Source organism: Knoellia koreensis, assembly GCF_013041615.1.
In the GTDB taxonomy this organism is placed as follows: Bacteria; Actinomycetota; Actinomycetes; order Actinomycetales; family Dermatophilaceae; genus Pedococcus; species Pedococcus koreensis.
The window spans coordinates 596,649-652,830 of record NZ_JABEPQ010000001.1 but is presented as its reverse complement, the minus strand read 5'-3'; the positions used below and the strand labels follow the sequence as shown (position 1 = coordinate 652,830).

Genomic DNA, 56,182 nt, shown 5'->3' with positions numbered 1-56,182 from the left:
ACATCGCCGTTGGCGTAGGTGTGCAGCGGCCCGGTGTAGACACCGAGCAGCTCCTGCGGGCGAACGTCGAGGCCGGTCTCCTCTCGCGTCTCGCGAACCGCCGTCTGTTCAAGGGTTTCGCCCAGCTCCATCGCACCCCCGGGCAGCCCCCAGGTCTGTTCAGCATCGCCCCGGCGCTGCAGCAGGACGCGGCCGGAGTCGTCCATCACCGCACAGCCGGCGCAGGCCATGATCACTGGTGCGTGGCCGACGTGCCGGCGCAATCCCTCGATGTAGCCGATTTCGCGACTGACCATTCGGCGAATGCTAGGGGTGGCCCGATGAGTTTGGGACGGTGGCCGGGTCAGTGTGGTGTCCGACATCGATGGAGGTTTCTGCATGCGGCTCCTGCTCACGTCCGGCGGCGTCACCAACGACAGCATCCGGGCAGCCTTGGCTGACCTGCTGGGAAAGCCGATCGAGGAGTCGAGCGCACTGCTCGTCCCGACTGCCCAGTGGGGTCACCCCATGTGCGGGCCAACGTCGGTGCGCGGCTTCGTCACCGGGCTTCCGCCGTGGGGTGGCATGGCCACGCTGGGGTGGAAGTCCCTTGGCACACTGGAGCTGAGTGCGCTGCCGACCATCGGACGCGACCGGTGGGAGCCTTGGGTCAGGGAGACCGACGTACTGCTCGTCGATGGCGGCGACGCCACCTACCTGGCCCACTGGGTGCGCGAGTCTGGGCTGGTCGACGTGTTCCCGTCCCTGCCCGACACCGTCTGGGTGGGTGTCAGCGCCGGCAGCATGGTGATGACGCCGCGGATCGGGGACGCGTTCGTGGAATGGCCGGACGCACCCGACGACCGCACCCTCGGTCTGGTCGAGTTCTCGATCTTCCCGCACCTCGACGTCTTTCCCACCAACACGATGGAGGAAGCAGAGAAGTGGGCTGCCACCATCGACGGCCCGTGCTACGCCATGGACGACCAGACCGCCATCAAGGTCACCGACGCCGGTGCCGAGGTGGTCTCCGAAGGACGATGGCACCGCCTCGACGCTCGAGCCTGACAACAGGCCGAACGCGGACTCGCTGGCTACCGTGAACGGCATGTGGAAGCGCAGCTGGCTGATCCCCGTGCTGACCGGCGCCGCGGTCCTGGTCACCGGCGTCGCCATCGCGCTGCAGGCCGACGCTCAGGGCGGATGGTTCGCCTACTCGTCCGACAAGCGGATGTCCGGTTCGGTCGTGCGCTTCGTCACCGACCGCGAGCTCGCGGGCTGGGTCATCGCGGTGCTCGGACTGGTGGTGGTCGCCGCCGCGGTCGGCTACCACGCGGGCCTGCGCCGCTCAGGCGGGGCGGCCGGTGGCGAACCAGGCCTTGGCCGTGATGGTGAAGGGCGCGTCGGGTAGCGCTTCACGGCAGGCAGCCTCGAGCCGGCGACGTCCGGCGTCGTCGAGCGATTCGACATAGGCGCCACAGGGGCCGACACCGAGCGTGTACGGCTCCCACCACTCCTCGAAGGTCTCGAACCGCGAGCTCACCTCGAGCGAGCTCTCGGCCACATCCTGCAGGCCGGCGTCCCGGAACACCCGGCCGAGCTCGCCGCGGTTCGTGCCGACCTGACCGCGCTCACCGGTTACCTCCGAGTCGAGCTGATGCACGACCTTCCAGAACGGCGACAGCGGCCCTGTCCCACCACCGTGGTCCCAGACGCAGGCCGCGACGACACCGCCGGGGCGAACCACCCGTCCCATCTCGCGCACACCTTGCACCGGGTCGGTCATGAACTGCACCACCAGCTCGGCCACCGCCAGGTCGAAGGTGTCGTCGTCGAAGCGCAGCTCCTCCGCGCCACCCTCCTGCACGTCGACCCCGGGGAACCGTTCCCTGACCGCCGCTACGAACGGCGGCGACGGGTCCACTGCCGCAACGTGATCCGGCCCGAGCCGTTCGACCAGCACCGCGGTCATCGCCCCGGGTCCGCAGCCGACGTCGATCACCCGCTGCCCACGTGACACTCCCACCGCGTCGGCGAGCACCACGGCGAGCTGCTCGGAGAACCGCCCCATGAACCGGTCGTACGACTCCGCCGCCACCACGAATCCCATGACTCGCAGAGTCCGCCTCCGCAGGCGCCCCGTCAACCACGCGGCATGCCCTGCGAGCCGCGGTGTACACCCTGTCGGTCAGCCCCTGACCGCGGCGATGCCGGTGGCGATCCGGTCGACCGCCTCGCCCAGGATGTCCGGTGACGTGCCGAAGTTGAGCCGTGCGTGCCCCGGCCCGCCGAACCCGAACGCCGGTCCCGAGTGCAGCGCGACCCGACCGTGCTCCAGCAGCACCGCCGCAGGGTCGTCGCCCAGCTCGGGGATGCCCGTGAAGTCGAGCCACGCGAGGAAGGTCGCCTCCGGCGGCCGGTACGCCACGTCCGGAAGACGTTGTGCCACAATGGTTTCCAGCAGCCGACGGTTCTCGTCCAGTCCCACCAGCAGGGCGTCGAGCCACTCGCCGCCCTCCCGGTATGCCGCCGACTGGGCAATGACGCCAAGGTGGCTGGCGCCGTGCGTGACCTCCTCGGGCACCTGACGCAGGTCCGCCACCGCCTCGGGTCCGGCGACCGCGATGGCTGCCTTCAGTCCGGCCAGGTTGAACGCCTTCGACGCCGACAGCACGCTCACCACACGCGAGCCGGCGCCGAGCGCGACCGCCGGAGTGAAGGTCGCCCCGGCAGGCACGAGCGGCGCGTGGATCTCGTCGACGACGACCCGGACGGCATACCTCTCCGCCAGCTCGAACGCGGCGGTGAGCTCGGCCGCGGTGTGCACCGTCCCCGTCGGGTTCTGGGGGGAGCACAGCAGGTATGCCGCCCGCTCACCGTCCGCGGTCGCCGCACCGAACGCCCGCTCCAAGTTGGCCGGGTCCAGCCGTCCATCAGGACCCAGCGGCGCCTCGACCACCCGGCGGCCCATGCTCGTCACGAACTGGAAGTACGGCGGGTAGACGGGGGAGTTGACCACGACCGGCCCACCCGGGTCGGTGAACAGCCGCAGCACCTCCACCACGCCCAGCATCACGTCGGGCACCAGGGACATCGCGGCGGGGGAGGGCGACCAGTCCCACCGCTCCTTGGCGAACGACGCCAGCGCCTCGAAGAAGTCCGGCGCCCACGGGTAACCGGTGTCTCCGGCCTCGACCGCGTCCCGCACCGCCCGCTGGACCGCCGGGGCGGGCACGACATCCATCTCGGCGACCCACAGGGGCAGCACGTCCGGGTCGTAGGCCCGCCACTTGACGCTGCGCCGTTCCCGCAACCGTTCCAGCCCAGGACCGAGGAGGGGGTTGTCCATGGCAGCGACCCTACGGGCGCGGCCTGCCGATCCGCGCCCGGGTCGGGCCGTTAGGCTGCTGACGTGGTGGAACGCGCGGACCGGGCTGTCAGCGACCGCGGACCGACGACGGATCGCATCCTCACCATCCCCAACGTCCTGTCGTTCCTGCGGCTCGTGGGTGTGCCCGTCTTCCTCTGGGCGATCCTCACCGAGCACGACGTCATCGCGCTGCTGACGCTGATGGCCTCGGGCGTCAGCGACTACCTCGACGGCAAGATCGCGCGCCGGTTCGGCCTGGTGTCGCGGGTGGGGGAGCTGCTCGACCCGCTCGCCGACCGGCTCTACATCGCCACCACGCTCTTCGGCCTGGCCTGGCGCGAGATCATCCCGTGGTGGCTCGTGGCCCTGCTGGTCGGGCGCGAGCTGCTGCTGGCGGTGGTCCTCGCGGTCATCCGGCGCTACGGCCAGGTCGGGCTCCCGGTCCACTTCGTCGGCAAGGCCGCCACCTTCAACCTGCTCTACGCCTTCCCGCTGCTGCTGCTCGGCGACGGCACGAGCTCGTTCGCGCAGTGGGCCCAGCCGATCGGGTGGGCCTTCGCGTGGTGGGGCACCGTCCTCTACTGGGTCGCCGGCGTGATGTACATCGTCCAGGCCCGCCAGGTCGTGGCCGCCCACCGTGCGGCGCCGGTGAGGGGCTGACGTCGTGCCCACCTCGCACCGCTCCGCCCCGACCCCCTCGACCCGCCCGGGTCGCCGGGTCGACGAGTCGATGACGCTCCTCACCTCGATGATGGAGCGCCCCTTGGACCCCGGGTATGCCGCCGCGGCGCAGCGTCGCGAGGCCGCCGGCCTCCCCGCGAGCACGGGCGTGCGCACCCCCGTCGTGGTGGCCGCGATGCTGGTGGTCGGACTCCTGCTGACCCTGGGTGCGGTGCAGCTGCGGGCGCCGTCGAAGAACGTCGCCCAGGCGCGCACCGACCTGGTCACGCGGATCGAGTCACGCCGGGCGGCCGCGGACAAGCAGGAGGCGAACCTGCGGGCCCTGCAGACCCAGGTCACCCAGCTCCAGGCGGCAGCACTCGGCTCGGGCACGTCCGACCTGAAGGACAAGCTGTCGACGCTCGACCTCGCGGCCGGGGGCACGGAGGTGACCGGACCCGGCATACGACTCACCCTCGACGACGCCGACGGCGGCGACAACAGCGCCGACGGGAACCCGCGCACCAACCCCACCCAGGACGACGGCAAGGTCGTGGCCAAGGACGTCCAGGTCATCGTCAACGGGCTCTGGGAGGCCGGCGCGGAGGCGATCGCGATCAACGGGCAACGGCTGACATCGCGCTCGGCCATCCGGTTCGCGGGCGAGGCCATCCTCGTGAACTACCGGCCGCTGACCCGGCCGTACACGATCAGCGCGATCGGTGACAGCACCAACCTGGAGGCGGAGTTCGCCGGCACCAGCGCCGGTGCCTACGCGCGAGCCCTGAAGGACAACTACGGCGTCCGTGTTTCCATGGAGACCGCCAAGGACCTCAAGCTGCCCGCCGCGACGTCCCTGACGCTCACCAACGCGACGGTACCCAGCAACCGCACCCCGACCACCCCGGAGACACCGTGATACCCCTCATCGGCCTCATCGGCGGCGTCGTGATCGGCCTCGTGTGGGGCCCCGACGTCCCGGTGGCCCTGCAGCCGTACCTGCCGATCGCCGTGATCGCCGCGCTCGACGCGGTGTTCGGGGCGGTGCGGGCCGTGCTCGACGGCATCTTCAACGACAAGGTGTTCGTCGTGTCGTTCCTCGCCAACGTGGTGGTGGCGGCGTTCATCGTGTTCCTCGGCGACCAGCTAGGCGTGGGGTCGCAGCTGTCGACCGGCGTCGTCGTCGTCCTCGGCGTGCGCATCTTCTCCAACGTCGCCTCCATCCGCCGCCACCTGTTCAAGGCCTGAGCCATGGCAGCCACGACGCCACCAGGACCCGGCCCGGACGAGCCACGTCCGGACGAGCCACGCCAGGACGAGCCACGCCAGAAGCAGCCCTCCGTCGAGGGCATCCCCGCCTGGCAGCGGCTGCTGCGCATGTCGCGCCCGCGGGCGACCCGGGCCAACGCGTTCGCGGCGCTGCTCGCGATCGGGCTGGGCTTCGCGATCGCCACCCAGGTGCAGCAGACCAACAACAGCGGCCTGGACCAGCTGCGCGAGGACGAGCTGGTGCGGATCCTCGACGACGTGAGCCAGGAGCAGGACCGCCTGACGACCGACACCCGCGCCCTGGAGATCACCCGCGACCGACTCCTGTCCGGCGCCGACACCAGCGCCGAGGCGCTCAAGGCCGCGCAGGAGCGGGCCGACACCCTCGGCATACTCACCGGCACGAGCCCGGCGAAGGGTCCCGGCATCGTCATCACCATCACCGACCCGGACAACAAGGTGACCGGCGCCCGGCTGCTGGACGCCCTGCAGGAGCTGCGCGACGCCGGTGCGGAAGCCGTGCAGATCAACGACGTCCGCGTCGTGGCCGACACCTGGTTCGACGACGTGGACGGCGGCATCGAGGTCTCCGGCCGGCGGATCAGCGCGCCGTACACGATCCGCGCCATCGGCGACAGCGCCACGATGGCCTCGGCGATGGACATCCCCGGCGGTGTCACCGAGTCCATCCGCCGCGACGGCGCGAACTCCACGACCAGGCAGTCGGAGACGGTCGAGATCACCGCGTTGCACAGCGTCGAAGAGGCTCGTTACGCTCGCCCCGTTCCGGCGCGGTCCAACTAGGGGCCGCGTCGACGCGACCCACTGACCGAGGAGCACGATGAGCGAGCTGGAGTACCCCGAGGACCTGCGCTACACCGCCGAGCACGAGTGGGTGCGCGAGGGCGACGACGGGGTGGTCCGCATCGGCATCACCTCCTTCGCCCAGGACTCGCTCGGCGACGTCGTCTACGTCAGCCTCCCCGCCGTCGGCGACACGGTCTCCTCCGGTGACTCCTGTGGCGAGGTCGAGTCCACCAAGTCGGTCAGTGACCTGTACGCCCCGCTCGACGGCGAGGTGACCGCGGTCAACTCCGCCCTCGAGTCCACGCCCGAGCTGGTCAACACCGACCCCTACGGCGAGGGCTGGATGTACGAGCTGCGCCCGGGCGACACCGGCTCCCTCGAGGGGCTCCTGGACGTCACGGCATACCGGGCCCAGCTCGGCTGAGCACGGCCGGCACGCACCCCGGGTAATCGCCTGCGCACTGTCGGAGGCGTCGCCTAGGGTGTGTGCTTTGCTAGACGTGGGCGACGAAGGCAGGACGAGGAGGCACGAGCCATGAGTGGCAACGAGAACCCGGCAGAGAACGCTGCGCAGCAGCCGGAGCAGGCGCCGCGCCAGCCCGAGCCGACGACGATGCGGCTGCCGGGCATCAACGACCTCGAGCAGGTCGACACCAGCGCCGAGCCCGACCTCGCCCTGAGCAAGGCCGACCAGGCCACCGTCGACGCCCTGCGCCCCGGCACCGCCCTGCTGGTGGTCCTGCGCGGTCCCAACACAGGGGCGCGGTTCCTGCTCGACGACGACGAGGTCAACTCCGGTCGTCACCCCGACAGCGACATCTTCCTCGACGACGTGACCGTCTCGCGCAAGCACGCGACGTTCCGCCGCGAGGGCGACACCTTCGTGGTCCGCGACGTCGGCTCGCTCAACGGCACCTACGTCAACCGTGAGCGGATCGACCAGGCGACGCTGCAGACCGGTGACGAGGTCCAGATCGGCAAGTTCCGGCTCGTCTTCTACGCCGGCAAGGCCTGACCCGCGCACGTGGCCGCACGCTCCAGCCGTTCGTCGATGACGATCGGCGCCGTTCTCGCCGCCGTGCAGGACGACTTCCCGGACGTCTCGATCTCCAAGATCCGCTTCCTCGAGGCCGAGGGCCTGCTGACCCCGGCCCGCACCGCGTCGGGCTACCGCACCTACTCGGCCGCCGACGTCGAACGCCTCCGCTACATCCTCAGCGCGCAGCGTGACCACTTCTGGCCGCTCAAGGTGATCCGTGAGGCCCTCGACGCGATGGACCGTGGCCTCACGCCCGCGCGCGCCGACGACGGGGGTATGCCGCGGCCGGCAGTCCCCGCGGTCGTTCCCGACCCGGACGTGCCCGAGGCTGCCGAGCTGGTGGCCGGGGACTCGTTGCGGCTCACCGCCCAGGAGCTGGCCGGTGCCAGCGGGCTGGACGAGCAGGTGCTGCGCGAGCTCGAGACGTTCGGCCTCGTGCGGGCCGACGACTCCGGCCACTACGACGAGTCCGCCCTGCGCGTCGCGACCGCCGCCGGTGCCCTCGCGGCATACGGCGTGGAACCGCGTCACCTGCGCCCGTTCCGCACGGCTGCCGACCGCGAGATCGGGCTCGTGCAGCAGGTCGTCTCACCACACCGCGGTCGTGCCCGGGGCGGCAAGGGCGCGGGTGGGGACGACCCGACCGTCGAGGTGCTGCGCCTGTGCATCGCGCTGCACACGGCCCTGGTCAAGGACGGCCTCGGACGAGCCTGATCCGCCTGCGCCATGGCCCCGGATGCGAGGTACCGTGGCGGGGTGAAGGTGCTTGATGTCCTCGGAGTGCGGGTCGAGATGCCGACCAACCACCCGATCGTGCTGTTGCGGGAGCGTGACGGCGACCGCTACCTGCCGATCTGGATCGGCGCCGCGGAGGCGACCGCGATCGCCTATGCCCAGCAGGGCATCGAGCCGCCGCGCCCGCTCACGCACGACCTGCTCAAGAACGTCATCGAGGGGCTGGGCCACCGGCTGACCGAGGTGCGCATCGTCGAGCTCAAGGACGGCGTCTTCCACGCCGCACTGGTCCTCGACGGCACCACCGAGATCTCGTCCCGGTCCTCCGACGCGATCGCGCTGGCGTTGCGTACCGGCACGACGATCGTCACCGGTGAGTCGCTGCTCGAGGAGGCCGGGGTGGCGATGTCGGGGGAGGAGGACCCCGAGGACGAGGTGGAGCGGTTCAAGGAGTTCCTCGACCACGTCTCCGCCGAGGACTTCGAGACCAAACCGGGCGAAAGCGGTCCCGAGGGCTGAGCTCGCCAGCACAAGATCCTTACCCTCAACTAAAGATTGACGGTTGGCGTCCGGGGCGCGACACGCCGAAGCCGTAAGGTCGAGTGGTTGTTGACCTGTGCTGATGCGCGCCCGTACCGTCGACGCAGACGTGTTAATGCTGATGGTGTAGTTACACCCGAGGATGCAATGGAGGTGAACGCGGTGACCCCGAGCAACGAGGCTCGCGACGGCCACACGAGCGTGCCGGTGGCGGCCCAGGGGCTGTTGTTCACGGACGACCTGCCCGAGCTGAGCGAGGACGCCGGCTACCGCGGTCCCACCGCGTGCAAGGCCGCCGGCATCACCTACCGCCAGCTCGACTACTGGGCCCGCACCGGTCTGGTCGAGCCGTCGGTCCGGGGCGCGACCGGCTCCGGCACCCAGCGCCTCTACGGGTTCCGCGACATCCTGGTCCTCAAGGTCGTCAAGCGGCTGCTCGACACCGGCGTCTCGCTCCAGCAGATCCGCACGGCGATCCAGCACCTGCGCGACCGCGGCGTCGAGGACCTCGCCCAGATCACGTTGATGAGCGACGGCGCCTCGGTCTACGAGTGCACCTCCGCCGACGAGGTCATCGACCTGGTCCAGGGCGGACAGGGTGTGTTCGGCATCGCCGTGGGCCGCGTCTGGCGTGAGGTCGAGGGCTCGCTGGCCGAGCTGCCCAGCGAGCGCGCCGACGACGAGGCACCGGCGGCCCACCCCGACGACGAGCTCAGCGCGAGGCGCGCCGCACGCCTGGCCTGACCACCCGGCATACCGGCTCATCCACGGTCCGCTTCCCGAAGGGGAGGCGGACCGTGTTGTATCCTGATCGCGCTGATCATCCCGTGCGGGAGAGCCCCCGCGTGACCGGTTCGACCGGGAGCGACGGGGCGCCGAAGGGGCAAACTCCCCGGAACCTCTCAGGCGCCAGGACTGCACGGGTCAGGCACCTCTGGAGCGGTCCGCCGTGACAGATGGGGAGGCGTTCGGAGCACTCGACTTCAGGAGCCTCATGTCCCCGCGCACCACTGCCGCACTGCCCGAGTTCGCCGGCCGTCACATCGGCCCCGGGGATGACGACGTCGCCGCGATGCTCGAGGTCGTCGGCCACGACTCGCTCGAGGCCCTGGTCGACCACGCCATCCCCGGCGCCATCCGGTCCGACGTGCCGCTGCGGGTCGACCCCGCCGTCTCGGAGAACGCCGTGGTCGGGGAGCTGCGCGGGCTGGCCGCCCGCAACCAGGTCTTCACCTCGATGATCGGGCTCGGCTACTACGGCACCATCACCCCGGCCGTGATCCAGCGCAACGTGCTCGAGAACCCTGCCTGGTACACCGCGTACACGCCGTACCAGCCGGAGATCTCCCAGGGCCGGCTCGAGGCCCTCCTCAACTTCCAGACCGTGGTGAGCGACCTGACCGGTCTCGACACCGCGGGCGCTTCTCTGCTCGACGAGGGCACGGCAGCGGCCGAGGCGATGACGCTGATGCGTCGCTCGAGCAAGGTGGCGCAGGAGGCCGTGCTGCTCGTCGACCGGCACGTGCTGCCGCAGACGATCGCCGTGATGCAGACGCGCGCGAACCCCCTGGGGCTCACGGTCGTGGTGGCCGACCTCGACGGCGTCGACTCGGCCGATGCCCTGCGTGCGGCTGCTGGTGACCGTGACGTCTTCGGCGTGCTGGTGCAGTACCCCGGCGCCGACGGCGAGCTGCGCGACTGGCGCGCGCTGGCCGCGGCCGCCCACGAGTCGGGCGCGCTGGTCACCGCCGCCGCCGACCTGCTGGCCCTCACCCTGGCGACCGCGCCGGGGGAGTGGGGCGCCGACATCGCGGTGGGCACCAGCCAGCGGTTCGGGGTGCCGATGGGCTTCGGCGGTCCGCACGCCGGCTACATGAGCGTGCGCAGCGGGCTCGAGCGGTCCCTGCCCGGGCGGCTCGTCGGCGTCAGCGTCGACACCGAGGGCGCACCCGCCTACCGCCTCGCGCTGCAGACCCGTGAGCAGCACATCCGTCGCGAGAAGGCCACGTCGAACATCTGCACCGCGCAGGTGCTGCTGGCCGTGATGGCCTCGATGTATGCCGTGTACCACGGCCCGCAGGGCCTGGCCGCCATCGCGACCAGGGTCCACGGGCACGCGCGCACCCTGGTCGAGGGCCTGCGGTCCGGCGGCGTCGAAATCACGACCCAGCACTACTTCGACACGGTGACGGTGTCGGTGCCCGGCCGCGCCGACGAGATCGTCGACCAGGCCGCCCAGCGCGGCGTCAACCTCTGGCGCGTCGACGCCGACCACGTGTCGATCAGTGTCGACGAGACCACGGACCTGCGCCACCTCGAGGCGGTCTGGGGGGCTTTCGGCGTCACCGGGCCGGCTGAGGTCACCGTCGCTGAGCCGCAGTGGCCGGCCGAGCTGACCCGCACGAGCGAGTACCTCACGCACCCCGTGTTCAGCAGCCACCACAGCGAGACGTCGATGCTGCGCTACCTGCGCCGGCTGTCCGACCGCGACTTCGCGCTCGACCGCGGGATGATCCCGCTGGGGTCGTGCACGATGAAGCTGAACGCGACCACCGAGATGGCCGCCGTCACCTGGCCCGAGTTCGCGCACCTGCACCCGTTTGCACCCGCCACCCAGAGCGAGGGCATCCGCAGCCTCATCGACGACCTGTCGGCGTGGCTGTGCGAGATCACGGGCTACGACGCGGTGTCGTTGCAGCCCAACGCCGGCTCGCAGGGCGAGTTCGCGGGCCTGCTCGCGATCCACGCCTACCACGAGGCGAACGGCCAGTCGCAGCGCCGCATCTGCCTCATCCCCGCGTCGGCCCACGGCACCAACGCCGCCAGCGCCGTCATGGCCGGGATGAAGGTCGTCGTCGTCAAGACCGCGCCCGGCGGTGACATCGACATGGACGACCTGCGCGCCAAGGTCGACCAGCACCGCGACGACCTGGCGGCGATCATGGTGACCTACCCGTCCACGCACGGCGTCTTCGAGGACACCATCACCGAGCTGTGTGGCCTCGTGCACGACGCCGGCGGCCAGGTCTACGTCGACGGCGCCAACCTCAACGCGCTCGTCGGCCTGGCCAAACCGGGCAAGTTCGGTGCCGACGTCTCGCACCTGAACCTGCACAAGACGTTCTGCATCCCGCACGGCGGTGGTGGCCCCGGTGTCGGTCCGGTCGCGGTGCGGTCCCACCTGGCTGCGCACCTGCCCAACCACCCGCTGGCCGCCGAGGCCGGTCCCGAGACGGGCGTCGGTCCGATCTCCGCAGCACCGTACGGCTCGGCGAGCATCCTGCCGATCTCGTGGGCGTACGCGCGCCTCATGGGCGGTGCGGGACTCACCCGCGCAACGCAGGTCGCGATCCTGGGCGCCAACTACATCGCCACGCGCCTCCGTGAGCACTACCCGGTCCTGTATGCCGGTCACGACGGCATCGTGGCCCACGAGTGCATCCTCGACCTGCGGGACCTCACCAAGCGCAGTGGCGTGACCGTCGACGACGTCGCCAAGCGGCTCATCGACTACGGCTTCCACGCCCCGACGATGTCGTTCCCGGTGGCCGGGACGCTGATGGTCGAGCCGACCGAGAGCGAGGACCGCTACGAGATCGACCGGTTCTGCGACGCGATGATCGCGATTCGTGGCGAGATCGCCGCGGTCGAGTCCGGTGAGGTGGCGCTGGCGGACAGCATGCTGCGCAACGCCCCGCACACCGCGAAGGCACTGGCCGGCAAGTGGGAGTACCCGTACGAGCGCTCCGACGCGGCCTTCCCGGTCGGGGTCGAGGCGGCGGACAAGTACTGGCCGCCGGTGGCGCGTATCGACGGCGCCTACGGGGACCGCAACCTCGTCTGCTCCTGCCCGCCGCCAGAGGCGTTCGAGGGCTGAGCGCGGGGCCGGCCGTTGGCGGCGGCTACGCGGCGGGGTCGTCGGCCACGCTGACGGTGCGAACCGTGGAGCCGTGCTCGGTCTTGGTCACCAGCACCTGGCTGGTGATGCGGTTGCGCAGCTCGGCGACGTGGCTGACCACGCCGACGGCGCGCCCGCCTTCACGCAGCCCGTCGAGCACGTCGAGCACCTGCTCGAGGCTCTCGTCGTCGAGGGTGCCGAACCCTTCGTCGACGAACAGGGTCTGCAGGTCGAAGCCGCCGGACTCCTCGCGAACCGCGTCGGCGAGCCCGAGCGCCAGGGCCAGTGACGCCATGAACGACTCACCACCGGACAGCGAGGTCGTGGACCGGGTCTGACCGGTCCACAGGTCGAGGACCTCCAGGCCCAGACCACTGCGCGCCCCCCGGGCGGCGAGCCCGTCGGTGTGCCGCAGCCGGTACCGCCCGTCGCCCATGGCGGAAAGGCGTTCGTTGGCCAGGTCGGCGACCTTCTCCAGCCGGGCCGCGAGGACGAACGCCGACAGCCGCATCCGCAGCTCGTTGTTGCCGCCCTGCCCGCTGATCGTGTCGGCCAGGTCGCGGAGCACGTCGTGACGGGCGGCCCGTTCGCCCAGCTGTCCGCAGAGGTCGACGATGCTGGTCCGGCCCCGGCGGATCGACGCCAGGCTCGCCCGCACGAGGGCATCGGTCGTGGTGGCCTGGCTCAGCGCCGATGCGGCCTCGCCGGCGGCCTGCTCGAGCGTCGCAAGGTCCGGCTCGGGCTGCTCCAGCGCCTCGGTCACCGCGTCCTCGGACAGTGTCGCGGTGGCGACGGCGCGGGCCCGGTCGTGGGCGGCGACGGCGTCCTTGAGCTGACGTGTGTCGTCGGGTGAAAGCTGACCTGCGCGGGCTTGCTCGATGTCGTCAAACCCGTTGTCCTCCAACGACTCACGCACGGCGGACTCGGCTGCGCCCATGTCGGTGGCGCACTTCTCGACGACGACGAGCGCCTCCCGGTGGGCGCTCAGGTCCCGCTTCGTTCCTTCGTGTCGGGTGCTGGCCGTCGTGACCTGGTCGGCGAGTGGCCGACCCTCATCGGGCTTGCCGAGCGGTCCGCACGGGCACAGCGTCGTGTGGTCGTCCAGCGCCGCCGAGACCGCGGCACGTTCGCGTGCGCCGTCCTGCTCGGCGCCCTCCGCAGCAGCCGACGCCACGGCGACCGTCTCCCGCAGCGAGGCAACCCTGGCCTCGTGTTGCTCGATGGCAGCGTCGAGCGAGGCAAGGTCTGCCCGCCGCGCAGAAAGGCTTTCCGCCGCCACCGTGAGGGCCTCGACCGCCCGGCGACGGGCCAGTAGCGCCGCCTGGAGGGACGCAGCGTCATCGTCGGTGTCGGCGAGCTCGTCGTCACGCTGGGCGATGGTGGCCTCGAGCCCCCGGATCACGGACAGCAGGTCGGTGGCCGCAGCCCGCGCCTGCTGCCAGGTGTCCTCGGCCTCGGCCACCTGCTCTGCCGTGACCGGCACGCCGTCGGAGGCCGGGTGCGGGTGCTCACTGGCACCACACACCGGACAGGGTGCGCCGTCCTCGAGCCGGGCGGCGAGCTCGCCGGCCATGCCGTCGAGCCGTGCCTCGCGCAGGTCGAGGTAGACCGCCCGCGCCTCCTGTTCGACCGACACGAGCTCGCCGTGCAGCTGCCGCTTGGTTGCGAGGGTGGCGGTGTCGCCGTCCTGGGCCGTGCGCAGGGCGTGCTTGCGCGCCAGCACCTCGACGGCCTGACGGGCGATGGGCAGGGCGGCCTCGGCCGCCGCAGCCTCGTCGACCTCGGTCACGACCTCGGTGCGCCGCTCCGTGGCGGTGTCCAGCTCATCCACCGCCCGGTCCAGCTGCTGCTGCGCCCGCTGCGCCGTGGTCACGGCGTCGCGCTGTGCGCCGAGGGCTCGGTCGAGGCGCGCGACGGCTCCGGCGGCATCGTGCAGGTGGGTCCCGGCGGCCTCGAGCCGGTCCAGCTGACCGGTGAGGTCGTCAGCCGTGAGGTCTGCGACTCCCAGCGATGCGGTGGCGGCCGACGCCGTCTCCAGGGTGGTCCGGGCGTGGGCCAGGGCTGCGGCGGCGCGGTCGAGCGCCTTGAGCTCGCCTGCCAGCGACGCTGCGCGCCCGGCGACCTCGAGCCGGTCGAGCGCGGCGGCATGCTCCTCGGCGGACGCATCGAGCTGGGCGAGCGAGGCCGCCGCCTGGCGCCCGCGCGCCTGGGTTGCGGCGAGGCCACGGGCAGCGGCCAGCGCGGCTGAGGCCGTCTCGGACCCGGCCTTGGCGTCGTCCAGCGCAGCCAAGGACTCAGCCGCGGCGCGCTCGAGGGCTGCGACGACCGTGTCGAGCCGTGACGGCACCTCTGCCGGAGTCAGCTCGACGAGGGAAGCGTCTTCGTCGTCGGTGCCGATCTCGTTGTCCACCAACGAAACTGGCGCGGCAGCGAGGTGTTCGGTGACCATCGTGAGGTGGGTCCGCAGCTCACGATGGGCCTCGTCGAGTGCGGCACTGGCCAGCTTGCGTTGCTCGACGAACCACTCCTCGATGCCGACGTACCCGGCGACGTCGAAGAGCCGCTCGAGCAGCCCCCGGCGCTCCTCCGGGGTGGCCCGCAGGAACGTCGCGAAGTCGCCCTGCGGAAGCAGCACGACCTTGGCGAACTGCGCCAGCCCCATGCCCAGCACGTCGTCGATGACCTCGGCGATCTCGTCGTGCCGGGTGCTCAGCGGCTCCCAGGTGCCGTCGCGCAGCTCCCACAGCTGGGCCTTGGCCGGCACCGACACCTCGCCCTTGCCGCGCGTCTTGGGGCGCCGGAACTCCGGCGACCGCTCCACCCGCAGCCGTCGGCCCGCGGCCGTCAGCTCGAGCGTCACGGACGGCACCACGCCGCGGTCGGCGTGGTCGCTGTGCAGCCCCTTCTTGGTCCGTGCGCCCGGGACGTCGGCGTAGAGCGCGAAGCAGATGGCGTCGAGCAGGCTGGTCTTGCCCGCACCGGTGGCCCCGCGGATGAGGAAGATCCCACCTTCGGCGACGGCGTCGAGGTCGACCTCAGCGGTGCCCGCGAAAGGCCCGAAGGCCGTGACCGTGAGCCGGTGGAGCCTCATGAGATGCCCCTCATGCCACGCCCTTCGAGGCACTGGTATGCCGCGTGGTTGCGTCGTCGGCGACGCGCCCCTCGTCGTCGCGGGAGCCGCGGTGGAGACGGACGGCCTCGACCGCTTCGGTGACGAGTGCACGCTCGTCCTGCGTCGCGGCATACCCGCCTCGCACGTGCCCGAGGAAGTCGCAGCAGACGTCGACCGGGTCGGCCGCGGAGGTGCGTTCGACGTAGGTGCGGACTGGCACGGCGGCGCCCTGGGGGTCGAACTGGAGCACGAGGGTGTGGGCGAACCGGCGGCGCAGCTGTTCCATCGCCCCGAGCGGGCGCACGGGGTCGGTGAGGGTGACCTGGCAGTAGGCGTTCTCGGCCCAGGTCAGGGTGGGGTCGAGCAGCAGGGCGTCGAGGTCGCCGCGCAGCACTGCGAGCTGGCGGTGGACCGGTGCCGGCACCTCCTCCACGGTGAGGCCGGAGCCGTCGAGGTCGACCAGCCACGAGGCCTTGGTGTGGCGGTGCTCGCTGAACGACATCGCCACGGGTGAGCCGCTGTAGCGCACCGAGTCCGAGACCTGCTGGCGACCGTGGAGGTGGCCCAGGGCGGCATACCCCACACCCTGGAAGACCGACGGGTGCACCGCGCTCACACCGCCGACGGAGATGTCGCGCTCGGACTCGCTCGTGGCGCCGCCGGTGACGAAGGCGTGGGCCATCACGACCGACGGCAGTCCGCGGGTGGCGACGTCGGCACGGACCCGGTCCATCGCGGCCGTGAGCACGCCGGCGTGGGTGGGGGTCGACGTCGCCAACGGACCTGCTGCGACCGACGGCTCGAGGTAGGGAAGGGGGTAGACGGCGACCCCGTCGACGACGACGGGCTGACCGATCGTGTCGACCGACGTGCGGATGTGGACGCCGGTGCGGGCAAGCAGCTCGCTGGCGAACCCGAGCCGGATCGCCGAGTCGTGGTTGCCGCTGGACAGGACCACCGTGGCCCCGGTGTCGACCAGGCGGGTCACCGTCTCGGACAGCAGCTGCACGGTGTCCGGCGCGGGCAAGGCGCGGTCGTAGACGTCGCCGGAGACCAGCACGGCGTCGACCTGCTCGGCCCGCACGACCTCGACGAGGTGGTCGAGGAACTCCGACTGCGCAGGCAGGAGTCCCACCTGGTGGAACGAGCGCCCCAGGTGCCAGTCGGAGGTGTGGAGGAACCGCACACCTGCAGGCTAGGAGCACGGACCGACAGGGCTCGTGAATTGCCTCGGCGTGGCCCGCTTCTCTCGCGTCGAGAGACTCCGCTGGCAAGTGGTGGCACGCGTGCCCGCCGTGTGGTTGGGTCGTGGCCACGGCACGCAGTGCTCGACCAGGCTGCTCGACCACACCGGGAGGTCTTCGTGGGCGAAGAGGTGAACGCGCAGAGCTACACACGGGAGCAGCGCCAGCGGTATCGCGAGAAGGTGCGACAGAACCTCGACGTGTTCGAGCGGATGCTGTCGCAGAGCGTGTTCGAGTTCGACCGCCCGATGACGGGCATGGAGATCGAGCTCAACCTCGTCGATGACGACTACCAGCCCAACTTCGCCAACGCCGAGGTGCTCGAGGAGATCGCCGACCCCGGCTTCCAGACGGAGCTGGCTCGCTACAACATCGAGCTCAACGTGCCGCCGCGGCCCTTGCCGGGTGATGCCGCGATCGAGCTCGAGGACGAGATGCGTGGCTCGCTCAACGCCGCGGACGCGGCCGCCCGCAAGCGGGGCGCCCACATCGTCGCCGTCGGCATCCTGCCGACGATCATGCCCGAGGACTTCGAGGGCGAGTGGATCAGCGCCAACAACCGGTATGCCGCGTTGAACGACTCGATCTTCTACGCGCGCGGCGAGGACATCTACCTCGACATCGAGGGGCCGACGGGGGAGCGGGTCGCGACGTACGCCGACTCGATCGCACCGGAGTCGGCGTGCACCAGTGTCCAGCTGCACCTGCAGGTGTCGCCGCAGGACTTCGCCGCCCACTGGAACGCCGCGCAGGCGCTGTCGGCGCCGCAGGTGGCGCTGGCGGCGAACAGCCCCTACTTCTACGGCAAGCGGCTGTATGCCGAGACGCGGATCCCGTTGTTCACGCAGGCAACCGACACCCGCGCGATCGAGCTCAAGAACCAAGGGGTGCGGCCCCGCGTGTTCTTTGGCGAGCGGTGGATCACCTCGATCTTCGACCTGTTCGAGGAGAACGTGCGGTACTTCCCGGCGCTGCTCGCGGAGGTCAGTGACGAGGACCCGGTGGCGCTGCTCGAAGCCGGGGAGGCGCCGAGCCTCGCGGAGCTGCGGCTGCACAACGGCACCGTCTACCGGTGGAACCGGCCCATCTACGACATCGTCAAGGGCAAGCCCCACCTGCGGGTCGAGAACCGGGTGCTGCCGGCCGGCCCGACCCTCATCGACGTCCTCGCGAACGCTGCGTTCTACTACGGCGTGATCCGCAAGCTCGCCGCCGACGACCGCCCGGTGTGGACCAAGATGAGCTTTGCGGTGGCCGAGCAGAACTTCGTCAACGCTGCCCGCGACGGCATCGAGTCGCGGCTCTACTGGCCGGGATTCGGCGAGGTGCGGTCCGACGAGCTGGTGCTGCGGCACCTGCTGCCGATGGCCTACGAGGGCCTGACCGAGTGGGGCGTGTCGGAGAAGGTGCGCGACCGGTATCTCTCGGTCATCGAGGGGCGCTGCACGACGGGGCGCAATGGGGCCACGTGGATGACGGACACGGTGAACCGGCTCGAGACCGAGGGCAAGGGCATGGACCGGCAGAGCGCGTTGGCGCAGATGCTGCGCAGGTATGCCGAGAACATGCACAGCAACGAGCCGGTCCACACCTGGGAGCTGCCGTAGGGGCGACCCCTTGGACGGGGGCGCGGGCTCGGAAGGTGCGCCGACGCTGCGCTCGACGTCGGGGCGTTGCTCGTGCGTGCCCTGAGACTGCGGTGTCGTGCCCTGGGGTTATGGTTGTTGTACGACCTTGACGCCCTTGACGGCTCGGACTGGGTGGGGCGTCACCGTGTGGAGGTGGAGTGATGAGCCGGACAGTCGATACGACGGCGGTGGAAGCATTGGCGGCTGCCGTGCGCGAGCGAGTCGAGGCTCGCGCCGCGGAGCTCGAGGCGCAGGGGCGGACCCTGGAGCTCGAGGACGTCGAGGAGCTGGCCGAGCGGATGGTGGCTGCGCTGCCGACGGTGCATCCGTTGGACGAGCCGCTCGCGCCGTTCTACGACACGGCGGGGTTGGTGGCGTGGCTCGGGATCTCGCGGCAGGCGCTGTTCGACCGGGTGCGGCGGGGGACGGTGCTCGCGGCACGGACCAGTGACGGGCACCTTGTGTATCCGTCACTGCAGTTCGGGCGCAACGGGCAGGTGCGGCCGGGTGTGCAGGACGCTGTCGGCATCTTCACGCGGGCCGGTGTCGACGGGTGGACCGTCGGGGCCTGGCTCACCACGCCGAGCGAGGTTTTCGAGGGGCACAGCGCGGTCGACTACCTCGTGGTGCATCGTTCGTCGGCTGCGGCGGTGGCGCACGTTGCCGAGGCGGCGGCCGCGGATGCTGCCCGGTGGGCTGCCTGAGGTGGGGGAGCGCGAGCGGGTGGCGCACCGCGCGCCACAGGGATCGTTGGAGGGCTTTCCGGTGGCGGAGGTCCACGCGGAGGACGATCTGTTCCGTTGTCACCGTGCGGATCGCGGGGCGTGGTGGTTCGGCAACGACGGTGGTGGGCGGTTCGACCTGCCGTCGCCACGCGGCACCTGCTACCTCGCGTTGGATGCCGAGAGCGCCGTGCGCGAACGGCTGGGTCCAGTGCTCGCGGTGCGCCGCGAGCTGCCGGAGTCGGCGCTGGAGGATGCGATTGTGTCGCGACTGCATGCACCGTCGGCGTGGCGGTTGGCAGACGTCCAGTCACGCGCTGCCGGCGGGTTCGGTGTGACGCGCGAGCTCGAGACGATGGTGCCGTATGCCGTGCCCCAGGCGTGGGCGCGCGCGTTCGCCGACGTGGGTTTGGACGGGGTGCGGTACGGGCCGCGGTTCACGCCGGGGGAGGCCAGCTCGGTCGCGGCCTTTGGTGACGAGGGTGGGCGCGACTGGCCCACGGATGCGGGCGCCGTGCCGGCGGCGTCGGTGCCCGGCATACCGGATCTCGTTGCTGCGCCTCGCCGTTCGGACCTCACGGTCGTGCGGCCGCCACGCACTCGAGCCCACCGCTCGTAGCCGGGTGAGCGCCCGTAGTGCCCGTTGCCCGGTCTGGAACGGCACCTCGCTCAGAATGGTGGTGGGTCGTCGGCGTTGGGCCGGTGGCGGGTGGAGTGGTGGCTCGCGAGGTGGGAGGCGTAGTCGTCGGTGAGGTCGACGGTCCACAGGCTGCCGGGGGTGATGAGCTGGCCGATGGGTTTGCCGTACTCGTCGCAGATGTTGCGGTGTTGGGGGCCGAAGCATTCGCGGTGGTCGGTGAGGTACTCGAGCTGTTCGTCGAGCAATGAGGGCAGCTCGACCGGGCGGTCTGTTGCAGCGCCGGTGTCGTCAGCGATGGGTTGGCCGTCGTCATCGAGCCAGGGCTGGGGGTCGGGGTTGAGGTGGTTGACCGGGTGGGTGGTTCGGGTGCGGCCGGTGGGGTCGGTCCATTCGACGATGGCGCCGGGGAGCATGCGTACGGACCAGCGGCGGAGTTGTTTGGTGCGGTGGTGGCGTCGGCACAGGCAGATCAGGTTGCTCACCCGGGTCAGGGTGGACCCTTCACGCCAGGGGCTGACGTGGTCGAGGTCGCAGAAGGTGGCGGCGACGGTGCAGCCGGGGAACCGGCAGTGTCCGTCCCTGGATTTGACGGTGCGGATCATGGCTTCGGTGGGCCGGTACCCGATCACGACCGGTTCCGGGACCGCGCACCGCCGCACCACCGCGTCGGCGAAGGCTGCCTCAATCGACGCCACGCCGGACGAGCCGGTCAGGCGCGCGTTTCCAGTCGAGCCCGAGTTGCCTTCCGAGCCAGCATTTCCGCTCCGGCCTGCCACCCGTGTCGAACCTGTGCTTCGGGTCCGGTCCGCGTTCCCTGTCGAGCGGGCGTTCCCGGTGGGACCGGCCCGGTCCGCCTTCCCTGTCGAGCTCGCGTTGCCGTTGCGGCTGGTGGCTGCCCTTGCGGTGGCGTGGTCACCGCCACGGGTCTTGTCCTGACCGGTGGGTGTGATGGTCCAGCTGCTGACCGGGGTGGAGGTGTAGGCGCCGGTCGACTCGTCGCAGGGCAGGATGTCGATCCGCACCCGCCGAGGAGCCAGCGCCGGCAAGGCCACCGGTCGACCACCTGCGGTCGCGGGCGCACTCGGGTCGGCAGCACGCAGCTTCTTCCTCTTGCGGCCCTTGCCCTTGCCTTCGCCGTCGACGCCCCAGTCCTCAGGGATGGTTCGGGTGGGGGGTCCTGTGAGTGCGGGTGGCCCGGTGGCGGTGCAATGTTTACCGATTCCGTTGTCGCGTAGCACTTGCCGCACCCAAGCATCGAGGTCGGCCGTGTCAACCGCCGCGCCCTCTGCGCCGGTCGCAACTGGTGACGCATCCGAGCTTCGGACTCGCTCGTTCGCGTGGGCACCGGAAGTACCGGTCAAGGGAGCCTGTCGGGTCTTGGGCGGGCCTTGCGGCTGTCTCGCGAACGGTTCGGTGACGCTTGCCAGCGCACCATTGAGGCGGGACTCGGGGACCGCGACTTGGATGACGTACTCGGCGCGGGTGTTGCCGTCGATGAACGCGAGCATCGCGTCCGCCCGGGCCTGCTCAATGCACGTGTTGTGTCCGGCGCGCACGTACTCGCGGGCGAGGGAGTCGATCGCGGACCACGCCTTCTGCGACTGCTCCACCGGCAACGACGCGACCCAGGTGTCGACGCCGGGCCCGTCACCGGGCCAGCGCTGCAGCGACCGCTCCTTACGCGCTTGGGCGGCTTTCTGGCGCAGGAACTCCGCAGCCACCTGCCCCAGGACGCGGCGCACGCGTTGCCGCAACCGCCCACCGGTCTCCTTGCCGAGGTGGGGTTCGATCTTGGCCAGCACCGCCTCCACGGCGTTGTCGGGGGCATCGGCCAGTTCGTGTTCGATGATGCTGGCCCGGTACGGGTCGATCCGGCCCTGACCCATCGCTTCGAGCACGCACGGGTACCGCCCCGCCAGCTGGGCTGCGACACCGACCCTGGTCTCCGCACCGCGGGCGGTCACGCCGAGCTCGTCGCTGACGAGGGCGGCGGCGTCCATGCGGTGGTGGCCGTACCCGCGGAACTGCTCGACGACCTCACCGGTGCCCGGGTCGACGACGTCCTCGATCGCGGACACGTTCGCGATCGCCACCGTCTGCACGGCCTGCACCATGCTGACCAGACGCTGGGTGTCACCCACGAGCTGGACGAAGTCGTCGATCGACTCCCGCCGTGGAGCATCCGCCAGACGGGCAGCGTCAGCGCTCACCGTCCGCAACAGCTCCACGATATCGATCATGTGTTCGATTGTACTCGGACCCGCCGACAGCGACAAGAACTTGTCCACACCGAATCCTGTGTGTTTCCAAGAGAATTCGTTCACAAGGCCGGCAGTGACCGAAGGCCGCCCAAGGCCCCATAGACGAACGCACGCCCCGGCACCCAAGCCGCCCGCGCCACAAGTAGAAGGGGCACGAACCAGCAACAGCAGCGGGCACGATCAGCCAGTCCTCCCCAGCGCCTTTTCAGCCCAACCACACCCCAAGGTGCGCCGCGCCGAGACCCGGCCACGCGGCATACCTGCGCCCGATCAGCCAGTCCTCCCCAACGCCTGAAACCCGCCAACCACCAAGCCGAACGGCACGCTAACCGTGAGCCACGAACCAGCAACCGCACGGCGCACGATCAGCCGGATGTCCAGGGCCACCTCCACCCCACACCCATCGAGAGGTGACCAACCTGCGCGACCCGACCCGCGATGACTCGCTCGTCCCGAGCGCGGTCAAGCCACACCGACGCAGAGGTCACGCCGAAACACGACGCAACCGCACGTTGAGCAGCCTTCGCAGGCCGTGCCACCGAGCCCCTCAGGGCACCCGGTTCCACAAGGCGATCGAGGGGACGGCGTGCTCCGGTCGCAGCACCGACAGCGACCCGGCGTCGAGGAGAATCTGCGCACCCATCCGAGGCTCCTGCTGGAGGTAGACCGTGGTGAGTACGCGCAGGTTGTGCCCGTGCCCGACCAGCGCCACGTCGCCCTCGGCCAGCAGCGGCCGGACCCTGGCAAGCACTCGGGAGGCTCGCGCCGCAACCTCTTCGACGGTCTCACCCGGTGTCTCGCCCGGCACAACCCCGTCCTTGAAGACGGTCCAGGTCTCGTCGCCGAGCTGTTCGCGGATCTGCGGCGTGGTGAGGCCCTCGTAGCCGCCGTAGTCCCACTCGCGCAGGTCCTCGGTGATCTCGGGGGTCAGCCCGGCGAGCTCGGCCGTCCGCCTGGCCCGTTGCAACGGCGACGACAGCACGAGGCGGAAGTCGTACTCCTTCAACAGGGGAGCGAGGTTTCGCGCGACGCGTTCGCCATTCTCGGTCAGGGGTAGGTCGGTGACGCCGGTGTGCTGGCCGGACTTCGACCACTCGGTCTCGCCGTGACGCAGCAGCACGAGACGGCCGGACGGGGCTTTGTGGGTCGCAGTCACGAGGGTCAGTCTGTCTGACACAGTGGGCGCATGCGACTGAGGTACCGGCTGCTGAACGTCTTTGCCCGCCCCGGTGACCCGTTCTCCGGCAATGCGTTGTGCGTCTTCGAGGACGGTTCCGGGCTCGACGACGACCAGATGCAGGCGCTGGCTCGTCAGTTCAACCTGTCCGAGACGACCTTCATCGTCCGGCCCGACGACGGCGCCGATGCCGGGGTGCGCATCTTCACCGCGACCTTCGAGATGCCTTTCGCCGGCCACCCCACCTTGGGGACGGCCCACGTCGCCAGGGGCCTCGGTCTCGGTGGCGACGAACTGTCGCTGTCCATGCCCGCTGGCGTCGTTCCCGTTGCGGCACAAGGGGACTCGTGGATCCTCACCGCGAGGCCGGGAGCGGTCGAGGCCGACCTCGACCCCGTCCAGCTGGCCCTTGGACTCGGCCTCGAGCCAGACGACCTGCCAGGCCCCGTCCAACAGGTCTCCGTCGGCACCTCTCAGGTCATCGCCCGCGCACGCGACGCCGGCGTGGTGCGACGCGCGCGCGTCGTCCCGAGCGCTATGCCGTCGTATGCCGCGATGGGTCGCAGCGGGGGAGAGGTGCTCGTCTACCTGTGGGCGCCATCGGGTGACGGCACCATCGAGGCACGGGCGCTCATCACCGACGGCACGGGAGTCTGGGAGGACGCCGCAACCGGGTCCGCCTGCTCGAACCTCGGGGTCGCCCTTCACGCGGCAGGGGAGTCCGGCCAGTGGCAGATCAGCCAAGGTGACGCGATGCACCGACCCTCGACCCTCGAGCTGTCCGTGGACACTGACGGCACGGTCCGGGTGGGTGGTCTCGTGCGCGACCTCGGCGCGGGGGAGCTCGAGCTGTGAGCGCGGATCTCGAGCAGGCAGTGGCGGCGGCGGTTGCAGCAGACGCGTTGGTGCAGTGGCGTGTCTGCATGGTCGATCCAACCACCGACGAGCACCTCGTGTGCCACGACGCCGACACCGAGCAGGCCTCGGCCAGCCTGGGCAAGCTGTTGCTCCTCGTCGAGGTCGCAGCGCAGTTCGAGGTCGGCACCCTGGCGGAGTCCGAGCTGCTGGCCCACGGAGACGATGACTGGGTCGACGACTCGGGTCTGTGGTGGCACCTGACCGCCGCCGCTCTGCCCGCCGTCGACTGCGCGACCCTCGTCGGCGCATTCAGCGACAACCTGGCCACCAACGTCCTGCTGCGCCGAGTCGGCGGTCCCGAGGTCGTCCGTAACCGCGCAAAAACCGTTGGCATCAAAGACATATCGCTGCACCGCTACGTCGGCCTCCACGCCAAACCACGCCCCGCCGTGGAGAGCCCGTTCGGCCTCTCCAGCGGCACCGCAGCCGGGTATGCCGCGTTGCTGGCTCGCCTGCACCGGCGCGACGTCGTGAGCGCGGCAGTGTCCGAGCGGGTGCTGGGCTGGTTGGCCCTCAACGCGGACCTCTCCATGGTCGGAGGCGCGTTCGACCTCGACCCCCTGTGCCACGACGAGCCCGACCTCGGCGTGCAGCTCTGGAACAAGACGGGCACGATCTCAGACGTGCGAGGTGACGTGGGCGTGGTGGTCGGTGAGGCACGGACCGTTGCGTATGCCGTGCTGACACACTGGGACGACGCCAGCCACCCCGCGGGACGCGCCGTGGCGCTCGATGGCATGCAGCGCATCGGTCGCGCCCTCCGGGGTCTGGTGAGGACGGAGCCGATCGATGCCTGAGTTCATCGCACTCCTGCGAGCAGTGAACGTCTCCAAGCGCCAGCTCAAGATCGCTGAGGCGCGAAAAGCCTTGGAGGAAGCCGGGTTCGGCGAGGTCGAGTCCCACATCCAGACCGGAAACTTCCTCGTCGCCACCACCATGCGCAGCATCCCCAAGATCGAGGCAGAGGTGGGCCGCGTGCTCACCGAGCACGCCGGGTTCGAGATCGTCGCAGTCGTCCGGCGACCGCAGGAGCTGCCGCCCCTGGTCGAGGCTGTGGACGGCATACCCGAGGCGTCGTCCGGGGCGACCACGCGCTACGTCCTCTTCTGCGACAAGGCGCCCACGGCTGCGGCCAAGGCCGAGGTGGAGGCGTGGGACGTCGCCGGTGAACGCGCCTTCGTCATGGGGAAGGATGTCCTCATGGACTACGCCGTGCCGTTCCACCAGGCCAGGCTGACCAGCGCACGGCTGGAGAAGATGCTCGGCGTGACCGGTACGGCACGCAACATGACGGTGGTTCGCGCAATGGCGCAGAAATGGGGTCGGTGATGACTGAGGAGACTGGCGGCACGGGCACGGGGCACCGCTCGGTGAGCTTCACCCGCGTCGAGAAGGGGCTCTACGAGGCAACGAACGCCCGCGGCGGCACACTGCGCTTCGGTGGTGGCGGCGAAAGCGAGGAGTTCACGCCGGTCGAGCTGCTGCTGACCGCGATCGCCGGGTGCAGCGCCGTCGACGTCGACTTCATCGTGAGCAAGCGCGCCGAGCCGACGACGTTCGACGTCGTGACCGAGGGCGTCAAGACCAAGGACGCCGAGGGCCGCAACGAGATGAGCGACCTCGCCGTGACCTTCACGGTGCGGTTCGACGAGGGCGAGGCCGGCGACAAGGCCCGGGAGATGCTGCCCAAGGCGATCGCGATGTCGCACGACCGGCTGTGCACCGTCACCCGCACCGTCGTCAAGGGCACGCCGGTCGAGGAGCGTCAGGCCTAGGCGACCTTCTCGCGGGCGGCGACGAAGGCCGCCACACAGGCGCGCACGTCATCCTCGGAGTGTCCCGCGGACAGTTGCACCCGGATCCGCGCCTTCCCTTGTGGCACAACGGGATACGAGAAGGCGATGACGTAGACGCCCTCGTCGAGCATGGCGTCGGCGATCTGCGCGGCCTGTCGGGCACCGTCCTCACCCGGGAACATGACCGGCGTGATCGGGTGCTCGCCGGGCAGCAGGTCGAACCCGGCCTCGGTCATCAGCTCGCGGAACAGCGTGGTGTTGGCCCGCAGCCGTTCGCGGGCCTGAGTCGAGTCCGCCGCGATCTCCAGGGCCTTGAGCGAACCCGCGGCAACAGTGGGCGCCACGGCGTTGGAGAAGAGGTAGGGCCGTGAGCGCTGCCGCAGGAGGTCGACGATCTCCTGGTGGGCGGCGACGTAACCACCCGACGCACCGCCCAGCGCCTTGCCCAGGGTCCCCGTGAGGATGTCGACCCGGTCCATCACGCCGAAGCGCTCCGGCGTCCCGCGCCCGCCGTCACCGACGAAACCCACCGCGTGCGAGTCGTCGACCATGACCATGGCGCCGAACTCCTCGGCCAGGTCACAGATCTCGTCGAGCGGAGCGAGGTAGCCGTCCATCGAGAACACCCCATCGGTGACGACGACGATGCGCCGCGCACCGGCGGTCTTCGCGGCCTCGAGCTGGGCTCGCAGGTCGGCCATGTCGGCGTTCTTGTAGCGGTAGCGCTGGGCCTTGGACAGCCGGATGCCGTCGATGAGCGAGGCGTGGTTGAGCTCGTCGGAGATGATCGCGTCCTGCGCGCCGAAGAGCACCTCGAAGACCCCACCGTTGGCGTCGAAGCACGACGAGTACAGGATCGTGTCGTCGGTCTGGAGGAACTCCGAGATGGCCCGCTCGAGCTGCTTGTGCAGCTCCTGGGTGCCACAGATGAAGCGCACGCTGGCCATCCCGAAACCCCACTCCCGCAACGCATCTGCTGCAGCAGCCTCGACGTCGGGGTTGTCGGCGAGCCCGAGGTAGTTGTTGGCGCAGAAGTTGAGCGCCTCTGCCTTGCTGGTCGTGATGTGCGCCGACTGGGGTGAGGTCAGCTCACGCTCCCGCTTGTAGAGCCCCGCGTCCTCGATCTCGCGCAGGGTCGTGGCCAGCTCGTCCTTGACGGTGCCGTACATGTCGCTCCTTCAGCTCCAGTCCATGATGACCTTGCCGCACTGCCCGGACCGGGCGGCGGCGAACGCGTCCTGCCACTGCTCGGCAGGGAAGCGGTGGGTGATGACCGAGGCGATCCGCCGACGCAGCAGCTCGCTGTTGCCGAGCATCGAGCTCATGGCGTACCAGGTGTCGTACATCTCGCGGCCGTAGATGCCCTTGATGGTGATCATGTGGGTGATGACCTTGCCCCAGTCGACCGGGAACGGGTCCTTGGGCAGCCCCAGCATCGCCACCCGCCCGCCGTGGTTCAGGTGCGCCAGCATGTCCTCGACCGCGCTGGGGACGCCCGACATCTCCAGCCCGATGTCGAAGCCCTCCTTCATGCCGAGGGTGTTCATCGCCTCGCGCAGTGTCCCGGTCGAGGCGTTGACGACGAGGTCGGCGCCGGCCTCCTTGGCCAACCCGAGTCGGTAGTCGCTGATGTCGGTGACGACAACGTGCCGGGCGCCGACGTGCCGGGCGATCGAGGCAGCCATGACGCCGATCGGGCCGGCACCGGTGATGAGGACGTCCTCGCCGGCCATCGGCCACTGGAGGGCCGTGTGCGTGGCGTTGCCGAACGGGTCGAACACCGCCGCAAGGTCGGGGTCGAGGTCGTCGGGCTGGATCCACGCGTTGGAGGCGGGGATCACCACGTAGTCGGCGAACGCACCATCGCGGTTGACCCCGACACCGATCGTGTTGATGCACATGTGCCGGCGGCCCGCGCGGCAGTTGCGGCAGGTGCCGCACACGATGTGCCCCTCACCGGAGACCCGCTGGCCCACGCGCACCGAGTCGACGTCCTCGCCGACCTCGACCACCTCGCCGTAGAACTCGTGTCCGATGGTCATGGGCGGCTTCACCGTCGAGGCCGCCCAGTCGTCCCACTGCTCGAGGTGCAGGTCGGTGCCGCACAGGCCCGCCCGCAGCACCCGGATCTTCACGTCCGTCGGCCCGGGACTGGGTTCGGGCACGTCCACGAGCGAGAGTCCGGGACCGGCCTGGGTCTTCACGAGGGCGCGCACGCGACCACCCTAGTGACCACGCGGCATACCCTTGACGGCATGGCACGCTATCTCGACATCCACCCCGTCGACCCCCAGCCCCGCCTTGTGGGGCAGGCGGTCACGATGGTGCGTGACGGCGGCCTGCTGGCCTACCCGACGGACTCGGGCTACGCCCTCGGGTGCGCCCTGGGCAACCAGGACGGCAAGGACCGCATCGTGCGGATCCGCCACCTCGACGACCGGCACCACTTCACGCTTGTCTGCCGCGACTTCGCCCAGCTCGGCCAGCTCGTGCACATCGACAACTCGGTGTTCCGCGCCATCAAGGCGGCGACGCCGGGCCCGTACACGTTCATCCTCCCCGCCACCAAGGAGGTGCCGCGGCGGCTCCTGCACCCGAAGAAGAAGACGGTCGGCGTGCGCATCCCCGAGTTCCGCGTCGTGCAGGCGCTCCTCGACGAGCTGGGTGAGCCGCTGCTGTCGAGCACCCTGATCCTGCCCGGTGAGACCGACCCCATGACGGAGGGCTGGGTGGTCAAGGACGAGCTCGACCACCAGGTCGACGCCGTGATCGACGTGGGGGAGTGCGGCACCGAGCCCACGACCGTCGTCGACTTCTCGGACGGCGCGCCAGAGGTGGTGCGGGTCGGTGCCGGTGACCCGACGCCGTTCGAGTGAGCCTGCCGCTACATCTCCTCGTGGGTGTCCGGGTCGCCGCCGAAGCGCCGACCGTCGGCCCGGCCCAACGCAGTGATCGCGGCCACCTCGTCCTCGGTGAGCTCGAACCCGAACACGTCGAGGTTCTCGCGCTGCCGCTGCGCTGACGCCGACTTGGGCAGGGGCATGGAGCCGATCTGCAGGTGCCAGCGCAGGACGACCTGCGCGGGCGTGACGTCGTGCGCCTTGGCCGCGGCGACGACCGGCGCCTCCTCGAACGGGGTGGGGTTCTTGCCGAGTGGGCTCCACGCCTGGGTGAGGATGCCGAGCTCGTCGTTGGTGGCGCGCAGCTCAACCTGGGGGAAGTAGGGGTGCAGCTCGATCTGGTTGATGGCCGGCGTGACCCCGGTGGCGTCGATGATGCGCTGGAGGTGGGCGGCGCTGAAGTTGCTGACCCCGATGGTGGTGACGACTCCGTCGCGCTGTGCCTGCACGAGCGCCTCCCACGCCTCGACGTAGAGGTCGACGCTCGGGTTGGGCCAGTGGATGAGCGCGACATCGATGGTCTCGACGCCGAAGCGCTCGGCGGACTCCGTGAGGGAGTGCAGCGCCTTGTCGCGGGCCTGTGAGCGACCCGGGATCTTGGTCGCCAGACGAACCTCAGCGCGCGGGATCTCGCTGCGGCGCAAGGCTTCCCCGACCTCGGACTCGTTCTCGTAGTTGACCGCGGAGTCGAGGTAGCGGTAGCCGACGTCGAGGGCCGAGGCGAGTGCGGAGGTGCCGTCCTCGCCGCGCAGTGGATAGGTGCCGAACCCGATGGCGGGCACGGTGGTTCCGTCGTTGAGCTGGTGGGTGAAGGTGGTGTCGGCACTCATGCCACCCACGCTACGGCCAGGGTCAGCCCGGTGCCTCCGGGAGGTGCTGGAGTGCGCGGGCAGCGGCGGCCAGGTCGCTCACCCGCGTCACCTTCACCCCGTCGGCGACGCGCGGCAGGGTGTTCGGCCACCCGGGTCCGCCGAGCACGACGTCGAGGGGACCGGTGGCCGTGGCGAGGGTGTGCCACAGTGGCTCGGCGTCGGGTCGTTCCATCGACGCCCAGAGGAAGACGGCGTCGGGCTGGCGCCTGGTGATGAGGTCACCGAGCGCACGGGTGGGCAGACGCGGTCCCAGGTATGCCGCCGAGAGACCCTGGCGCGCCAGCTCGGCCTGGAGGGCGAGCAGGGGCAGGTAGTGCTGCTCATCGTCCGCGCCGGCGAGCAGGACGCTACGGCGGGGGTGCGGTGGCCGGGCGGCGTGGATGATCGCACGAAGCTCGGCGACGAGGAGCTCGCTGGCGAGGTGCTCGGACTCGACACCGAGCGCCCCTTCGCCCCACTGCTCACCGATGAGGCGCAGCGCGGGGGAGAAGACGTCGGTCCATGCGCTGACGAGGTCGCGTTCGCGCAAGGTCTTGCGGTAGAGCGACGTCAGCGTCTGGGCGTGCAGCGCGATGGCTGCGCTGCTGATCTCGGCGATGGGACCGTCGAGCACGGTCGAGTCATGGCCAGTGTCGAAGGACGTGCCCTGCAGTGCAGTGGCCGCGTCCTCGCCAGCGGTCTGAGCCGAGGCGTTCGGCACCTCGATCCGCAGGCGCTCGGAGTCCATGGCGGAGGCGATCCGCGCAGCAGTGAGCGCGGGTACGCCACGGCCGATGAAGCGGGCCATGACCCGCACGCGCCGCACGTCCTCCTCGGTGTAGCGGCGGTGGCCACCGCCGGTGCGCAGCGACGGACCAATGCCGTAGCGGCGGTCCCACGTGCGCAAGGTGGCGGCGGGAACACCGACGCGTTCGGCCACCCGTCCCACCGGCCAGTCGACGTCGTGGTCGGTCGTCGACGCGTCATTCGGCACGTCCGCCATGATGCCCCACCTCCTTCGGTCGGGGGGCCTGCCCACGGGGCTTGGCGTCGACACCACGATAAAACTTGCTCAGGGTGTTGTCGCGTGAAGCACTTTTGCATAAGTTGGGGCCTGCCCGGTTGAACCAGTGCCGCGTGACCCGCCCCTCGAGGGCGTCGAGCAAAGGAGGCGACTCATGGACGTGGGCAACATCAAGCGACTTCCTCAGCCGCTGCTGGCCAACTACGAGTGGCAGGTGGACGGTGCCTGCCGCAGCACGGGGCCCGAACAGTTCTTCCATGGCGAGGCCGAGCGCGGACGCAAGCGACACAACCGCGACGCAGCCGCCAAGGCCGTCTGCGCGACCTGCCCGGTGCTCCGGCGGTGTCTCGAGCACGCGCTGGAGGTTCGCGAGCCGTACGGCGTGTGGGGTGGCACGACCCCCGAGGAGCGCGCCGTGATGATCGCGAGCCAGGCGAGCTGACTCAGCCCCGCTCCAGCAGCACGAGCACCTCGTGGTGCCGGGTCTGCGGGAACATGTCGAAGAGGCGTGCCCGGATGGGTTTCAGCGACGGCATGAGGCCGAGGTCGCGCGCGAGCGACTCGGCGTTGCACGAGGAGTAGAGCACGCGTTGCACGGTTCGGCTGCTCTCCAGCCAGTGGGACAGGTCCGTGCCGATGCCGCGTCGTGGCGGGTTGACGAGGACGGTGTCCGGTGCGGGGTTGTCGTGGGCGTATGCCGTGGCGTCGCCAGCGTGGAACACCCACTGTGGCAACGGCTTTCGACTGGCGAGTGCCTGAGTGGAGAGCTCGGCGGACGCCACGGCGTCGGCTGACACCTCGATGCCGACGACCCGCTGCGGGGCGGTGGCGGCGGTCATCGCGTGGAGGGCGAAGCCGCCGACGCCGCAGTAGAGGTCCCAAAGCGTCTGGGTGGCGGTGTCGGACAGCCAGTCCTGCGCCTGGCGGTAGAGCCCGGCGGCCACCTCGGTGTTGGTCTGGAAGAAGCTGCGGGGCCGCAGGTGGAGCCGGATCCCGTTGACCTGCATGGGAAGAGTGGCCTCAGGAGAAAGCACGACCTCCTCGTCACCCTCGAGGAGGGCCTTGTGCTCGGGCAGGAGGTTGGCCGTGACGACCTTGGCGGTCGGTAACACCCGCTGGATGGTTGGCAGGTGCTCGCGCAACCGTCGCAGCTGTCCCTCGGACCGCAGGACGAAGCGCAGCATGAGCTCGCCGTCGGGGGAGTGGGTCACCAGCAGGTGTTTGAGCTCACCGTTGCGGGTGGCAACGTCGTACGGCGTCAGGCCGATCTCGCCCACCAGCTGGGGCAGGCGAAGAACCGCCTCGTGCAGACCCGGCTCGTAGAGCCCGCACCGGGTCAGGTCGACCACGCGCGAGTCGTCGTCAAGGATCCCGAGAACGGGCGACCCCCGCCGGCCCCCGACCACAAGCTTGGCTTTGTTGCGAAAACCGTTCTCACGACTCGAAAAGGGATCGGTCCACGCGCCAGGCGTCACGACCTCGGTCAGCACCGCGCGGACGTGAGCGTCCTTCTCTGCCAGCTGCGCGGCATACCCGACGCCCATGAGGGTGCACGAACGGCACACGCCCGCGTCGAAGTAGTCGCACTGCACCGGCACAGGGTAAGTGACTCCGGACCCCTAGGATGCTCACGGTGACGACGCCACGCACTGCCGCGACGCCGACCAGGCGCCGATGGTTCCACGACGACTTCAAGCGCGCGGGCGTTGCGATCGTGGTCGCCATCGTCCCCGTCCTCGTGTTCGTCCTGGTCGTGGCAGCGCGTGACGGTGACTTCTCGGTGTCCCAGATCAGTGCGGTGATGGTCATCTGGATCATCTACGGGCTCGTCTACGACGTCCTCACGTGGAAGGCGTTCCACCAGGAGAGCGCCGACGAGCTGGCCCGGCTCGTCCACCGGCCGCGTCCGCCCGGGCCGCTCCTGCGGTGGTTCCTGGGCGGTGGTGACGGACCCGACTCGGCCCTTGCCCTGTCCATCGTGGCCTTTGCCGGGGCGGCGATCCTGCCGCGCCTCGACGCGGTCGCACACGGGGCCAGTCGCGGACTCCTGGCGAGCCTCGCGATCGCGACCGTCGCCGTGAGCTGGGCGACGGTGGTGGTCGGGTATGCCGTCTACTACGCGCGGGTGCAGTCCGACGACGACGGGAAGGGCCTGAGCCTGCCGGGAGGCGGCCAGCCGGTGTGGTGGGACTACTTCTACTTTGCCCTGATGGCGATGACGACCTTCGGGACGACCGACATCGACGTGACAACCACCCGGATGCGCAAGGCCGTGAGCGGTCAGGGGGCTCTCGCCTTCGTGTTCAACACCGTGATCCTGGCGATCGTCGTGGGCGCGCTCGCCTCGATCTGAGGACGTGGCTCAGCCCGCTCCGCCCAGGAGGCGCCACACCTGCGCACGGGCGCGCGGGAGGTCGACGGGTTGGTCGGCGAGGTCGTCGAGCAGCTGCTGGAGGGGCCACGTGATGAGTGTGGCGTAGCGTGCGGAGTAGATGCCGACGGAGTCGACCGCGAACCTGTCGTGCCGGTCGAACAGCACGTAGGCGACGAGCTGGTAGAGGTCGACGGTCCGCAGGCGGTCGCTGCGCCGGCCGGTCTCCTTGTCCTTGGGCCCGAGCCGGGTCTTGAGGTCGACCAGGAGGCGCCCGGCGATGAGGTCGGCGTCGGCGGCGCACAGGGCGGATGCCTCGAAGGTGGGGCCCAGCGCCACCGGGCGACCCAACTGTGGGAGCAGGTGCTGGCGGCTCAGGCGGGCGAGCTCGTCGAGCTGGCGCAGGGCGTCCGGCTGGGCGAGGCGAAGGAGGGCATCAGGGGTGAACGTGCCGGTGGCGAGCAGCGGTGCCAGCGGTGACTCCGGTCGGATGCCGCCGCTGCGGTAGACGTCGGTGCACCACGCCAGCGCCCAGCACGCCCGGGCGAGGTCGTCGCGGGCCTGGCCGTCGTCCTGGTGCGCCGCCGCAGACTGCGCGCGTGACACCACGGCGTCGACGACGGCGAGCAGCCGGGGTTCGGTGACGAAGCCGTAGAGGGCGATGCTGGGGGAGTGGGTCGGGTCGAGGACGAACCTGACGCCGAGGTCGTATGCCGCGCCGATGGCTGCCGGGTCGGAGGGACCGCCGGGGACGAGGAGCCGTCGTGGTGGCTCGCGGTAGGCGTGTTGGACCGGACGGACGTGCGGGAAGTGGTCGTCGAGGTAGCGCCTCAGGGGCGAACGGTGGTCGGCGACAGCGCTGGTCAGGTTGGAGAACCGGTATGCCGCCATCGCGCCGAGTCTGGCACGCGGACGCGGTTCACGTGACGTCGAAGCGCGCCATCATCGCCATGTCCTCGTGCTCGAGGTTGTGGCAGTGCATGACGTAGCGGCCTGCGTAGTCGTGGAAGCGGACAGCGAGGTCGAGGGTCTCACCGGGTCTCATGTCGACCGTGTCCTTCCACCCGAGCTCCTCGCGGCCGATGACGATGAACGGGTCGAGGTGCAGGTGGACCGGGTGGTGGACGTTGGACGTGACCCGCCAGACCTCGGTCTGGTCACGGGGCGTCGATGCGAGGGCGCGGCTCGGGTCGAAGGGCTTGCCGTTGATGGTCCACAGGGCGGTGCCGCCGTCGCTGCCCATGGCGAAGGTGAAGTGTCGTCGCGGTGCCGAGGCCGGGACCGTGAGGCCGGGGGCGCGCTCGGCCAGCCGGTCGGGAACGCGGCTGTCGTCGGAGGCCCTGCGGGCGACGACGAACTGCATCACCTGCGAGGTTGACCCGCCACCCACCGTGTTCCGCACGGTCACTCGACTCCCCACGGGGACCGTGCCGAAGTCCACCACGACGTCGACTCGCTCGCCCGGTGCGAGGATGAGCTCACGCAGCAATCGTGGGCGCGCGAGGAGCCCGCCGTCGGAGCCGACCTGCGTGAGCGGCATACCGCGTCCTCCCGTTTCGAAGACCAAGGTGACGCGACGAGCGTTGCAGGCGTTGACGATTCGCAGCCGGTAGCGGGCTGCGTCGACCTCGGCGACGGGCCACGGAGCGCCGTTCACGAGCATCACGTCGCCGAGGACGCCGGACATCCACTGGTCCGTGACGCCTGGCACGCGAAGGGTGCGGTCCCGGGACGGGTAGCGGAGCGCTCCGTCGGAGTCGAACGAGCGGTCGGCGATGAGCAGGGGCAGCTCGCGTTCGCCGTGGGGGAGCCCGAGGGAGTCCTCGTGGTCGTCGCGGACGAGGTGCATGCCCGCCAGGCCACGCCACACGGCTGGGCCCGTGAAGTCCATGCGGTGGTCGTGGTACCAGAGCGTCGCCGCCTGTTGGTCCATGGGGTAGCGGTAGTCGCGAGAACCGTTGGAAACATTGGCATCTGGGTCGGCCATGCTCGCGTGGCCGCCACTGTGGGACGGGCCGCCGGTCGCCCTTGCGGTTGCGCCACGAGGCTCGACGAGGTCGGTCGGCCAGCCATCGCTGTCGGACGGGGTGTGGCCGCCGTGCAGGTGGGTCGCGGTCGGGACGGGGAGCTCGTTCGTGTGGGTGATCGTGACGGGGGAGCCGGCGCGGGTCTCGATGGTCGGCCCGGGAAACGTCCCGTCGTAGCCCCACACCTGCGTCTTCACCCCGGGCAGGATCTCGACGTCGGCGACCCGCTGGACGATCGCAAGCCGACCGGACGAGTCGGGACAACGGACCGCCGGCCGGGGGAGCGGCACCTCGAAGGCCGTCGGGAGTGGGCGCCGGCTGCGCAGCAGGGTGGCGCTGGTGCCCCGGACATCGTTGCCGCACCCCGACAGGGTCGACATGCCTGCAGCAGCCACCGCACCCACGCCGACGAGCTTGCCGAGGTCACGTCTGGTCAGCTGCCTCATCGGGCAACCACGTGTTGGCCGCTCGTGTCTGCGGGAGCCAGCGGTGGCACTGCCTGCAGGCGCGCCGGCACCCGACGTCGCGCGGTGGCCGGCCGCCAGACCCACCAGGCCCACCACACCGAGGCACCGATGATGGCCACGCCGAGCGGGATGTGGATCGCGAGGACCCGTGCACCACCGAGTGCAATCTGCGCGATCTCCGCGACGAACAGCACCGTCGGGGGCACGAGGAGGCGCAGGGGAGCGCGCTGGAGCACCAGCACGAGGGATGCGGTGCCAGCCAGACCGGTGACGAGGAAGAGGCTGCCGCCGATGGCCGCGTGCCAGGTCAGGGCGCCGATGACACCGTCGAGGTACTCGCCCATGGAGAACGGCTGGGCGATCGCCATGATCGCGTGCAACGTCACGGTCGCGCGTAACAACCACGAGGAGAGGCGGTACATGGGGCAAACGCTAAGAACTCGCAGTGCACCACGGGATCGGGGTCAACCCTGAAAGAGTCGGCGGCGTCCCTGAATGACGTCAGGGGACATGACGTCAGTGGCTCAGGCGGTCTCCATGACCACGTCGAGGAACTTGCGGGACCGCTCGCGCAGCCCATCGACCCGCTGCTGCCGCCACCAGGCCCGGTCAGCCTGGTCCTGGAGCTCCATCGAGGTGGGGACCCGTCGCGAGTTCTTCGAGCAGGAGAAGTCGGTGCAGATCGACGTGCCGACCGTGTTGCCCATGCGACCGCTGGCCCCGGCCCGGGGCGCGACGAACAGCGTCACGTTGTCCGTGGCGGTGATGTCCTGGCACCACGAGCACATCAGCTTGCGGCGTTCGCGCGGGGCGGGGGCCCGGCGCAGCAGCATGGTGCGAACCTCATCGCCGTCGCCCGTGTCGACGACGAACGTCGTGTAGGCGAGCTGTTCGCGCTTGGCGTCCACCCAGCCGAGGTAGTCGAGGTTGTCCCACGCCACGGCACTGAGGTCGGGCAGGTCAGCGCGCTTGGCGTCGCCCTTGGAGGCGTTGACGAAGGAGCCACGGATCTCGGCTTCAGTCACAGGTCTCACTGGCACCAAGGTAGACGGCGGTATCTGGCGTCGGCGAACGGGTTTCGTGACTTCGCATACGGCAGCCCCGGTGTCATCTGCTCGGGACAGGTCAGTCCCAGCGGGGCAGTGGAGGGCGATGAGCCCACACGCGCTCGCCTTCACTGAAATGACATAATGTGGATTATCGGCGTTTACTCGCCCTGACCAATAGGAGCGAATGCACCGTCGACCAGCACGGGCACGGTTGTTGACGCATCCAGCTCAGCGGCCACGTCGACGTCGGCCACGAACCCCTTGGCGATGAGCTCGCGGCCGCCCACACAGTTGTGCATGGACTCATCCAGCCGTCCGGCGTCGGCGACGGCGACGAACAGGTCTGCCGCGGACCTGGCTTCCGGACTGAACACGTCGTCGGTCGACCTGGAATCCTGCAGCACGGTCGTGATCGAAGATCCGTTCGGAGAAGGAAGGACCAGTCGCGGGACCAACGGGCACGACGTCAGCTGGGCTGGCGACAACGACGGAGCGGGAACGGCGCCGGGCCTGGTCGCCTCGAGCCTGCCGACGGCGAGCACCGCGTCCCGAGACTGGGCGAACTCCTGCGCCCGACTGTCCTTCCAGGCGAACGGGAACACCCGCATTCCGCGCTCGACCGCGACCGTGACCGATGTCGTGAAGCTGAGGACGTCGACCACCACGCTCACCTCTGCGCCCACCGCCGTGGCGCCGACGGGTCCCCAGTCGAAGCGCACGGCATACGCGTCCTGCCCGAAGAGACCCGTCACGACGGGTTCAGCCCCACCAGAACGACGCGGCGATGACGATGTAGACGGCGATCAGTGCCGCGCCCTCGATCCAGGTCGACTCGCCGTCGAAGGTGATGAAGGCGGTGAGGATCACGGCAATCACTACCGCGACGACCAGCATGGGCGGGAACACCAGTGTCAGCGTCGCGAACCCGAAGACCTGCGACAGGATCACCAGCAACGGCGCCAGCACGAGCGCGATCTGCATGGGGCTGTTGATGACGACGGAGAAGGCGTACTCCGAACGCCCGGCCGCGGCCAGCTGCACGCCGACGACGTTCTCGATCGCGTTGCCCGCGATCGCCACGACGACGAGACCGGCGAACGCCTCGGAGATGTTCAGCGCCTCCATGGCCGGCTCGAGGGCGACGACGAACCAGTCGGAGACAAAGGCGGCTGCGATGGCCGCGAGGGCGAGCAGTCCGACAGCCAGCCACAGCGGCCACCGCGGCGCCTCTGACTCCGTCGCCTCCTGCTCCGCGCCCGACTCCCCCGCGCGCTGTTGCTTGCGCAGCGACGCCGGAAGCGTCAGGGCGAACAGCACCAGCAGCACCACAGAGACGATGATCGACAGCGTCGACTCGTGTTTCTCCGCGGGGGTATGTACGTAGAACGCCAACGACGGAACCACCATGGCAGCAACGGAAAGCACCATCAGCACGATGATGCTGCGTGCGCGCTCGGAGTCGAGCTGCTGGGTTCCGTGCTTGAGCCCGCCGACGAGGAACGCGAGCCCGAGCACCAGCAGCAGGTTCGCCAGGATCGACCCGATGAGGGCCGCCTGCACGACCGCGACAAGGCCGGCCTTGAGTGCAAACAGGGCGATGAACAGCTCTGGCAGGTTGCCGAGCGCCGACTGCAGGACGCCGGTCGCACCGGGCCCGAACCGGTCCCCCAGCTGTTCCACGGACCGGCCGACCAGCGAAGCCAGCAGGGTGACCGCGGCGGCCGAGCAGACGAAGGGGATCACCGCACCGGCACCGACGAAGTGCGTGACCGCCGCGAGGATGACGGCTACCGCTCCCCCGCCCAGGATCACCAGGTCGGACCGGACGAAGGTGCGCTCCGCAACCACAGAGTTCATGCCCGTGATCATGGCAGGGTCGTATGCCGCGGGCACGCCAGAGAGGGGCCGTGCCTCCGCCTGCCGGTCGGGCCGGGCCTGAACGCGCTACTCCCCCAGCACCTTTCGCAGGTACGCGTTTCCGAAAAGGCGGTTCGGGTCGAGCCGGTCGCGGACCGCCGCGAAGTCACCGAGCTTCGGGTAGACCCCCGCCAGCGACTCGGAGTCCTGGAAGTGCAGCTTTCCCCAGTGCGGTCGCCCCTCGAAGTCGCGCATGAGGGTGTCGAACGCCCTGAAGTACGGGACGTAGTCCTCCTTCCAGTAGCGGTGTACGGCGATGTAACCGGAGTCCCGTCCGTGCGCGGTGGACAGCCAGAGATCGTCCGCCGCAGCCGCGCGGATCTCGACCGGGAAGCTGATCCGCCAGGCGTTGCGCTCGACGAGCGTTCGCAAGGCGCGGACGGCCTCGGGCAGGGCCGCACGCGGCACGGCATACTCGCTCTCCCGGAAGCGGACGTGGCGCGGGCTGGTGAACACGGCGTGCGAGCGGTCGGTGTAGACCTTCTCCCCAAGCACGCGGGTGGCCAGCCGGTTGAGCGGCGGCGTGAATCGTGGTGCGGCGACACCGATCTCGCATACCGCCCGCAGGAGCCCGTTCTGCACGACCCGCTGGTCGAGCGTTCTGGCGACGCGCCCCGGGGGCCGGTGCGGGACGTCGATGGGCACGCGGGTGTTGGTCTTGGTCTGCACTCGCGAGGTTCCCGGGAACCAGTAGCACTCGAAGTGGTCGGCGACGGCGAACTCGTCAAAGTTCGAGAGCACGTCCTCGAGGCCGGCCGAGCTCTCGTGCGCGCGCAGGAGGAACGCCGGCACACACTGCACGGTCACGTCGACGAGGATGCCGAGGGCGCCGAGTCCCAGCGCGACCGCGGGAAGCAGGTCGGCGTTGGACTCCTCCCCCACCTCGAGAATGTCGCCGGATGCCGTGATGAGCGTGACCCCGACGACCTGTGCCGCGAGCCCGCGGAACGTCGCACCGGTCCCGTGTGTCCCCGTCGAGATCGCCCCGGCGATGGTCTGCTGGTCGATGTCGCCCATGTTCTCCAGCGCCAGCCCGAGCGGGCCCAGCAGGTCCGGCAGCTGGTGTAGGTGGGTCCCGGCGCCAAGGCGTACCCGACCGGAGCCGATGTCGGCCTCCAGCACGCCCGAAAGTCGCGAAAGATCAAGCAGCACACCGTCCGTCGCGGCGATGGCGGTGAACGAGTGGCCGGCGCCAACCGGTCGGACTGTCAACCCACGCTCTCGCGCACCGCGGACGACCTCGACCACCTCGCCCACGCTGCCGGGCTGAGCGACCTCCACGGGTTCGGCGCGCACGCTGCGTCCCCAGTTCTGCCACGTCGTCGTCACAGGAACGCCTTTCCCTCGCCGCGGTAGGTCGGCACCGAACCCACGACCGCGGCCCCACCATCGGCCGTCGACACGAGGACCAGCTCGTTGACGTGCTCGCTCAGCTCGCCAGCCTTGGTATGCCGCGCCCAGACCCGGTCTCCCACCCGCAGCCTTCGGGCCGCATCCCCTTGGAGCGGCGTCTGCACTTCGCCGGCACCTTCTCGTCCGAGGTACGAAAGTCCTTGCGGCCAAATGAATTCGGGCATCCGGCTTGCGCCCGGCGCACCGGAGGCGATCCAGCCACCGCCCAGGACGGTCACGATGTCTCCGTCGGGGCCGGTCGGCCGGCGCACCACACTGAGCGCGAACGAGGCGGCCGGAGCGGGCTGGAAGTGCTCGTACCCGTCGAACAGGTGCGGCCCGAACAGCCCCGACCCGGCGGCCACCTCCGTCACCGACCCGTCGGCATGCGTCGACTCGATCGAGCCCGTCCCGCCGCCGTTGACGAACTCCAGGTCCGCCACGCGGCGCACTGCCGCAACTGCGGCGCCACGTCGCTCCGCGAGCTCGGTCGCGGACGCCTGCTGGATGGCCCGCATCACCCGTCCCATGCCTCCACCGGCGTTGCCCCGACCGGCGATCTGCGCCTCGTACGCCATCACGCCCACGAGCCGGAATCCATCGCGGGCGCCAACGACCGTGGCCAGCCGCTGCAGCTCGTGGGCCTCGCGCACCGGTGACCGGCGCACCCCGATGTGTCCGAGGACGGGGTGCCGGTAGGCCGCGTCCAGCTCGAGGCAGACGCGCACCTCGGGCCGATTAGCAGGCGCCACAACGGAATCCATGAGGTCGAGCTGGGCCACGTCGTCCACCATGATCGTCACGCGCGACGTGAGCTCCTCCGACTGGGCGAGCGCACGTAGAGCCCCTCGGTCGGCACTGGGGTAGGCGACGACCACGTCCCGGTGACCACGATCGCCCGCGGCCAGCCACAGGGCCTCGGGCAGCGTGTAGGCCAGCACACCGGCGTACCCGGGCACGGCGAGCACCGAGTCGAGCACGCCCCGCACGCGCACCGACTTGCTCGCCACGCGGATCGGCAGCCCGTTCGCCCGCCGCAGCAGGTCATGGGTGTTCCACGCGAGCGCGTCGACCGACAGGACGCCGAACGGCGGGTCGAGGTCGGCCGTCGCCTCGGTCAGTCGTGGCCACCACGACGCCGGATCCCGCCACGGTGTCGTGGCCGGTGGGCTGGTCAGGTCGATCGGGCTGCTCACCCGCCGGATCCTGCCACGCAGCGCCCGTCCGCGGGATGGGTCAGGCGCCGACGTATGCCGCGAGGTGCTTGCCCGTGAGCGTCGCCTTCCCCTTGACGAGGTCGGCCGGTGTGCCCTCGAAGACGACCTTTCCACCGTCGTGCCCGGCGCCCGGTCCGAGGTCGATGATCCAGTCGGCGTGCGCCATGACGGCCTGGTGGTGCTCGATGACGATGACCGACTTGCCGGACTCGACGAGCCGGTCGAGCAGCCCCAGCAGCTGCTCGACGTCGGCGAGGTGCAGGCCAGTCGTCGGCTCGTCGAGCACGTAGACGTCGCCCTTCTCCGCCATCTGCGTCGCCAGCTTCAGGCGCTGCCGTTCACCACCGGAGAGCGTGGTCAGCGGCTGACCGAGCGTGAGGTACCCCAGCCCGACGTCGACCAGCCGGTCGAGGATCTTGTGCGCGGCGGTGTTCTTCGCCGCACCGGCCTCGAAGAAGTCCTCGGCCTCGGCCACCGACATGGCCAGCACCTCGGAGATGTCCTTGCCGGCCAGCTCGTACCCGAGCACCTCGGGCTTGAACCGCTTGCCCCCACACTCCTCGCACGGCGACTCCACTGTCGCCATCACGCCCAGCTCGGTGAAGATGACGCCAGCCCCGTTGCACGACGGGCACGCACCCTCGGAGTTGGACGAGAAGAGGGCCGGCTTGACGTTGTTGGCCTTGGCGAACGCCTTGCGGATCGGCTCCAGCAGCCCCGTGTACGTGGCGGGGTTGCTGCGCCGGGAGCCCTTGATCGCACCCTGGTCGATGACGACGACCTCGTCGCGCCCGGCCAGCGACCCGTGGATGAGCGAGCTCTTGCCCGAACCGGCGACACCCGTCACCACGGTGAGGACGCCGAGCGGCACGTCGACGTCCACGTTGCGCAGATTGTGGGTCGACGCCTTACGGATCTCCAGGGCCCCGGTCGACCCACGCACCGACTCCTTGAGCGACGCCCGGTGGTCCAGGTGCGCACCGGTGACGCCCTTGCTCTTGCGCAAGCCCGCGACCTCGCCCTCGAACACGATCTCGCCACCCTTGGACCCGGCGCCCGGGCCGAGGTCGACGACGTGGTCGGCGATGGCGATCGTCTCGGGCTTGTGCTCGACCACGAGGACCGTGTTTCCCTTGTCCCGCAGCTGCAGCAGCAGGTTGTTCATCTTCTCGATGTCGTGCGGGTGCAGCCCGATCGTGGGCTCGTCGAAGACGTAGGTGACGTCGGTGAGCGACGACCCGAGGTGGCGGATCATCTTGGTGCGCTGGGCCTCTCCCCCGCTCAGCGTCCCCGCCGGACGGTCCAGCGACAGGTAGCCCAGCCCGATCTCGCTGAACGAGTCGAGCAGGTGCTGCAGCCCCTTGAGCAGCGGCGCCACCGACGGCTCCTTGAGGTCCCGCACCCACTCGGCCAGGTCGGTGATCTGCATGGCGCACAGGTCGGCGATGTTCTTGCCCTTGATCTTCGAGGACCTGGCCTCGGCCGTGAGCCGGGTACCGTCGCACTCCGGGCAGGTCTGGAAGGTCACCGCCCGCTCGACGAAGCGACGCACGTGCGGCTGCATGCCCTCGGGGTCCTTGGACAGCATCGACTTCTGGATCTTGGGGATGATCCCCTCGAAGGTGAGGTTGACACCCTCGACCTTGATCTTGGTCGGCTCGGCGTAGAGCATCGTCTCGAGCTGCTTCTTGGTGAACGACTTGATCGGCTTGTCCATCGGCAGGCCGACGCCCTCGAACAGGCGGCCGTACCAGCCGTCCATCGAGTACCCCGGCACCGTCAACGCGCCGTCGCGCAGCGACTTGGTCTCGTCGTAGAGCGCCGTCAGGTCGATGTCGCTGACGTGGCCCATCCCCTCACACCGCGGGCACATCCCACCGAGATAGACGACGTTGCGCACGACCGACTTCTCCGTGCGACCGCCGGCCTTCTCGGTGCTCATCACGCCACTGGCCTTGCGGGTGGGGATGTTGAACGAGTACGCCGGCGGCGGTCCGACGTATGGCTTTCCCAAGCGGGAGAACAGGATCCGCAGCATCGCGTTCGCGTCGGTCGCGGTGCCGACGGTCGACCGCGGGTTGGCCCCCATCCGCTCCTGGTCGACGATGATCGCGGTCGTGAGCCCCTCGAGGTGGTCGACCTCGGGTCGGGCCAGGTTGGGCATGAACCCCTGGACGAACGCGCTGTAGGTCTCGTTGATCATCCGCTGCGACTCGGCCGCGATGGTCGCGAAGACCAGCGAGCTCTTGCCCGAGCCCGACACGCCGGTGAAGACCGTGAGGCGACGCTTGGGCAGCTCGACGCTGACGTCCTTGAGGTTGTTCTCGCGGGCGCCGGTCACCCGGATCATGTCGTGGCTGTCGGCCACGGAGCTCTCGGCGGCGGGCTTCGTCCTGGCGGACGGGGTCATCGTTTCTCCCTGGGTCGAGCGTGGGTATGCCGGTCAGTCAACCTGGTTGATGCGCAACAGGTTCCCGGTCGGGTCGCGGAACGCGCAGTCGCGCACTCCGTAGGGCTGGTCGGTGGGTTCCTGCACGACCTCGGCGCCCGCCGCGACCAGCTTCTCGAAGAGCCCGTCGAGGTCGTCGGTGGCGAGGGTGAGTGCGCCGTAGCTGCCCTTGGCGATCAGCTCGAGGATGGTGCGGCGCTCGTCGTCGGTGAGTCCCGGCTCGGCAGCGGGTGGGTGGAGCACGATGCCGGTCTGCGGCTGGTTCGGCGGTCCCACGGTGAGCCAGCGCATCCCGTCGTAGCCGACGTCCTGGCGCACCTCGAACCCCAGGGTGTCCCGGTAGAAGCCGAGCGTTGCCTCCGGGTCGGTCTGCGGGAGGAACGCGTAGTGAATGGTGATGTCCATGGCGGCAAACCTCGGACGCGCAGGCACCGGGCTGCTTATCGATTCCTGACCGGTCTCGTGACCGCCTTGGTGATGCACGACGGCGGCTCCGCTCCGCCCTCGGCGTGCGCGGTCCGGTACTCGCTCGGCGGCATACCCACCAGCTCGGAGAAGCGCGTCGAGAAGGTGCCCAGGGACGAGCAGCCGACCTCGAAGCAGACCTCGGTGACCGACAGGTCGCCGCGCCGCAGCAGTGCCATGGCCCGCTCGATCCGGCGGGTCATGAGGTAGCTGTAGGGCGACTCGCCGTAGACCGCCTTGAACTGCCGGCTCAGGTGCCCCGCCGACATGTGCACTCCCCGCGCGAGCGCCTCGACGTCCAGCGGCTGGGCGTACTCGCGGTCCATCCGGTCGCGCACCCGGCGCAGCCGGGTCAGCTCGGCCAGCCGAGCCGCCTGCGCGGCTGTCGCACCAGTCGTCGTCGCGCCCACGACCACGATGGTGCCACGGGTCACGTCGGACGAGGTTGCAAAGCCCAACCCCACTTAGGTTAGCCTTCCCTTGCTATGACGACGGACGCGCGCACCACCACCTCGCCGCGCCCGCTCTGGAGGACCGAGGCCCTCGCGGCCCACGGCACGGACGCCGCCCTCGTCACCCGCGACGAGCAGGTCACCTACTCCGAGCTGGCCCGGCGTGTCGACGACGTCGCGCGCGCCTGGCCGGGCCCGCGCCGCCGCCTCGTCCTCGTCGAGCTCACCCCGACGGTCGACGCGGTCGTGACCTACCTCGCGGCGCTGCAGGCGGGACACGTCGTCGTCCTGAGCGAGCCCGGCCGGGCCGCCGACATCGCCCGGGTGTGGACGCCCGACGACCACGCGCACCCGACGCCTGCGGGGTGGCGGTTGGAGCACTCATCCGACGAGGGCCGCCACGTCCTGCACCCCGACCTCGCGCTGCTCATGTCGACCTCGGGCAGCACGGGCTCCCCCAAGCTCGTGCGCCTCTCAGCCGCGTCGGTGACGACCAACGCCCACGACATCGCCGCGGCCCTCGGCCTGCGCGCCACCGACCGCGGCGTCACGGCACTGCCCCTGCACTACTGCTACGGGCTGTCGGTCCTGCACTCCCACCTCGCGGTCGGTGCGTCCGTGGTGCTCACCGACGCCTCGGTCGTCGACCCCGGCTTCTGGCCCATGCTGCGCGAGCTCTCTGTCACCAACCTCGCCGGCGTGCCCTACACCTTCGACCTGCTCGACCACAGCGCGGCATCCACCGGCAGCGTGCCGTCGCTGCGGCTCCTCACCCAGGCCGGTGGACGGCTGGCACCGGACAAGGTGCTCCAGTGGGCGCGTCGCGGCCAGGAGGAGGGCTGGGACCTGCGGGTGATGTACGGCCAGACCGAGGCGACCGCACGCATGGCCGTGAGCGCCCCCGGCCGCGCACTGACCGGCCCGGGCAGCGTCGGACTGCCCGTCGGCGACGGCTCCTTCAGCGTCGTCGACGAAGACGGCCGGGACGTGCCGGCCGGCGAGGTGGGCGCGCTGCGGTTCCACGGCCCGAGCGTGATGCTGGGGTATGCCGCGGAGCCGGCGGACCTCGCCCGTGGCCGTGACGTGACGACGCTCGACACCGGCGACCTTGGGCGCGTCAGCCACGACGGCTCGCTCGAGGTGGTGGGCCGGCGCGCGTCGTTCGTGAAGGTGATGGGCGTGCGCATCGACGTGCAGCGGGTCGAGGCCGCCCTGTCGGCGCGTGGCTGGGAAGCCGTCGTGGCGGCGCAGGGCGACCGGCTCGGGGCCGTGGTGTGCGGAGGGGACACCACGGCAGCCGAGACCGTCGCGCTGGCGAGCGGCCTGCCCGAACATGTCGTCGACGTGCTGCCGGTGGAACGGATTCCCCGGCACAGCAACGGAAAGCCGGACCGCCCTGCGGCGGTCGCACTGCTCGACGAGGCGGCGCAAAGGGCGACCAACAGCACGCCACAGGGCAGGACCGCGACGGACCTCGTGGTCCTGTACGCCGACGTCCTTGCGCGCCCCGACACCACCGAGGATTCCACCTTCGTCGGCCTCGGCGGCGACTCCCTGTCCTACGTCGAGCTCTCGGTGCGCCTCGAGGACCGCCTCGGGACGCTGCCCGACGACTGGCCGCGGCGCACGATCGGTGAGCTGGCGGCATACCGCGCCGACGACACCACGACGCCCACGGTGGGCCAGCGTTGGGTCGCCCGCATCGACAGCACCCTCGTCCTGCGGGCGGCCGCGGTGCTCACGATCGTCGGCACCCACGTCCACCTCTTCCGCATCCTCGGTGGAGCGCACATCCTGCTCGGCGTCGCGGGCTACAACTTCGCCCGCTTCGCCGCGAGCGCGCCGACCGCGACCGGCCTGTGGCAGCGCGTCGGACGCACCATCGGCCGGATCGCCGTGCCGACCGCCCTCTGGGTCATCGCCGTGGGGCTGGTCAACGGCTCCTACTCCGCCGCCAACGCGCTCCTGCTCAACTGGGTGTTCGGCCCCGACCACTGGACCTCCACCTGGCGGCTGTGGTTCATCGAGGCCCTCGTCTGGGTGCTGGTCGCGCTGGCGGGCGTGCTGTCCGTACCGGCCGTCCGCCGCTGGTACCACGCAAGGCCGTTCGCCGTGGCGGCCACGGTCGCCGCCGTGACGGCGTTCGCCCGGCTCGACGTCTTCGACCTCACCTCGCCGCCGGGACGCGGAACAGCGCCCGCGGTGCTGTGGCTCGTCGCGATCGGCTGGGCTGCCGCGGTCGCCACCCGGCGCCGTGACCGGCTCGTGCTGAGCGCCATCGTCCTCGCGTCGCTGCCGGGCTTCATGGACAACCCCGTCCGCGAGGCCACCATCGCCGCAGGCCTGCTCACCATCATCTGGGTCCGCACCATCCCCGTGCCGCGGCTGCTCGTGCCCGCCGTCTCGGTCCTCGCGAGCGCGTCGTTGTACGTGTACCTGACGCACTTCGAGGTCTACCGCCTGACCGGCTCGTCGTGGGTCAACCTCGCGACGTCGCTCGGTCTGGGGATCCTGGTCTGGCTCGTCTGCAGCCGCGGGCCACGCCTGCTGCGCCGCCGGCTCGGCACGACCACCAAGGCGACCACCAGGGCGCGCACGCGGCATACCCCTGCTCCCCCAGCTGTCCACCCACCCATTCCACGATCACTGACCGAGGTGTCCTGATGCGCGTCCGCATCCTCCCTGCCGCCGGCGCGGCACTCGCCCTCCTGCTGACCGCCGCCTGCGGCTCCGGCAGCGGCGAGCCCAAGCTCGACCCCAACAAGCTCACCATCTACAGCGCCCAGCACGAGAACCTCACCAAGCCGTGGGTCGAGGGCTTCACCAAGGACACCGGCATCCAGGTGCAGGTCCGCCAGGGCAAGGACTCCTCGATGGGCAACCAGATCGTCCAGGAGGGGAAGCGGTCGCCGGCCGACGTGTTCCTGACGGAGAACAGCCCCGCGATCACGGTCGTGCAGAACGCCGGGCTGCTCGCCAAGGTCGACCAGAGCACGCTGGACCAGGTGCAGCCGCAGTTCCGGCCGAGCACCGGTGACTGGGTCGGCATCGGGGCCCGCTCGACGGTGCTCGTCTACAACCCCAGCAAGATCAGCGAGGCCGACCTGCCGAAGTCGATGCTCGACCTGGCCAAGCCCGAGTACGCCGGCAAGTGGGGTGCCGCCCTGACGGGCGCCGACTTCCAGGCGATCGTGGCCGGCATGCTGGAGGCCAAGGGTGAGAAGGTCACCGCCGACTGGCTGGCCGCGCTGAAGAAGAACTCGAAGGCCTACCAGAACAACATCGCCACGATGAAGGCCGTCAACGCCGGCGAGGTCCCGATGGGGATCATGTACCACTACTACTGGTACCGCGACCAGGCCCTCACCAAGGAGGGCAGCGGCAACACCAAGCTGCACTACTTCAAGAACCAGGACGTGGGTGCGTTCGTGAGCGTGAGCGGCGGCGGGGTGCTCAAGTCGAGCAAGCGCGCGGCCGACGCCCAGAAGTTCCTCGCCTGGATCACCAGCCCCAAGGGCCAGAAGGTGCTGGCCGAGTCCAAGTCGATGGAGTATGCCGTGGGCGTGGACTCCCCGTCCGACCCCGCGCTGCCACCGCTGGACTCCCTGCAGGCGCCCAAGGTCGACCCGTTCACCCTCGACGGTCCCAAGGTGATCGACCTGATGACCAAGGCAGGCATCCTCTGAGTCGGCGCCACCCCGGCGCCCGCCCGCCCGGGCGCCTCGTCCCCCTCCCGCTCGTCGTCGCGGCCACCCTGGTCACGGCGCTGACGCTGCTGCCCGTGGGCGTCGTCCTGGTGACGGCCCTCGGCGACGGGTGGGCGTCGGCGTACGACCAGGTGATGCGCCCGCGCGTCGGCGAGCTGCTGCGCAACACGCTCGCGCTCGTCGCCGTGGCCACGACGACCAGCGTCGTCGTGGGCGTGACCTGCGCGTGGCTGGTCGAGCGGACCCGGCTGCCGGGGGCGCGCTGGTGGCGGATCGCGTTCGTCGCGCCGCTCGCCGTGCCGGCGTTCGTCAATGCCTACGCGTGGATCAGCCTGCGCCCGTCGATGACGGGGCTGTTCGGGGCGAGCCTGGTGACGACCTTGTCCTACTTCCCGTTCGTGTTCCTGCCGGTGTCGGCGGCGCTGCGGGGGCTGGACCGGTCGTGGGAGGACACGGCGCGCTCGTTGGGTCACGGACCGTGGCGCACGTTCGCCCGGGTCGTCGCGCCGCAGCTGCGGCCGGCCATCCTCGGTGGTGCGCTGCTCGTCGCGCTGCACCTGTTCGCCGAGTTCGGCGTGCTGGCGATGGTGCGGTTCCCGACGTTCACGACCGCGATCCTCGACCAGTACGAGGCGGCCTTCGACACCGCCGGTGGCAGCGTCCTGGCGAGCCTGCTGCTCGCGCTGTGCGCACTCGTCCTGGTCGGTGAGCACCGGTGGCGGGGACGGCGGCACCACGCCCGCGTCGGCGCCGGCGTCACGCGTCGCGCGCTGCCGGCGCCGCTCGGGCCGTGGCTGGTCCCGGCCCTGGTCGGCACCTCGCTGCTGACGCTGCTGGCGCTGGGCGTGCCGGCCTACAGCATCACCCGCTGGCTCGTCGCCGGCAGCGGCTCGGTCGACATCGGCGCGCTGCTGGCCTCCCTGGGGTCGACCGTCCTGCTCGCGCTTGTCGCCGGTGCGCTGGCGGTCCTCGCCGCGTTCCCCATCGCACTGGTGCTGAGGCGCAGCCACGGCCCAGGCGGGGTGCTCCTCGAGCGGCTGACCTACCTCGCCAGCGGCCTGCCCGGTGTCGTGGTGGCGCTGGCCCTGGTCACCGTGGCGATCCGGTGGGCGCCGCCGCTCTACCAGGGCCCGGTCCTGCTGGTGCTGGCCTACCTCGTCCTCTTCCTGCCGCGGGCGGTGGTCACGACGCGTGCCGCCCTCGCGCTCGCGCCGATGACGTTGCTCGACGCGGCCCGGGCCCTCGGTGACGGACCGGTGCGTGCCCTGCGTCGCGTGGTGGTGCCGCTCGTGCTTCCCGGCGTCCTCGCCGGGTTCGCCATGGTCGCGATCGCGACCTCTACCGAGCTGACCGCCACGTTGCTCCTCGCGCCGACCGGCACGACCACGCTCGCGACCGGTTTCTGGGCCGCGAGCGACTCGCTCGACTACGGCACCGCTGCCCCGTATGCCGTGGTGCTGGTGGTGTTGTCGGCCCCCCTCACGTGGTTGCTCCTGCGGGAGTGGAAGGCTGAGACCTCGTGAGTGGTCTCGAGGTACGCGGTGTCACCGCGAGGTATGGCGACAACGTCGTCCTGCGCGACGTCGACCTCGACGTCGCACCCGGCACCACCACGGCCATCCTCGGGCCGTCGGGGTGCGGCAAGACCACCCTGCTGCGCGTGGTGGCGGGGTTCCACCGCCCGGACGACGGTCGCGTCGCCTTCGACGGGCGCCCCGTCGTCGCCCCCGGTGCCTGGACGCCGCCGGAGAAGCGCGGCATCGGCTACCTCGCCCAGGAGGGCAACCTCTTCCCCCACCTGTCCGTCGGCGAGAACATCGCCTTCGGCCTGCCCGGCGGCATGCGCCGCTCCCCCGGCCGTGTCGAGGAGCTGCTCGAGCTCGTCGGGCTGCCTGCGGACTTCCGCGAGCGCCGGCCCGACCAGCTCTCCGGCGGCCAGCAACAGCGCGTCGCCCTGGCCCGGTCGCTCGCGCCGGAGCCCAAGGTGATGCTGCTCGACGAGCCGTTCAGCGCGCTCGACGCCGCCCTGCGCTCCAGCACGCGTCGGGCCGTGGCGGACGCGCTCGCCGCCCAGGACGTGACGGTCCTGCTCGTCACCCACGACCAGGGCGAGGCCCTGTCCTTCGCCGACCAGCTCGCCATCATGCGCAGCGGCAACATCGTCCAGGTGGGGCCGCCGCGGGAGGTCTACGAGCACCCGGTCGACCGCGACACCGCCAGCTTCCTCGGCGACCTCGTCGTGGTGCCGGGTGTGGCCGACGGACGCGTGGTGCGCTCCCCCCTCGGCACGCTCCCCCAGGTCGACCCGAAGCCGCACGGACCCGTGCAGGTGGCCGTGCGTCCCGAGCAGCTCGCCCTCACACCGGTCACGGACGACCAGGCCTCCGGTGCCGGACGCATCCCGGCCGTGGTCCGCTCGACGGAGTACTTCGGCCACGACGTGCTCGTCGAGCTCGAGCTCCCGGCGGATCCGAGTGGCCGCGTGACGGCGACCGTCCTGGCCCGGGTGCCCGGCGACGGCAGCCCCGGCCCCGGTGACCAGGTCGAGGTGTCGGTGCGTGGTGACGCACGGCTCTTCCCGGCCGCCTCCGGCGAGGAACCCGAGCGGGCCTAGCGCACGCCCTCCATCAGGCGTGAGATCGGCTTGGTGAGCGCCAGCATCACGATGCCGACCACGATGGCGACCCCGCCGACCCAGAGGAAGAACGGGCCCTCGTCGCTCGGGTCGTAGTAGCCGGCGAGCTTGCCCGCCATCGCCGTCCCCAGCGCCACCGACAGGAAGAACAGGGCGACCATCTGGGTGGTGAACCGGGCCGGCGCCAGCTTGGTGGCCAGCGACAGGCCGACCGGTGACAGCAGCAGCTCGGCGATGGTGAAGACGAGCAGGATCAGCACCAGGCCCAGCAAGGGTACCGAGTGGTCGCCGGCCGGCATGAGCAGGAAGACGAGGAAGGCCACACCCATCAGCAGGGTGCCGAGACCGAACTTGACGGGTGTCGACGGCTGGCGGTCGCCCAGCCGGGTCCACAGCGCCGCGAACACCCCGGCCAGCACGATGATGAAGACCGGGTTGATCGAGTTGACCCAGGACACCGGCATCTCCCAGCCGAAGAGGTTCCGGTCGAGCCGCTTGTCCGAGTAGATCGTCACGACGGTGAACTGCTGCTGGTAGAGCGACCAGAAGACCGCGCTCGCGAGGAACATCGGGATGAACGCCAGCACCCGGTGCCGCTCGATGGGGCTCAGGTCGCGGCTGGACAGGATGACGACGAAGTAGACCACCGCCGCGATCGCGCTGAGGGCGATGACGATGGTGGAGAGCCGGCCGGCCGTGATGACACCCGTGAGCGCCAGCACGAGCACGAGCACGAGCGCTGCGACCCCGGCCAGGAGGTAGCGGCCGCGGGCACTCGCGGGGAGCGGGTTGGCGACGTGGTTGGTCTCGGCGGGCAGCCGCTTGCGACCGAGGGCGTACTGGACCAGCCCGGCCGCCATGCCGACCGCAGCCAGCCCGAAGCCGAAGTGGAAGCCCCACTCCTTCTGCAGCAGCCCGGTGAGCAGCGGTCCGAAGAACGCGCCGATGTTGATGCCCATGTAGAACAGCGAGAAGCCCGCATCACGCCGCTCGTCGTGCTCGTCGTACAACGAACCCACGAGCGAGGTCGCGTTGGCCTTGACGCCACCGCTGCCGAGGGCGATGAGGACGAGCCCCACGCCCACGCCGAGCAGTCCCGGCAGGACCGCGAGCGCGATGTGGCCGAGCATGACCAGGACGGCGCTGTAGAACAGCGTGCGCTCCGGACCGATCAGCCGGTCGGCGACCCAGGCGCCGAGGATCGTCGACAGGTAGACGGCACCGCCGTAGGCGCCGACGATGCCGGTGGCGACGCCCTCGTCGATCCCGAGCCCACCGCGCGCGGCCGAGTAGTACAGGTAGATCAGCAGGATGCCCTGCATGCCGTAGAAGCTGAACCGCTCCCACAGCTCGACGCCGAACAGGTTGGCCAGCACCCGGGGCTGCCCGAAGAAGCCGGTGTCGGTGGAGGTGCCGTCGGTGCGGGAGGAAGTGCTCACCCAGCGACCATGCCACTGTCCCGGGAACCGGGGCAAAACGGCCCCGTCATCGGTGCGACGTGCGCGGTGGACGCCGTCAACCCGCCGTGTCGGTCAGGGCCCGGCGCCGCAGCCGGCGCAGGCTCAATGCCTCCACCTCGTACCTGCTGACCGCCGCCGACCCGGCCCGGAAGAAGCGCCGCCGCAAGGCCCCCGACACCTCCACCAGGTCGCCGTCGCCCAGGGTGCCCGCCGCCCGCCGGGTCCGGGCCGACCAGCACGCCACGTCGATGGTGTCGACACTCGCCCCGCCCTCGCGCGGCCTCGCCCGCGGGACCACGAGCCGCAACCCGGCGACCGTGTCGCCACTGGGCAGCTCGCGGACGGTGACCTCGCCGCTGAACCGTCCCACCAGCCGTACCTCGTTGACCCACTCATCCGTCTCGTCCATGCCCCCGAGCCTGACTCGGCGGGCACCCGCAGCAACAGCCCGTCCGTCCTGCCTGTGGACAGGACCGTCCTGCGCGGCCCCCTGTGGACGAACCGCTGGCAGACTCTGGCACCGTGACGACCGCCGAGAGCAACGACACCGTGCTCGCCCCCATCAGCGACGCCGACGTCGAGGCCGTCCTGCGCCTCAACGCCGACCATGTGGAGCTGCTGTCCCCCATGGACGCCGACCGGCTCGGGCAGTTGCGCGGGTGGGCGACGCGGGCCGACGTCATCCGCTGCGACGGCGAGGTCGCCGGGTTCGTCCTCGTCTTCGGGCCCGGCACCGACTACGACTCGGCCAACTACCGCTGGTTCGCCCAGAGGTATGCCGGGGACTTCCACTACCTGGACCGCATCGTCATCGACGACCGGTTCCGCCGCCGCGGCCTCGCCTCCGCCGTGTACCACGCGGTCGAGCGCGACGCCGCCGAGGCGGGGCGGCTCACCCTGGAGGTCAACTCCGACCCGCCCAACGCGCCGTCGCTGGCTTTCCACCGGGCCCGCGGCTACCAGCCCGTCGGGGAGCTCGGCGAGCCCGGCCACCGGGTCGTCCTCCTGGTCAAGGAGACCGGTCCGAACGTCTGAGGCTCCGTCATCAGGGGGAGACGGGCGTGACCTGGGCGGGTTAGTGTTCGTTGGGTTGAGTAGGGCGCCCCGGGGACGGGCGACGGACGAGGACGTGGACGTGGGTTGGGTCGGGGCCAGGACGGCAGCGGGCATAGCGACGGCGGTTGCGCTGAGCGCACTCGGCGCCACCACGGCATACGCCGCAAACACCACCCCGCCGACGCCCCCGGCGACCACCGGCACCACCACGGCCACCCAGCCCGGGCCGGGCACCTCTCCGGATGCCACGGCGACGCCCGGCGCGGCCGGTGAGAAGACGCTCAGCCCCACCGAGCTCGCCGACCAGATCGCCCAGGCCAAGGCCCTCACCGACGACCTCACCGAGTCCAACGCGGGCATCGCCGCGGCCGCCGGCAAGCTGCAACGGCTCGCGATCCAGGCTAACACGCTGCTCCAGGAGTACGCCGAGGCCAGGGACGCCGAGCGGACCGCCCGCGACGAGGCCAACCAGGCCGTCGCGGTCTACCGGCAGCTCAGCTCCCAGATGGGCAAGGACCGCAAGGCGCTCGGACAGTGGGCCTACCTCGCCTACGCCGGTACCGGCGGCACGATCAGCGACTTGGGCTCGATGATCGAGACCCTCGGCAAGCCGGCCGCGGAGGCCACCGACCTCGCCGGCCAGCTCTCCTACCTCAGCAACCAGCGCAGCGGCGCGTTCGAACGCGTCCAGAACCAGACCGAGCTCCAGAAGGCCGTCGCCGCCAAGGCGGTCGACGCGAGCACCCGGGCCACCGAGGCGGCCAAGGCCGCCAAGGAGGCCAAGGAGAAGCTCGACACCGTGATCGCCGAGCAGAAGACCCAGCTCGAGGCCACCCGCAAACTGCACGCCGAGCAGGTAAGCAAGGCCGGCCCGATCGCCGGGCTGCTGCTCGGCAGCGAGGACGAGGACGCCCGCAAGGTCACCGAGAAGCTGCGCGCAGCCCTCGTCGTGCCCGGTGTCGCGGCTGACGGCTCGGTCAAGGCCTGCAGCACCAACGACGCCGAGTACCCGAACGGCCAGATCCCCGCCGCCGGCCTGTGCCCGCTTGTCGGCTCCCCCGGCGACAGCCTGCGCCCGGCCGCGGCGGCCGCGTTCAACGCGATGAGCCTGGCCTACCGCAAGGACACCGGCCAGACCCTGTGCATCACCGACTCCTACCGCTCCTACGCCGAGCAGATCACCGTCAAGGCGGCCAAGGGCAAGTGGGCGGCCACGCCGGGTTACAGCGAGCACGGCTTCGGCCGCGCCGTCGACCTGTGCGGTGGCGTCGAGAACTTCGGCGCCCCGGCCCACCTCTGGATGAAGCAGAACGCGCCGCTCTACGGCTGGTTCCACCCGGCGTGGGCCGAGCCGAACGGGTCGCTGCCCGAGCCGTGGCACTGGGAGTATGCCGGGTAGTCACCCGGGTTCCCCGACTCGCCGCCCGCGTTTGGGTACGAATGCCCATCCGCTGCGCTGACGCCTGTGCCACGCTTCACGCATGACGACTGAGGCCTCCCCCAGAGGCGAGACGGCCTACGCCGAGACCGACCGCTACAAGCGCCCCTGGTACTGGTACGACTGGGCCAACTCGGCGTTCGTCACGACCGTCGGCACGGTGCTCTTCGCCCCCTACCTCACCACCGTCGCCAAGAAGGCCGCCTGCCCCACCCAGGACGCCGACGCGCGGTGCTCGGTCGACCTGCACGTCGTCCCCGCTGCGGCGACCCTGCCGGGCTGGGTCTGGAAGCTCGCGCTCGCGCTCACCCTCGTCGGCCTGCTGGCCCTGGTCGCCAACGTCGTCGCGCTGATCCGTGCGCGCAGCGCCCCGCTGCCCTCCGGCCTGCCGCTGGCCGCCGCCGCAGTGGGCGCCGTCGCGCTCGTCCTCACGGCGCCGCTCGACCCCGGGTCCGTCGCGTCGTACACCGTGACCCTCTCGACGATCCTGTCGGCGGTCCTGCTCGTCTTCGTCGGCGCGATCACCGACCGCACGCCCCGCCCGGCCCGCCTCCTCGGCCTCTTCGCGTGGACGGGCTCGCTGGCCGCCGCGCTCATGTTCTTCCTCGACGGGCAGAACTGGCGGTACGGCGCCGCGCTGATGATCCTCGCGACCATCGCGCTCGGTGCCTCGCTGGTGGTCTACGACGCGATCCTCGTCCGGATCGCCTCACCCGACGAGCGGGACGCGGTCTCGTCCAAGGGCTGGGCCCTGGGGTACCTCGGTGGCGGGCTGCTCCTCGCGGCCAACCTCGTCATCGTCTCCAAGCCCGACCTCATCGGCGGCGACACGGCCACCGCGGTGCGGATCAGCCTGCTGTCCGCCGGGCTGTGGTGGGGCATCTTCACGACCATCCCGGTCCGGGGCATGTGGAACCTGCGCGGTGCCGAGATCCCCCGCACCGACGCGCCGCAGGCCGGCATCGTCCGCGGCAGCTGGGCCCAGCTGGGGCACACCTTCAGGGACATGCGGGCGTTCCCCCAGACGATGCTGTTCCTGCTCGCCTACCTGTTCTTCAACGACGGCATCCAGACCGTCATCTCCTCCAGCAGCCTCTACGGCGCCGAGCAGCTCGGGTTCGCCCAGAGCCAGCTGATCGCCTTGATCCTGCTCGTGCAGTTCGTGGCGTTCGGGGGTGCGCTGCTGTTCGGGCGGCTCGCGCGCAGCTTCGGGGCGTGGCGCACCATCCTCGGGTCGCTGGTGGCGTGGTCACTCATCGTGGTCGCGGCGTTCTTCGTGCCGGCCAAGGCGTTCATCCCGTTCGTGGCGCTGGGGGTGCTCATCGGCATCGTGCTCGGCGGCAGCCAGGCCCTGAGCCGGTCGCTGTTCAGCCAGCTGGTGCCCAAGTCGCGTGAGGCCGAGTTCTTCGCCTTCTACCAGGCCATGGAGCGGGGCACGTCGTGGTTCGGCACGCTCCTGTTCGGTCTGGTCCACCAGCTCACGGACTCCTACCGGCCGGCCATCGTGGCG

54 protein-coding genes and 1 riboswitch (2 of these 55 only partly in view) are annotated in these 56,182 nt (G+C 70.5%); of the genes, 29 read left to right on the top strand and 25 right to left on the bottom strand.

The window, feature by feature from the left end; translation table 11 throughout:
- Positions 1–296, bottom strand: the 5' portion of a protein-coding gene (locus HJG52_RS03250; RefSeq protein WP_171242099.1) for an NUDIX hydrolase. The gene continues 181 nt to the left of window position 1, outside the view; 296 of the gene's 477 nt are visible here — the first part of the coding sequence; it begins with the start codon at positions 294–296; its stop codon lies off the left edge, out of view.
- Positions 297–378: 82 nt separating this feature from the next.
- Between HJG52_RS03250 and HJG52_RS03245 the strand changes: the two genes are divergently transcribed.
- Together HJG52_RS03245 and HJG52_RS03240 are read left to right on the top strand one after the other, a co-directional pair.
- A complete protein-coding gene (locus HJG52_RS03245) occupies positions 379–1,047 on the top strand; it encodes a Type 1 glutamine amidotransferase-like domain-containing protein (protein ID WP_171242098.1) in 669 nt (222 codons plus the stop codon).
- A 40-nt stretch (positions 1,048–1,087) separates the two neighbouring features.
- Complete coding sequence (locus tag HJG52_RS03240; RefSeq protein WP_171242097.1) at positions 1,088–1,390, top strand: hypothetical protein; 303 nt, start codon at positions 1,088–1,090, stop codon at positions 1,388–1,390.
- Here the strand turns inward: HJG52_RS03240 and HJG52_RS03235 are convergent.
- Both HJG52_RS03235 and HJG52_RS03230 read right to left on the bottom strand, forming a co-directional pair.
- On the bottom strand, positions 1,328–2,089 hold the full coding sequence (locus HJG52_RS03235) for a class I SAM-dependent methyltransferase (RefSeq protein WP_171242096.1): 762 nt from the start codon (positions 2,087–2,089) through the stop codon (positions 1,328–1,330). The two genes, HJG52_RS03240 and HJG52_RS03235, sit on opposite strands and share 63 nt — an antisense overlap.
- Positions 2,090–2,167: 78 nt before the next feature.
- Positions 2,168–3,328: a MalY/PatB family protein gene (locus tag HJG52_RS03230; RefSeq protein WP_171242095.1), complete on the bottom strand. Its 1,161-nt coding sequence runs from the start codon at positions 3,326–3,328 to the stop codon at positions 2,168–2,170.
- A 63-nt stretch (positions 3,329–3,391) separates the two neighbouring features.
- Here HJG52_RS03230 and clsA point away from each other — a divergent pair, with 63 nt between their 5' ends.
- The 10 genes from clsA to gcvP all read left to right on the top strand — a co-directional run bounded on the left by clsA (position 3,392) and on the right by gcvP (position 12,276).
- Complete coding sequence (clsA, locus tag HJG52_RS03225) at positions 3,392–4,009, top strand: cardiolipin synthase ClsA (protein ID WP_346767541.1); 618 nt, start codon at positions 3,392–3,394, stop codon at positions 4,007–4,009.
- A 4-nt stretch (positions 4,010–4,013) separates the two neighbouring features.
- On the top strand, positions 4,014–4,928 hold the full coding sequence (locus HJG52_RS03220; RefSeq protein ID WP_171242094.1) for a DUF881 domain-containing protein: 915 nt from the start codon (positions 4,014–4,016) through the stop codon (positions 4,926–4,928).
- Positions 4,925–5,257: a DUF1290 domain-containing protein gene (locus HJG52_RS03215; protein WP_171242093.1), complete on the top strand. Its 333-nt coding sequence runs from the start codon at positions 4,925–4,927 to the stop codon at positions 5,255–5,257. The genes HJG52_RS03220 and HJG52_RS03215 overlap by 4 nt, the downstream gene beginning before the upstream one ends.
- 3 nt (positions 5,258–5,260) lie before the next feature.
- A complete protein-coding gene (locus HJG52_RS03210; RefSeq protein WP_171242092.1) occupies positions 5,261–6,082 on the top strand; it encodes a DUF881 domain-containing protein in 822 nt (273 codons plus the stop codon).
- Between the two features lie 37 nt (positions 6,083–6,119).
- The gene (gcvH, locus tag HJG52_RS03205) at positions 6,120–6,509 is read left to right on the top strand and encodes a glycine cleavage system protein GcvH (RefSeq protein WP_171242091.1); all 390 of its coding nucleotides are present in this window, start codon (positions 6,120–6,122) and stop codon (positions 6,507–6,509) included.
- Positions 6,510–6,620: 111 nt separating this feature from the next.
- Positions 6,621–7,100: an FHA domain-containing protein gene (locus HJG52_RS03200; RefSeq protein WP_430413321.1), complete on the top strand. Its 480-nt coding sequence runs from the start codon at positions 6,621–6,623 to the stop codon at positions 7,098–7,100.
- Positions 7,101–7,136: 36 nt separating this feature from the next.
- Entirely contained in the window at positions 7,137–7,838 is a 702-nt protein-coding gene (gene ftsR / locus HJG52_RS03195; RefSeq protein WP_171242090.1) for a transcriptional regulator FtsR, read from the top strand.
- A gap of 42 nt (positions 7,839–7,880) precedes the next feature.
- Positions 7,881–8,378: a bifunctional nuclease domain-containing protein gene (locus HJG52_RS03190; protein WP_171242089.1), complete on the top strand. Its 498-nt coding sequence runs from the start codon at positions 7,881–7,883 to the stop codon at positions 8,376–8,378.
- A 168-nt stretch (positions 8,379–8,546) separates the two neighbouring features.
- Positions 8,547–9,143: a MerR family transcriptional regulator gene (locus HJG52_RS03185; RefSeq protein ID WP_171242088.1), complete on the top strand. Its 597-nt coding sequence runs from the start codon at positions 8,547–8,549 to the stop codon at positions 9,141–9,143.
- Between the two features lie 76 nt (positions 9,144–9,219).
- A riboswitch (glycine riboswitch) is annotated at positions 9,220–9,327 on the top strand.
- A 66-nt stretch (positions 9,328–9,393) separates the two neighbouring features.
- Positions 9,394–12,276 carry an aminomethyl-transferring glycine dehydrogenase gene (gene gcvP / locus HJG52_RS03180; protein WP_171242087.1) on the top strand — a complete coding sequence of 961 codons (2,883 nt, stop codon included), beginning with the start codon at positions 9,394–9,396 and terminating at the stop codon, positions 12,274–12,276.
- Positions 12,277–12,301: 25 nt separating this feature from the next.
- Here the strand turns inward: gcvP and HJG52_RS03175 are convergent, their stop codons facing one another.
- Positions 12,302–15,388 (bottom strand): AAA family ATPase, encoded by a 3,087-nt coding sequence (locus HJG52_RS03175; RefSeq protein WP_171242086.1) that lies wholly within the window; start codon positions 15,386–15,388, stop codon positions 12,302–12,304.
- Positions 15,389–15,398: 10 nt separating this feature from the next.
- Positions 15,399–16,595 carry an exonuclease SbcCD subunit D C-terminal domain-containing protein gene (locus HJG52_RS03170; RefSeq protein ID WP_171242085.1) on the bottom strand — a complete coding sequence of 399 codons (1,197 nt, stop codon included), beginning with the start codon at positions 16,593–16,595 and terminating at the stop codon, positions 15,399–15,401.
- A gap of 177 nt (positions 16,596–16,772) precedes the next feature.
- On the opposite strand from HJG52_RS03170, the gene HJG52_RS03165 reads away from it, so the two are divergent.
- From HJG52_RS03165 to HJG52_RS03155, 3 genes are all read left to right on the top strand, one after another.
- Positions 16,773–18,260, top strand: coding sequence for a glutamate-cysteine ligase family protein (locus HJG52_RS03165; RefSeq protein ID WP_171242084.1), 1,488 nt, complete (start codon positions 16,773–16,775; stop codon positions 18,258–18,260).
- A gap of 182 nt (positions 18,261–18,442) precedes the next feature.
- Entirely contained in the window at positions 18,443–18,985 is a 543-nt protein-coding gene (locus HJG52_RS03160) for a hypothetical protein (protein ID WP_171242083.1), read from the top strand.
- Positions 18,963–19,622, top strand: a complete 660-nt coding sequence (locus HJG52_RS03155) for an RES family NAD+ phosphorylase (RefSeq protein ID WP_171242082.1) — start codon at positions 18,963–18,965, stop codon at positions 19,620–19,622. Before HJG52_RS03160 ends, HJG52_RS03155 begins: the two co-directional genes overlap by 23 nt.
- 50 nt (positions 19,623–19,672) lie before the next feature.
- Here the strand turns inward: HJG52_RS03155 and HJG52_RS03150 are convergent, their stop codons facing one another.
- Positions 19,673–21,883 (bottom strand): HNH endonuclease signature motif containing protein, encoded by a 2,211-nt coding sequence (locus HJG52_RS03150; RefSeq protein ID WP_171242081.1) that lies wholly within the window; start codon positions 21,881–21,883, stop codon positions 19,673–19,675.
- A 568-nt stretch (positions 21,884–22,451) separates the two neighbouring features.
- Positions 22,452–23,069: a histidine phosphatase family protein gene (locus HJG52_RS03145; RefSeq protein ID WP_206070168.1), complete on the bottom strand. Its 618-nt coding sequence runs from the start codon at positions 23,067–23,069 to the stop codon at positions 22,452–22,454.
- A gap of 21 nt (positions 23,070–23,090) precedes the next feature.
- Between HJG52_RS03145 and HJG52_RS03140 the strand changes: the two genes are divergently transcribed.
- From HJG52_RS03140 to HJG52_RS03125, 4 genes are read left to right on the top strand one after another with little or no spacing between them, the layout of a single operon-like run.
- The gene (locus HJG52_RS03140; RefSeq protein ID WP_171242080.1) at positions 23,091–23,936 is read left to right on the top strand and encodes a PhzF family phenazine biosynthesis protein; all 846 of its coding nucleotides are present in this window, start codon (positions 23,091–23,093) and stop codon (positions 23,934–23,936) included.
- Positions 23,933–24,796, top strand: coding sequence for a serine hydrolase (locus HJG52_RS03135; protein ID WP_171242079.1), 864 nt, complete (start codon positions 23,933–23,935; stop codon positions 24,794–24,796). Before HJG52_RS03140 ends, HJG52_RS03135 begins: the two co-directional genes overlap by 4 nt.
- A complete protein-coding gene (locus HJG52_RS03130; protein WP_171242078.1) occupies positions 24,789–25,328 on the top strand; it encodes a DUF1697 domain-containing protein in 540 nt (179 codons plus the stop codon). Before HJG52_RS03135 ends, HJG52_RS03130 begins: the two co-directional genes overlap by 8 nt.
- Complete coding sequence (locus HJG52_RS03125; protein WP_171242077.1) at positions 25,328–25,774, top strand: OsmC family protein; 447 nt, start codon at positions 25,328–25,330, stop codon at positions 25,772–25,774. Before HJG52_RS03130 ends, HJG52_RS03125 begins: the two co-directional genes overlap by 1 nt.
- On the opposite strand, the gene HJG52_RS03120 is transcribed toward HJG52_RS03125, so the two are convergent.
- On the bottom strand, positions 25,771–26,964 hold the full coding sequence (locus tag HJG52_RS03120) for a glycine C-acetyltransferase (protein WP_171242076.1): 1,194 nt from the start codon (positions 26,962–26,964) through the stop codon (positions 25,771–25,773). The two genes, HJG52_RS03125 and HJG52_RS03120, sit on opposite strands and share 4 nt — an antisense overlap.
- Positions 26,965–26,973: 9 nt before the next feature.
- Positions 26,974–28,011: an L-threonine 3-dehydrogenase gene (gene tdh, locus HJG52_RS03115; RefSeq protein WP_171242075.1), complete on the bottom strand. Its 1,038-nt coding sequence runs from the start codon at positions 28,009–28,011 to the stop codon at positions 26,974–26,976.
- Between the two features lie 39 nt (positions 28,012–28,050).
- Between tdh and HJG52_RS03110 the strand changes: the two genes are divergently transcribed.
- Complete coding sequence (locus tag HJG52_RS03110) at positions 28,051–28,671, top strand: L-threonylcarbamoyladenylate synthase (protein WP_171242074.1); 621 nt, start codon at positions 28,051–28,053, stop codon at positions 28,669–28,671.
- An 8-nt stretch (positions 28,672–28,679) separates the two neighbouring features.
- Here the strand turns inward: HJG52_RS03110 and HJG52_RS03105 are convergent, their stop codons facing one another.
- The gene (locus tag HJG52_RS03105; protein ID WP_171242073.1) at positions 28,680–29,525 is read right to left on the bottom strand and encodes an aldo/keto reductase; all 846 of its coding nucleotides are present in this window, start codon (positions 29,523–29,525) and stop codon (positions 28,680–28,682) included.
- A gap of 22 nt (positions 29,526–29,547) precedes the next feature.
- Entirely contained in the window at positions 29,548–30,549 is a 1,002-nt protein-coding gene (locus HJG52_RS03100; RefSeq protein WP_171242072.1) for a MerR family transcriptional regulator, read from the bottom strand.
- Positions 30,550–30,724: 175 nt separating this feature from the next.
- Here HJG52_RS03100 and HJG52_RS03095 point away from each other — a divergent pair, with 175 nt between their 5' ends.
- Entirely contained in the window at positions 30,725–31,012 is a 288-nt protein-coding gene (locus tag HJG52_RS03095; RefSeq protein ID WP_206069861.1) for a WhiB family transcriptional regulator, read from the top strand.
- Position 31,013: 1 nt separating this feature from the next.
- Here HJG52_RS03095 and HJG52_RS03090 read toward each other — a convergent pair whose 3' ends face one another.
- On the bottom strand, positions 31,014–32,162 hold the full coding sequence (locus tag HJG52_RS03090; RefSeq protein ID WP_171242071.1) for a class I SAM-dependent methyltransferase: 1,149 nt from the start codon (positions 32,160–32,162) through the stop codon (positions 31,014–31,016).
- A 41-nt stretch (positions 32,163–32,203) separates the two neighbouring features.
- On the opposite strand from HJG52_RS03090, the gene HJG52_RS03085 reads away from it, so the two are divergent.
- The gene (locus HJG52_RS03085; RefSeq protein WP_171242070.1) at positions 32,204–32,923 is read left to right on the top strand and encodes a DUF1345 domain-containing protein; all 720 of its coding nucleotides are present in this window, start codon (positions 32,204–32,206) and stop codon (positions 32,921–32,923) included.
- A gap of 9 nt (positions 32,924–32,932) precedes the next feature.
- Here HJG52_RS03085 and HJG52_RS03080 read toward each other — a convergent pair whose 3' ends face one another.
- The 11 genes from HJG52_RS03080 to HJG52_RS03030 form a co-directional block, all read right to left on the bottom strand.
- Positions 32,933–33,832 carry a hypothetical protein gene (locus HJG52_RS03080; protein ID WP_171242069.1) on the bottom strand — a complete coding sequence of 300 codons (900 nt, stop codon included), beginning with the start codon at positions 33,830–33,832 and terminating at the stop codon, positions 32,933–32,935.
- Between the two features lie 28 nt (positions 33,833–33,860).
- Positions 33,861–35,414 carry a multicopper oxidase family protein gene (locus tag HJG52_RS03075; RefSeq protein ID WP_171242068.1) on the bottom strand — a complete coding sequence of 518 codons (1,554 nt, stop codon included), beginning with the start codon at positions 35,412–35,414 and terminating at the stop codon, positions 33,861–33,863.
- Entirely contained in the window at positions 35,411–35,857 is a 447-nt protein-coding gene (locus HJG52_RS03070) for a hypothetical protein (protein WP_171242067.1), read from the bottom strand. The genes HJG52_RS03075 and HJG52_RS03070 overlap by 4 nt, the downstream gene beginning before the upstream one ends.
- A 102-nt stretch (positions 35,858–35,959) precedes the next feature.
- A complete protein-coding gene (locus tag HJG52_RS03065; RefSeq protein WP_171242066.1) occupies positions 35,960–36,469 on the bottom strand; it encodes an FBP domain-containing protein in 510 nt (169 codons plus the stop codon).
- A gap of 173 nt (positions 36,470–36,642) precedes the next feature.
- On the bottom strand, positions 36,643–37,236 hold the full coding sequence (locus HJG52_RS03060; RefSeq protein WP_171242065.1) for a 2-phosphosulfolactate phosphatase: 594 nt from the start codon (positions 37,234–37,236) through the stop codon (positions 36,643–36,645).
- 7 nt (positions 37,237–37,243) lie between these two features.
- The gene (gene cax, locus HJG52_RS03055) at positions 37,244–38,341 is read right to left on the bottom strand and encodes a calcium/proton exchanger (protein ID WP_171242064.1); all 1,098 of its coding nucleotides are present in this window, start codon (positions 38,339–38,341) and stop codon (positions 37,244–37,246) included.
- Positions 38,342–38,428: 87 nt separating this feature from the next.
- Positions 38,429–39,730, bottom strand: a complete 1,302-nt coding sequence (locus HJG52_RS03050) for a D-arabinono-1,4-lactone oxidase (protein ID WP_171242063.1) — start codon at positions 39,728–39,730, stop codon at positions 38,429–38,431.
- Positions 39,727–40,989 (bottom strand): type III PLP-dependent enzyme domain-containing protein, encoded by a 1,263-nt coding sequence (locus HJG52_RS03045; protein ID WP_346767538.1) that lies wholly within the window; start codon positions 40,987–40,989, stop codon positions 39,727–39,729. The genes HJG52_RS03050 and HJG52_RS03045 overlap by 4 nt, the downstream gene beginning before the upstream one ends.
- A gap of 40 nt (positions 40,990–41,029) precedes the next feature.
- Positions 41,030–43,420 (bottom strand): ATP-binding cassette domain-containing protein, encoded by a 2,391-nt coding sequence (locus tag HJG52_RS03040; protein WP_171242062.1) that lies wholly within the window; start codon positions 43,418–43,420, stop codon positions 41,030–41,032.
- Between the two features lie 33 nt (positions 43,421–43,453).
- Positions 43,454–43,864 carry a VOC family protein gene (locus tag HJG52_RS03035; RefSeq protein WP_171242061.1) on the bottom strand — a complete coding sequence of 137 codons (411 nt, stop codon included), beginning with the start codon at positions 43,862–43,864 and terminating at the stop codon, positions 43,454–43,456.
- 35 nt (positions 43,865–43,899) lie between these two features.
- Positions 43,900–44,358, bottom strand: a complete 459-nt coding sequence (locus HJG52_RS03030) for a helix-turn-helix transcriptional regulator (RefSeq protein WP_430413320.1) — start codon at positions 44,356–44,358, stop codon at positions 43,900–43,902.
- Positions 44,359–44,409: 51 nt separating this feature from the next.
- Between HJG52_RS03030 and HJG52_RS03025 the strand changes: the two genes are divergently transcribed.
- The 4 genes from HJG52_RS03025 to HJG52_RS03010 all read left to right on the top strand — a co-directional run bounded on the left by HJG52_RS03025 (position 44,410) and on the right by HJG52_RS03010 (position 50,697).
- On the top strand, positions 44,410–47,040 hold the full coding sequence (locus HJG52_RS03025; RefSeq protein WP_171242060.1) for an AMP-binding protein: 2,631 nt from the start codon (positions 44,410–44,412) through the stop codon (positions 47,038–47,040).
- Positions 47,040–48,062 (top strand): iron ABC transporter substrate-binding protein, encoded by a 1,023-nt coding sequence (locus HJG52_RS03020; protein WP_171242059.1) that lies wholly within the window; start codon positions 47,040–47,042, stop codon positions 48,060–48,062. Before HJG52_RS03025 ends, HJG52_RS03020 begins: the two co-directional genes overlap by 1 nt.
- Before the next feature lie 95 nt (positions 48,063–48,157).
- Positions 48,158–49,606, top strand: a complete 1,449-nt coding sequence (locus HJG52_RS03015; protein WP_346767537.1) for an ABC transporter permease — start codon at positions 48,158–48,160, stop codon at positions 49,604–49,606.
- Entirely contained in the window at positions 49,603–50,697 is a 1,095-nt protein-coding gene (locus HJG52_RS03010; protein ID WP_171242058.1) for an ATP-binding cassette domain-containing protein, read from the top strand. Before HJG52_RS03015 ends, HJG52_RS03010 begins: the two co-directional genes overlap by 4 nt.
- On the opposite strand, the gene HJG52_RS03005 is transcribed toward HJG52_RS03010, so the two are convergent.
- Entirely contained in the window at positions 50,694–52,157 is a 1,464-nt protein-coding gene (locus HJG52_RS03005; protein ID WP_171242057.1) for an oligopeptide:H+ symporter, read from the bottom strand. The genes HJG52_RS03010 and HJG52_RS03005 overlap by 4 nt on opposite strands.
- Before the next feature lie 76 nt (positions 52,158–52,233).
- Positions 52,234–52,587 (bottom strand): single-stranded DNA-binding protein, encoded by a 354-nt coding sequence (locus HJG52_RS03000; RefSeq protein WP_171242056.1) that lies wholly within the window; start codon positions 52,585–52,587, stop codon positions 52,234–52,236.
- 113 nt (positions 52,588–52,700) lie between these two features.
- Here HJG52_RS03000 and HJG52_RS02995 point away from each other — a divergent pair, with 113 nt between their 5' ends.
- From HJG52_RS02995 to HJG52_RS02985, 3 genes are all read left to right on the top strand, one after another.
- On the top strand, positions 52,701–53,213 hold the full coding sequence (locus HJG52_RS02995) for a GNAT family N-acetyltransferase (RefSeq protein ID WP_206069858.1): 513 nt from the start codon (positions 52,701–52,703) through the stop codon (positions 53,211–53,213).
- A gap of 100 nt (positions 53,214–53,313) precedes the next feature.
- On the top strand, positions 53,314–54,633 hold the full coding sequence (locus HJG52_RS21520) for a D-alanyl-D-alanine carboxypeptidase family protein (protein WP_171242055.1): 1,320 nt from the start codon (positions 53,314–53,316) through the stop codon (positions 54,631–54,633).
- Between the two features lie 82 nt (positions 54,634–54,715).
- Positions 54,716–56,182, top strand: the 5' portion of a protein-coding gene (locus HJG52_RS02985; protein ID WP_171242054.1) for an MFS transporter. It continues 99 nt past the right edge of the window; the window shows 1,467 of its 1,566 coding nt (coding positions 1–1,467); its start codon is at positions 54,716–54,718; its stop codon lies beyond the right edge, outside the window.

What these genes read in the sequence shown, in the direction of transcription:
- HJG52_RS03095 (WP_206069861.1), top strand. Translation starts at nt 30,725, where the DNA reads ATGGACGTGGGCAACATCAAGCGACTTCCTCAGCCGCTGCTGGCCAAC.
- HJG52_RS03245 (WP_171242098.1), top strand. Translation starts at nt 379, where the DNA reads ATGCGGCTCCTGCTCACGTCCGGCGGCGTCACCAACGACAGCATCCGG.
- HJG52_RS03240 (WP_171242097.1), top strand. Translation starts at nt 1,088, where the DNA reads ATGTGGAAGCGCAGCTGGCTGATCCCCGTGCTGACCGGCGCCGCGGTC.
- HJG52_RS03075 (WP_171242068.1), bottom strand. Translation starts at nt 35,414, where the DNA reads ATGAGGCAGCTGACCAGACGTGACCTCGGCAAGCTCGTCGGCGTGGGT.
- HJG52_RS03210 (WP_171242092.1), top strand. Translation starts at nt 5,261, where the DNA reads ATGGCAGCCACGACGCCACCAGGACCCGGCCCGGACGAGCCACGTCCG.
- HJG52_RS03025 (WP_171242060.1), top strand. Translation starts at nt 44,410, where the DNA reads ATGACGACGGACGCGCGCACCACCACCTCGCCGCGCCCGCTCTGGAGG.
- HJG52_RS03105 (WP_171242073.1), bottom strand. Translation starts at nt 29,525, where the DNA reads ATGAGTGCCGACACCACCTTCACCCACCAGCTCAACGACGGAACCACC.
- HJG52_RS03000 (WP_171242056.1), bottom strand. Translation starts at nt 52,587, where the DNA reads ATGGACGAGACGGATGAGTGGGTCAACGAGGTACGGCTGGTGGGACGG.
- HJG52_RS03020 (WP_171242059.1), top strand. Translation starts at nt 47,040, where the DNA reads ATGCGCGTCCGCATCCTCCCTGCCGCCGGCGCGGCACTCGCCCTCCTG.
- gcvH (WP_171242091.1), top strand. Translation starts at nt 6,120, where the DNA reads ATGAGCGAGCTGGAGTACCCCGAGGACCTGCGCTACACCGCCGAGCAC.
- HJG52_RS03125 (WP_171242077.1), top strand. Translation starts at nt 25,328, where the DNA reads ATGACTGAGGAGACTGGCGGCACGGGCACGGGGCACCGCTCGGTGAGC.
- HJG52_RS03040 (WP_171242062.1), bottom strand. Translation starts at nt 43,420, where the DNA reads ATGACCCCGTCCGCCAGGACGAAGCCCGCCGCCGAGAGCTCCGTGGCC.
- cax (WP_171242064.1), bottom strand. Translation starts at nt 38,341, where the DNA reads ATGAACTCTGTGGTTGCGGAGCGCACCTTCGTCCGGTCCGACCTGGTG.
- HJG52_RS03140 (WP_171242080.1), top strand. Translation starts at nt 23,091, where the DNA reads ATGCGACTGAGGTACCGGCTGCTGAACGTCTTTGCCCGCCCCGGTGAC.
- HJG52_RS03130 (WP_171242078.1), top strand. Translation starts at nt 24,789, where the DNA reads ATGCCTGAGTTCATCGCACTCCTGCGAGCAGTGAACGTCTCCAAGCGC.
- ftsR (WP_171242090.1), top strand. Translation starts at nt 7,137, where the DNA reads ATGACGATCGGCGCCGTTCTCGCCGCCGTGCAGGACGACTTCCCGGAC.
- HJG52_RS03155 (WP_171242082.1), top strand. Translation starts at nt 18,963, where the DNA reads ATGCTGCCCGGTGGGCTGCCTGAGGTGGGGGAGCGCGAGCGGGTGGCG.
- HJG52_RS03175 (WP_171242086.1), bottom strand. Translation starts at nt 15,388, where the DNA reads ATGAGGCTCCACCGGCTCACGGTCACGGCCTTCGGGCCTTTCGCGGGC.
- HJG52_RS03230 (WP_171242095.1), bottom strand. Translation starts at nt 3,328, where the DNA reads ATGGACAACCCCCTCCTCGGTCCTGGGCTGGAACGGTTGCGGGAACGG.
- HJG52_RS03035 (WP_171242061.1), bottom strand. Translation starts at nt 43,864, where the DNA reads ATGGACATCACCATTCACTACGCGTTCCTCCCGCAGACCGACCCGGAG.
- HJG52_RS03185 (WP_171242088.1), top strand. Translation starts at nt 8,547, where the DNA reads ATGGAGGTGAACGCGGTGACCCCGAGCAACGAGGCTCGCGACGGCCAC.
- HJG52_RS03120 (WP_171242076.1), bottom strand. Translation starts at nt 26,964, where the DNA reads ATGTACGGCACCGTCAAGGACGAGCTGGCCACGACCCTGCGCGAGATC.
- HJG52_RS03235 (WP_171242096.1), bottom strand. Translation starts at nt 2,089, where the DNA reads ATGGGATTCGTGGTGGCGGCGGAGTCGTACGACCGGTTCATGGGGCGG.
- HJG52_RS03200 (WP_430413321.1), top strand. Translation starts at nt 6,621, where the DNA reads ATGAGTGGCAACGAGAACCCGGCAGAGAACGCTGCGCAGCAGCCGGAG.
- HJG52_RS03080 (WP_171242069.1), bottom strand. Translation starts at nt 33,832, where the DNA reads ATGGCGGCATACCGGTTCTCCAACCTGACCAGCGCTGTCGCCGACCAC.
- HJG52_RS03110 (WP_171242074.1), top strand. Translation starts at nt 28,051, where the DNA reads ATGGCACGCTATCTCGACATCCACCCCGTCGACCCCCAGCCCCGCCTT.
- HJG52_RS03070 (WP_171242067.1), bottom strand. Translation starts at nt 35,857, where the DNA reads ATGTACCGCCTCTCCTCGTGGTTGTTACGCGCGACCGTGACGTTGCAC.
- HJG52_RS03150 (WP_171242081.1), bottom strand. Translation starts at nt 21,883, where the DNA reads ATGATCGATATCGTGGAGCTGTTGCGGACGGTGAGCGCTGACGCTGCC.
- HJG52_RS03100 (WP_171242072.1), bottom strand. Translation starts at nt 30,549, where the DNA reads ATGGCGGACGTGCCGAATGACGCGTCGACGACCGACCACGACGTCGAC.
- HJG52_RS03160 (WP_171242083.1), top strand. Translation starts at nt 18,443, where the DNA reads ATGAGCCGGACAGTCGATACGACGGCGGTGGAAGCATTGGCGGCTGCC.
- gcvP (WP_171242087.1), top strand. Translation starts at nt 9,394, where the DNA reads ATGTCCCCGCGCACCACTGCCGCACTGCCCGAGTTCGCCGGCCGTCAC.